This window comes from Phormidesmis priestleyi ULC007 (assembly GCF_003003695.1).
Taxonomy (GTDB): Bacteria; Cyanobacteriota; Cyanobacteriia; order Leptolyngbyales; family Leptolyngbyaceae; genus Phormidesmis_A; species Phormidesmis_A priestleyi_A.
On the sequence record NZ_PVWG01000011.1, the window covers coordinates 54,758 to 112,428 of the forward strand.

The window sequence follows — 57,671 nt, forward strand, 5'->3', positions numbered from 1 at the left end:
CGCCTTGTGCCACACGAACGGTTATATGCAAGGGAGATTACTGAAGTTTGGGAGGTACGCGTCTGATGCGATCGAAAAAATCACTGAATCGTTAGCAATTTTACACAAGATAATCGATCGCTACTCAAACCAGGCTGGGTGATCGAGCAGAGCCGCAATCACCCGCACCCCACGGAGTTGATTGGACAAGGGGAGATGTCCTCTCGGAGCGCTGAGGTTCCAGGTAAACTCATTTGGGTAGCGAGTCCAGTTGTTGCCTGACTTCCAGCCAATTTTTTCCCAAAGCTTATCCCAGTTTTTGCCGACACCCAGCCAGATCTCGCGCTGCACTGAAAACCCAAATCGACTGTTTGAATGGGCCAGCCAAAGGGCGTTGATCGTCTGCAAGTCCACTGACGCGAGGCTTTCGATCTCGGTGAAATAGATCCACTTGCGCTGCACAGCCGCCGACCCTGCAAGCTCACAAAGCTTTTGAATGGTTGACTTGTCGGCTGCCTCAAACTCTTGCTTGGCCAAAATCTGCTGAAGCGGTGCATAGTCGAGGTTGTGCTGCGATCGTAAGGGCACCGTCCCGGTTGGAAAATGCTGCTGAAGAAAATCAACGACTTGAGTGGCGCGTGTGTTAAACAGCGCTTGATAAACGGCTGCCTCAACGACTTTGATCGGAGTTTTGCTCGATCGTCCTTGATCTAAGCCAGGTTGACGCTCTAGCAAAAATTCCATTAAGACCGCTAGACCTGCGTCTCCTACGGCAATCAACTCGTTAATGATCTGTAGCTGAATTTTCTCTGGCTCAGATCGCAGCTTATATTGCAAGGTGGCGACGCTGGCGGGAATGTTGAGAGCCGAAGCGGTATCTAGGTTAGTCATGAAACGATTTATTCCAGATTGCGGCAGTGAAGGGCTAGGAATTTAAGATGCGGCGAATGATGGCACTCGTAGAACTAGGGATTTCAACCTGAATCAGTTTGACGTGCCCCCCATAAGCGTGAACGATCGACGCTTCGGGCAACGTTTCAATTCTATAGTCTCCCCCCTTAGCATAGATCTCTGGCTGGAGCGCTTCAACCAATTGAGCCGCAGTTGGCTCAGAAAATAGCACGACTCCATCGACTGATCTGAGGGCGGCTAGCACTTCTGCCCGTTGCAGTTCGGGCACGATCGGTCTAGCGGGTGCCCCATCAGCTTGAGGTTTGATGGTTTGCACCGATCGATCGCTGTTTAGCCCTACGATCAGCGATCGTCCGAGCAGTTTCGCAGCGTGCAAATATCGCACATGCCCTGCGTGGAGCAGATCAAAACAGCCGTTTGTAAACACTAGCGGTCGCCATTTTTGGGGATCGGTAGCGATCGCCTGTTTCAGTTCGCTCAAACTATAAATATTAGACCGATTCTCCATCTCACCCCATCCTCTAATTCTCAGCCACTTCTTCCTGAGAAGACGGTTCGATCGGGAGGCGATATCCCTGCTCAAACGCAAACCGAACTAGCTGCGATCGGTTCTCTAATTGAAGCTTGCTGAGAATATTACTAAGATGAGTTTGCACTGTGCGGGGGCTAACAAACAAGTGATCGCCAATTTGCTTATTGGTATAGCCTTGAATCACTTCCCAAAAAACCTTCTCTTCAGCAGGCGTTAACGGCAGAGGGGGCGGAGTGGGAATTTGGGCAGGAATGCTCTTAGATTGCTGCATTAAACGCACGATTTCGGAGTGCATTCGGCGCGATCGCTCTAGCTGCGCCTCAATTTTTGCCAGGAGTTCTTTGGGTTCAAACGGTTTGATTAAATAGTCATCTGCTCCGATCGAATGCCCTTGAACTCGATCTTCGATGTCACTTTTGCTTGACAAAAAAATAAACGGCACTAGCTGCCCCGATCGAGTGGCTCTCAATCGCCGACAAAATTCATAGCCGTCCATTTCGGGCATCAGCACATCAGAAACGATCAGATCGGCGGGATCTTGCTCAAAAATCTTAAAGGCTTCCACCCCCGACGCAGCATCTTGAACCAGGTATCTGCGTTTTTCTAAATATCGGGTGAGTGCTGTCCGCAGGGTTGTATCATCGTCAACTACCAGAATTTTCTTCATTCACGTCTCCAGGCAGTCAATTAAGCCGCCTCTAGCTTGCTTCGAGCGATCGTTGGCAGAAATCTACACAAAATTATCAGATGAGACGAGATGAACTCTCGATCAAAAACCGTTCTTGCCACTTCATCGTATTTTAGAATTCTTTGATGCTGCTTAGTTCTACTGAATTTAGTATCAAGAATTGATGAAGAAATACTCACTACGTGATCGATCAGGCTTCACAAAATTCTGATAGCCTACCAAGACGGCGCTGATCGCTGCGTTTAAGGCAAGCCTCTCGTAGATGACGCTTTGAATTGAGATCGCCTCTAAGACGTTAGTAACTGACCCTTTCTCACTAAAAATCTATGTACGAAAAAATCACTCCTCCGAGCACAGGTGAAGCCATCACCTTTAAAGACGGTGAACCGATCGTCCCTGATCACCCGATTATTCCATTTATTCGAGGCGACGGCACGGGGATCGATTTGTGGCCTGCCTCTGAGAAGGTATTTGATGCTGCGGTCAAAGCCGCTTATGGGGATCAGCGCAAGATCACCTGGTTCAAGGTCTACGCAGGCGATGAAGCGTGTGAACGGTATGGCACTTATCAATATTTGCCAGAAGACACGCTAGCCGCGATTCGAGAGTTTGGGGTGGCGATTAAGGGGCCGTTGACGACTCCGATCGGCGGTGGCATTCGATCGCTAAACGTCGCTTTACGCCAGATCTTTGACCTTTATGCTTGCGTTCGTCCCTGCAAATATTACACGGGCACACCGTCTCCTCACAAAACTCCAGAGAAGCTAGATGTAATTATTTATCGTGAGAATACGGAGGATATTTATTTGGGGATCGAGTGGAAACAGGGCAGTGAGATGGGCGATCGCTTGATCAAACTGCTCAACGAAGACTTGATCCCCAACACGCCCGAACACGGCAAAAAGCAGATTCCGCTCGATTCTGGAATTGGCATCAAACCGATTAGCAAAAAGGGATCTCAGCGATTGGTTCGGCGGGCAATGCAGCACGCTCTGCGGTTGCCCAAAAATAAGCAAATGGTGACGCTCGTTCACAAAGGCAACATCATGAAATATACCGAAGGGGCGTTTCGAGATTGGGGCTATGAGTTGGCGATCGACGAGTTTCGAGCCGAATGCGTGACTGAGCGCGAGTCTTGGATTCTCGGCAACAAAGAGAAAAATCCAGATCTTTCTCTCGAAGACAATGCTCGTCAGATTGATCCCGGTTATGATTCCCTGACCTCTGAGAAGCAAGCCGCGATCTGCGAAGAAGTCAAATCTGTCTTAGATGCAATTTGGGAGACTCACGGATCGGGGCAGTGGCGCGAGAAAGTGATGGTCAACGATCGCATCGCTGACAGCATTTTTCAGCAGATTCAAACGCGCCCCGACGAATATTCGATTTTGGCGACGATGAATCTCAACGGCGATTATTTATCCGATGCGGCGGCGGCGATCGTAGGCGGTTTGGGCATGGGCCCCGGTGCTAATATCGGCGATTCGTCTGCGATTTTTGAAGCAACTCACGGCACCGCCCCTAAACACGCAGGACTCGATCGCGTCAATCCCGGTTCTGTGATTCTCTCTGGCGTGATGATGCTGGAGTTTATGGGCTGGCAAGAAGCGGCAGATTTGATTAAGAAAGGGTTGAGCGCGGCGATCGCCAACGGTGAGGTCACTTACGATTTAGCCCGGATGATGGAGCCGCCGGTTGAGCCATTGAAATGTTCTGAGTTTGCAGATGCGATCATCAGCCATTTCTAAACTTGTAGGGACGTTCTATAGAATGTCCCTACGCCATAATACGACTAGCTGAATGGCTCTAGCTGATCGACTCGCAGCCAAATATTAGGCGTTGGGACGATGCCAAACTTGACAAAAGCAAAATCACCTTTTAGATCAATCACTTCGCCCTTAGTGTCAAAAATATAGCTGGGAAATCGAGCATCGCTTGCCTTGGCTTCCAGGCTGTTCTCTAACTTTTCTCGCACCGCCCGAACCAAGTCACCTTTCTTGACTGCCATAGCCTACCTCGAATTACTTTACTTAACGTCAGTTCGACAGAGGTAGTTCGCTCCAATTGTGAATTCGGGAAGCCCCCTAAATCCCCCAAATCGGGGAACTTCAAGCCAAAGTTTCCGGTTCAAAGTCCCCCAGAATGGGGGATTTAGGGGGCAGAAGCCGCTGACAACGAAGCGAAAAATCTCGTCGAACTGACATTTATTTAATATTTTAATGAGTTTGGAGCCTCTATTTCAGCCGATTTTGGGCAGACTTCATTAGTTTTTGCGCGTCTGAGTATTGGGTTGTGCCCGGTTTCACTCTGGCGAGTTCATCAATAATCTGTTTGAGCTGAATGGCAACGCGACCTCTATCGGTGCCTTGCGGATTATTGGTTGTCTCCGCTAACAGTTGATTGGTTAACTGTTGAGCTTTTTCAAAGGCTTGCATTGACTCTTCTTCAGCCTTTGACCGCACCTTAACTGCACCCAGAGATTTTTGATAGCTGACGAGTTGGGTCTGTGCTTGCACATAGTCTGGATCGCTGACCGTAATTTTATCTATGCGATCGATCGCCGTCTCCCACAGCTTCTGAATCTCGGCTAACTCTGCTAAAGAATGAGGTGGATTCCGTGTCGATTTGGTCGCTTCGGCGGCAAACTGTTTAGCAACGGTGATCAGACTTCCAGTTCGAGTATTGTCTTTGGTAAAGCCGACCACTTGTTGAAAATCTCGCTCATAGGCTTGGAGTTTCCCTTGCGCCATTCGCCCCGCCAGCGTTTTTGAAGGAATTTCTTGCATCGTGTCGATCGCGGCTTGCCACTGCTCGATCGCTTTACTCTGCCTTGGTTGGTCGGTTGCTTGACGATAAGCTTGTTGGGCTTCAGCGATCGCCTGACCCGCCTGTTCTATCTGCGTCCGAGCGTTGTCTTCTTGAAATAGAGTCGCTTCCATGCGGGCAACCTCGGCGCGTGCCGCCCGAAACTCATCGATCGTAAAGTTCCAACCGCAGTGAAACAGGCTGCAATATTGACTCGGATAGTAGCCCACAAACCAGACTGGCAAAGCATCCAGGTTTTTTTGTGCGGCTTTTGCTTTGGTTTTGCCTAACTCAAAATCTGCGGGAGCCGTCGCTTGATTAATCAGTTGATCGGCTTGCTCGACGTTGACGATCGCCTGTCGATAGTTTTGATCCATGCTGATAAAACTGGGCACCAGCAAGAGTGGTGCTGATTTAGCCACTGCCCATCGCAGGGGAGGAAAGGGCAAATTGAGAACCCAGACTCCACCTGCTAGGGTAATGAGGGCGATCATGGAATATTTGATGGCTCCCCAAGGAAACGGAGCGTGATCACGCGGACGGGGCATAGCGTAAAGACTGAAACGACTACTCTCTCAAAGGTGCCCCAAAAAGGCTGAACACTTAAAAGGGACACTCGATCGAGCGTCCCTTTTATGCGATCTGTAAATTAGGATCAAGTCTGGCAGTGATCTGCTTAAAATCTTTTAGGGTTGACGCTTACCGAATCACAAGCGAAGTCATTGTGACATCGCCTCTGATTGGGAAAGCGCCAGCACAATCAGGCTAAACGGCCTGCTGTATCTTGAAATCCAGCAAATTTAACATCTTGGACAGACGTTAAACCTTAGGAGTTGGTGGTTTGGGTCGCTAGAAGTTGCTTGAGCTTCTCAAGGTCTTGCGCCCAGCGAGGATCAGGCTGAATCGAGTCAGGATCAGACGAAGCCGTTGTGGTCGTGCGGGTCTTGTTATTGGCATTACTGCTGCCACCCTTGCGTCGAACACCACCTGACGAAGCAGCACTAACCGGAGCGGGTGCGCTGCCTTCAGGCTTGTCTTCTGTTTCCTTCGTGCGAGGCAACGCCTTCTCGATTTTGATGGCGTTGTCCTTGATCTGCAACCCGTTGAATTTTTCGATCAACTGATCGGCTAACTCATCGGTTTTGACCGTGACAAACCCAAAACCGCGACACTTGCCCGTCTTGCGATCGGTGATCAGCTTGGCTGAGACACCATCCCCCTCTTCTGCAAACACGGCTTCTAGCTCTTGCCGAGTTAAGTCTTCTGGCAAATTGCCAACATATAAACGAATGGACATAGTGAGAACCTCCAGACTTTGATCCTAATACACTTGCTTTGAGAACGTTCACCGGATGTGGGCTGAGGATGGGCTAGACCGACCTCTAAAAAACTGCCAAATTCGCTTCCCTTGCCAACCGCAACAACTCAAGTAGTTCGTCAAATCTTAGGCTTTTAATCATCTGCTGACGACTGTCCCAAGATGGGTTGAGAACAATTCTTACTAAAAGAAGAACCCTTAAGTTTTTGGTAACTGCTGGAGGACTCAGACTAAACAGTAACTTTTAACTGTCTCTCCAGAATGTTTATGCCATTCTTAAAGGTACCATGCCCACCAGCGCTGAACTTCACCCGCAGCAGATTTCCATCGATAGCTTGATCTCCCCTTTAAAAACTGAAGCGACCACTCAAATTTTCTCTGTCTAAATGCACATAAAAAATCAGCGATCGAACTTCGATCGCTGATTAAGCTTGCTGTGTTGGGAGGAGAAATAACTGATACCGAGACACTTTAGCCACATTAATCGTGAGATACGGGACTGAACCCGGAATCATCCAACTCCTGTAAAGAAATGTAACACCACATTTCAATAAGTGCAATTTTTCTTTACAAAGAAGCGGGTCTTTCATCAACAATGTAAGACTAGACGATTAAGAAAAGTCCGAAGAGAATGGCGGTGCCAGCGAGAATCGTAGACCAAACCTGATGCCCACTGCGGCTGATGCGACCCCCCGATCGTAAGGTGTCCATATCGATCCAGGGAATCGCCCCTCGCCGAAACCACCCTGTAATCAGCACAGCCTGCCCGATTAGATCGACAGGGCGAGTGACTTGGGGAAGCAGATTTCCGACTGCACCTATTTGCGAACTGTAGTGCAGCTTGATCAAGCCTTTTGGGGTTTGCAAGAGCAAATCTTGCCCTAACCCGTTGGCGATGCCTATGCGTCCTAGCAATGTGCCTTCTAGGCGAATGGGTTGACTGTCGATCGGCAACGCATCCGGTTTTGTGATCAAGGTTGAGAGCCATGACAGATCTGCTGACGTGGTGAGCGGTTCTGACTCGCTGAGTGAATGTGTGGGCGATCGATTCGACTCCAAATGCTTGAGTTCTGGAAAGAAGGCATTGAAGCGAAGAAAGATTCCTAGCCCTAAACCGATCATCATAAAACCCGCAAACAGGTTGTAGTCACTCGCTAGCCAGGAGATTTGCTGCACTCCAAATCGATAAGCAATCTGAGCCGCAAACCAGAGAATCTGAGCGACGAGATAGCCTGCCGCCAGCCCAAAAAATGGCGCACATTGCAGCAAAAACGATCGCGGGTTTCGATTCAGCGATTCAGACGGTTCGATGTCTAATTCTGGCTCTAACTGCCAGTGAAGCGCATAGTGGGTGAGGCGTTGCAGCCGATCGCCCATTAAAGGATGCGAGTGATTAATCGCTAACCAATGTCGATCGGGGTTCACCAGATCCCATTCCAGGAGGGCGGTCAAAGATATGTGAGGATAGAAGCTTCCTAGACTCGTTGCGGCACCGCATCCCAACGGCGTAAGCAGATCAAAGCTTTCTAACAGATAATCGGTTTTGGTGTCTCGCTGAATGGTTTGAGCCGTTGCGATCGCACTCTTAACCAATGCGCGAATCAGGCCATTCGGGTTTCCGGTCAGGTTGCAGGCAGCCCGATCGCTGTACGTTACCCGTTGTTTTGAGAGCCACAGCCCCGACCCGCGCAGCAGGCGATAAAAACCGTAGCTAATCGCCGACCCGATCGCCAACAAGTCGGCTCCGATGCCCAGTAAAACCGCTATGAGCTTACTTTCTCGTTGTCGTAACGCGCTTCTTTCTCGCAGCCAGTCTCCACCCTTTGCCGTTTGCCAATAAAGTGCGTAGGGAATTTGAGTGACGATCGTCACCCAAGACATGAGGCTAAAATCCCAGTGGAGAATGTGACCGAGTTCGCCTGCATAAATGGTCGCGATTTCGTTATCAGTCAGTTGGTCGAGTAGCCCTTGACTGACGACAATCCGACAAAATCGCCGCAGAGAGCCATAGGTAAAGGCTAAGGGCGCTTGAGTGGGCACGATTCCTAGACGCGGCATGGGCATCTGATGCTGCTGAGAAAAGCGCTGAATCATCCGATAAGCTTCTGGGCTGTGCGCTCCTAAAGTGTCTGCTGATAGAGGATGTAGGTTGTACAGCCCTTTGAGCAGCGCGTCAAGCAGCCAGGGAGAAGCCACAAACAACACACCCAAAATCAGTAGAATTTGTCCGACTGGAATTTCGAGCGATGGAATCGGACTGCTCAAGTGCAGAATGCTGGTTGTGAATTTGAACCAGAGAAGACCGATCGCATTCAAGACCACAAACACGCTGGCGATCAGCAGAAAGAGCGCGATCGGAGTCGCCATTTCTGCCCACTGCAATCGAGCGGGATTGAGTTTAGGTAAAGGTTGCCAGCGCTGAGATCGTCCCGCACTGCGCCAAATCGATGAGTTTGGAGCCGCAACAGGTTTTTTAACCGATGTAGCGGCTGGTGGATTGACGGGTGGCGGAGATTCTGAATTCTGAACAGAGGGCTGCTCCGTTGCCGATGAGTTTGGGGGAACAAAGACCGATCGTCTGCCCGTTGTCCCAGACTGCAAGGGCACAAATCCCGCTAAGTCTGCGGTTTCTGCATCAGCATCAGTTTCCGGGCCTGTCGATGTTGGATAACGCTGCTCAATCTCTTCTAACGTCTGGCTTGCCCAATCTCTGACTTTGATGTGGGGACTAGAATACAATTGCTGACAAACAGCGATCGCCTTTTTAGGTCGCCCACTGCGTAGATAGACGGTCGCCAGCCACATTCGCGCCTTGATCGAGTTGGGCTGCTCTAAAGCACCCGCTTGAGACACGAGATAGCGCTCCAAGTGTTGAATTGCCTGGGAGTAGTTGCCCTGTTTGATTGCTGCCAGACCCGCTTCAAGGCGATCGGCACCCGAAGCGGAATCAGGGGAAGAAGTCATAATTTCTGGAACTCACAGCGCTTCTAGGATACCTCTAGAGTGCAATTGGCTCTTTCCCAGAAACTACGGGGGCGATCGAGTTCAGTTTTAACTCAGGGTGATCTGACTGAAGCTGCTGACAGTTCCACTCGTTGCGAAACAGCAAAACAGGACGTTCCCAGCTATCTTTGACAGTTAACGTGTTGAAAATCCGCCCTACTTTTTGCAATGCTTCCCAGCCGCCATCGACCCATCGAGCCACCGTATAAGGAAGCCACTCGACCGTAGTCTCAACCCCATATTCATTTTGTAGACGGAACTGCACTACTTCAAACTGCAACTGTCCAACGGCGGCTAGAATCGGGTCACGTTTGGCTTCGTCGGCAGAATACATAATCTGAACGGCACCTTCTTCTCGAAGCTCAGATACGCCTTTGCGAAACTGCTTAAACTTAGACGGGTTGGGGTTTCTGAGATAGGCAAATAGTTCGGGTGAGAAACAAGGAATGCCTTCATATTCCAGCTTTTGACCGTTGTAGATCGTGTCTCCGATCGCAAACACACCCGGATTGTTCAACCCAATCACATCGCCCGGATATGCCTCGTCGATCACTTCTCGATCTTGAGCAAACAGCTTTTGAGGACGAGACAATCGCACGGTTTTTCCTGTTCGTGCAAGGTTCACTGTCATATCTTTCTCAAACTTGCCCGAACAAACTCGTACAAAGGCAACTCGATCGCGGTGTTTAGGGTCCATATTTGCCTGAAGCTTAAACACAAAACCCGAAAACTCTGGGTAGGTCGGCTCAATTTCACCTTGATTACTTTCGTGATTTCCCGGCTTTAGCGCATAGTCGAGAAACGCATCCAGAAATAGCTCTACCCCGAAGTTAGTCATGGCACTGCCAAAGAAAACGGGAGTCATTTTGCCTTGATGAACGGCTTCTAAATCGAGTTCAGATCCAGCGCCCTCAATCAGTTCTAGCTCGTCTTTGAATTGATGATAAAGTCCTTGTTCTAAAAGAGACTCAATGCGCGGATCACCGAGGTCAATCGCGGTATCGATCGCTTCTCGGCTACCGTGTTGACTGCGCTCAAATAGGTGAATTTGCTGGCTGCGGCGGTCATAGACCCCTTGAAAGAGATCGCCCATGCCGATCGGCCAATTCACCGCGTAGGTTTGCAAGCCTAATTCTTGCTCGATTTCGTCCAGCAACTCTAGCGGCGATCGCCCCGGACGATCGAGCTTATTGACAAAGGTGAAAATGGGCAGCGATCGCAGTTTGCAGACTTCAAACAGCTTGCGGGTTTGCGGCTCTAAGCCCTTGGCAGCATCGATCAGCATGACTGCGTTATCGGCGGCGGCTAGAGTCCGGTAGGTATCTTCACTAAAGTCCTGGTGTCCGGGGGTATCGAGCAGGTTGATCTGACAGTTTTGATACTCAAATTGCAGCACGGTTGAGGTGATCGAGATGCCACGCTGTTGTTCCATTGCCATCCAATCTGACGTAGCGTGGCGTTGAGAACGACGCGCTTTGACGGCTCCTGCTTCGTGAATTGCGCCTCCATAGAGCAGCAGCTTTTCGGTCAGGGTCGTTTTGCCTGCGTCGGGGTGAGAAATAATCGCAAAGTTGCGGCGACGCTCAACTGCTGTCTGCAATTCAGCCTGAAGTTCAGTGGACATGCTTAGATCCAAAGGATAAATTCGAGGAAACCCGGAAGTTTTACAATACCCTAATTAAAGATAACGAAAAATGGGGCGAGGGGCGAGGAGTGAGAGGTGTGGAAATTGCTCACTTCTGCATCCCAGATATCCTTACCAAAGAATCTCAAATTTGGAAAATCATGGAAAACTCTGATCAACGTAAGCTATTGTCTGCTCTGTGTCATGGGTCAATTTTTTTGAGTTCTCTGCTGATCTCGATCGGTATCCCAGTCGCGATTTTATTGATTTCAGATGACTTGATCGCCAAAGAAAATGCCAGAGAAGCGATCAATTTTCACATTAATCTTTACCTTTATGCCGCCCTTGCAGGAGTGCTGGCAGTGACGGTGATTGGCATTCCGATCGCGATCGTGCTAGGCATTGCCCTGTTTGTGGCCAGCTTCGTCATGCCGATTATCGCGATCGTAGCGGTGCTGGGCGGCTCTGATCGACCTTACCGTTACCCCTTCATCTGGCGGTTGGTATAACTTCATCAAAACTTAATCACGGCCTAGCAAATTTGCGGACTTTACTCTGTACGATGTAGAAGTAAATATCAGGGCATTACGGACTTCTCCTGAGTGAGATTGACTACCTTCAGCATCTACCATTCACCATAGCAAGATCCTCCAGATAGAGCCTGAAAGCCCTGAAAATCTTCAGAAGGCTTTCGGCGCGTATTGCTGGTATTGGTAACATTGGGGTTGATGTGAATAGGTATAAATTTTTTATTGGTTTGAATGAGCCAGTCGTTTGTGCGTCTGGGTCTGTAGGTTTTGCGGTTAAGCGATTTTGGAGCATCCGTCATGGACACTAGTAGTGACCTGCTCACCGCTTCGCCGCTTTCGCTCAATTCTGACAGTCAACCTCTCAGCACTGATGCTCTGCGAGTTGCGTCTGCTCAGAGCAGCTTTGAAACAGCCATTCTCTGGCGCAATTCAGCCGAGGGGATAAATACTAGCTGGTCAATGGACGGAACCCGATATGTCAGAAACCGCGATCTGACTTCCGTGAAAGGCTCAAGCTGGCAGTTGACCGCGACGGGTGACTATAACCGCGACGGGCAAGACGACATTCTCTGGCGTAACTCTGATGGTAGTCTCGCCTGGTGGGTGATGGATGGCACCTCGATCGCCAAGGCAGTTTTCTTAACCACGCCTGCGGTCACAGACCTCAACTGGCAGATCGCTGGAGCGGGTGACTATAACCAAGACGGACAAGTCGATTTGCTCTGGCGGAATAAAGCTGAGGGTTCCGTTGCCTGGTGGGTGATGAATGCCACCTCGATCGCCAGCGTCGTCTATTTGCCGACCCTAAAAGATGCCAATCTGACGATCGTCGGCACGGGTGATTTCAATCAAGATAACCAGGTTGATCTGCTCTGGCGCAATGGTGCCACTGGCGAAAACTTTTGGTGGGTGACTAATGGTAGCGCTGTCACCGAAAAGCGGGTCTTGCCCCCTGTCACCGACCTAAATTGGAAAATCGTCGTCACGGGCGATTTTAATGGAGATGCAAAAGTTGATTTAGTGTGGCGCAACTCCAGCACAGGTGCCAACAGCATTTGGCTCATGAACGGTCTAGATGTCGCTGACTCAGTGGCACTGCCGACGGTTGCCGATCTGAATTGGAAAATCGTGGGCACTTTGCGCCGTCCTGTTGAGGAACTGTCGCCCGTGAGTGTGGGCACTGCACCTGCTGCCTTATCGGCTCCTGAAAAGGCGGGAACGCTCACAGCGGCGATCGCTGAAAATTCGGCAAACTTTTCAAGCAGTGCTCAGGTGAGTGCTAACGATCTCAATGATTTCTATCGGTTTACGATCGCCCAGTCTGGAGTTTTTAGCGCCAGTTTGACGGGCTTGACCGGAGATGCTGATGTGCGCCTAGTGCAGGACGTTAACCAAAATGGCGAGGTTGACCCCGGTGAAGTGTTGGCGTGGCAGTGGGAGCGAGGCACCATCAGCGAATCGATTCGGCGGTTTTTGACGACGGGCACCTATTATGCACAGGTGATGAGCTATGGCAGTCAAACGGCAAACTATGGGCTGACGACCAGCTTTACCCCAGCAGCCAGCGATGATCAAAAATTTGAGTTTAAGCTTGGTTTTGATACGCAAGGGTTGAGTGGGTTAAACGATGCGGCAAAAGCAGCGATCGTCGATGCAGCAAAGTTTTGGGAAAGTGCAATCACGAGTCGCAGCGCTATCACTCAATCCAATCAGTTAAACGTCACAATTACGGGCAAAAGCCTGGTCTATAGCAATGGCAGTGCTGATAATGGAACACTGGCTCTGTCGGGGCCGCAATTTGCCCTAGACGGCCCTAATTTAATCATCAGTAGTGGCATCAGCACGATCAACGCCCGTCGATTTGCTGAATTTAATGCCAATCCGACTTATTTGCGTAGCATCATGATTCATGAATTTGCTCACGTTTTAGGGTTTGGCACCTTATGGGAGCCTGTCCAATTTATGGATTCTAGTGGACAGATTTTTAACTTTGGCAAGAACTTGATCAACCGCACCAATGCAACTTATAACGCCAATACCTACGCAGGCTGGGCTTATGGAGGATTGACAGGCAGTTCTACCCAAGTGGTGGTTCCGATCGAGGCGGGTGCTTTTGCTCACTGGGATGAAACTCGCTTTGACACCGAGTTGATGACCCCCTATGCTGAAACCCCTGGAGTTGCTACTCCGCTCAGTCAGTTGACGCTGGCCTCTCTCAGAGACCTGGGTTGGAATCTCAACTTTGGGGCGGCTCAAGCCTATTCACTGCCCGCAGTTGCCCCGGCTGCCAGTTTAGCGCCGACTGCTCAAGGCAGCCAATTGGCAGCTTATACCAGTTGTGGGTGCGCTCGGTGTTTGGCAGCATCGAAGGTTTACACGCTTGATGGCACGACTTTGAGTGAGGCGATCGGCGCTTATGCCTAGAGCTAAAACTTGCTGAGTCGCGGTGAACTTTTTAGACAAAACTGCCCGCAACCAAATTCGGTCACGGGCATAGGGACAGTTAAACGCTTGAAAATATTATGGCTCAACTCTATTGAGATTGAGGAAGCGATGGACGGTTGACAGAGTGTCCATTGACCGCAACAAAAAGCAAGAGACACGACATGTCCTCTTGTGAATCTGCAATATCAATTGCGTCAATAAAATTGGTATTAGAGTCGTCTAGGCAAAAAAGTTTCAGGCACTAAATTTAGCGGTAAACTGTGCCGCTAGGATGCCCTTGTTTAAAACCCAATCCGCCCATGACCTTTCTTTCTCCGCTTTACGGCTTGTTTTTGCTGAGTGTTATTGGGATCTATTGGTCTGTGCAGCAGTCGTGGCTGCGATCGTGGCTATTATTTATCGCGAGTCTAGTTTTTTATGCCTCGCTGCAAGCCCAATACATTCCCCTGCTGCTGGCAGCTACTTGGATTAACTTTAAGTTGGGACAAGCGATCGGGGCGCCTCCTGATTGGCGCATCGAAGACTGGCAGTTTGCTCAACAAGATTGGAATCGGCGGCGCATCAAGCTTCTCAGCGTTGGTGTAACGATTAATGTTTTACTACTACTTAGTTTTAAATACCTTCCATTTATTCTGTCGTCGGTGGGAACGGTTTTAGGCTGGTCGAGCGGGTTCCCCGCAGCGAAGCTGTCCGCTCAACAAGGCGCAGACTGGACGACTCAACACATCCTGGTTCCCCTGGGGCTGAGTTTTTTCTGTTTTGAGTCCATTGCTTATTTGGTTGATGTTTATCGCGGCGCACCCGCAACGCAAGGGTTTCTCAAGTTTGCGTCTTACAAACTGTTTTTTGCCAAACTTATTTCGGGTCCCATTGTCCGCTATCACGCCTTTGCAGGACAGCTACAATCGCCTAAATTTCCGGCGATCGACCAGATTACAGAAGGGCTATGGCTGATCGCTTGTGGGGCAATTAAAAAAGGACTGATTGCAGACCGATTAGATATTCTCGTCAAGCTCAGTTTTGATAACGCCCAGCGAGCCGGAAGCGGTAATTTGTGGCTGGCGATCGTCGCGTACGGCTTGCAGCTTTATCTCGACTTTAGTGGCTATGTGGATGTAGCACGGGGCAGTGCCCTGTTATTAGGAATCAATCTACCTCAAAACTTTGACTTTCCTTATTTCAGCACGAGCATTGCTGATTTTTGGCGACGCTGGCACATTACCCTGGGCGACTGGCTGCGAAATTATCTTTATTTTCCTCTGGGCGGCTCTCGTCGAGGACTGGTTCGGACGTGTATCAATCTGATTATTGTAATGTTGATTGCTGGAGTCTGGCACGGAGCGGCCTGGGGGTTTGTGGTTTGGGGTGGGCTGCACGGGGTCGCGTTAGCCGTGCATCGACTGGTGGATCTGCGATCGCGACAATCTCCCCAACTCGAAAATTTTTGGCAAACCCTACCGGGAATCGTGATCGCCTGGTTTACGACTCAGCTAATGGTTTTTAGCGCTTGGATCTTTTTTCGTCTACCAAACCTCAGAGATTCGTGGGTGGTGGTGCAACGACTAGTCGGACAGTCAGCCGATGCCCAGTTTGCTCAAAAAGTTTATGGAGAAGCGATCGGGCTATATCCCTTGCAGATTTCTTTGTTGCTGGGCGCGATCGTCTTGGCAATGGGGTTCGCCTACTTGCTGAATCGAGGGTTAAAACTTCAACTCACCTGGCACATTAAACTATTTTTGGTGCCGCTTTGTCTTTATGCCGTTTGGGTGCTGGCTCCTGAAGGCGGTTCAAAATATATTTATTTCGATTTTTAACGGTGTTTTGTGTGGTGTTATTCGGATGTTTCTTAAATGTCTTGCATTATAGAGACAGGAGTTCTTTAAGAAAAATCGATGAACCAGGAAGTGAGCGAATCAGTGACTTTGCATCCTAACGGTGTAAACGCACTTCAGTCGTTGTCATCTGACTCTGAAATCACGCGCACCCGCTATTGGGGAACCGTGACCCTGCTCGAAGAAGGCAAACGCTATCGAATTAACCGCATTGAGCTAAAACCCGGACATCACATCAGCACTCAAATGCACTATCACCGCAGTGAACACTGGGTGGTGGTTTCGGGCACGGCTAAAGTGCTGTGTGGGGGTGAAGAAAAAACGCTGGTGCAAAAGCAATCCACTTATGTGCCGACCTGCACGCCACATCGGGTTGAAAATCCGGGTGTGATTCCTCTGGTGATGATCGAAATCCAGAACGGGGAGTATTTAGGAGAAGACGATATTACTCGATTTGAGGCTGATCCAGAGTTAGACGATTAAGCAGTCCTTAACGTTAAGCTTTTTAATCTAACGAATCGCTCAATGAATACCCCAGTCAGTTCACAATTGCCAATTCCAGCTTGTTTTGATCGCGATCGTGTCGGCACTGTTTGGCGCGTTCCTTATCAACAGCGAGCCACCGAAGCCGAAGCTTGGGCAACCCAACAGGGCATTTGTCCCGCATCTGAAGATCAGGTGCGCGTTTGTCTCCTAGCGATCGACGTGCAAAATACGTTTTGCATTCCAGAGTTTGAGTTATTTGTGGGCGGTCGATCGGGACTGGGGGCGATCGAGGACAATCAGCGACTTTGCGAGTTTATCTACCGCAACTTGGGGCTGATTACCGAAATCGCGCCGACGATGGATACGCATACAGCAATGCAGATTTTTCATCCCATTTTTTGGGTGAATGAAGCGGGTGAACATCCAGTTCCGACTGCCACAATGATTCGGTTAGAAGATGTGCAGAACGGCGTGTGGAAGGTAAATCCAAAGGTTGCTTATAGCCTGATGAATGGAGATTATGAGACGCTGCAATCTCATGCGCTACACTACACTCAAAAACTGACTGAAAACGGTAAATATCCGCTGACGGTTTGGGCTTATCACTCCATGCTGGGGGGAATCGGTCATGCCCTGGTGTCTGCTGTTGAAGAGGCGATGTTTTTTCACTGCATTGCGCGTGGAAGTCAAACCAATTTTCAAATTAAAGGTGACAATCCTTTAACTGAGAACTACTCGGTTTTGCGTCCTGAAGTCATGGATGGGGTAGACGGATCGGCGATCGCGCAAAAGAACAGTCGATTAATTCAAAAACTGCTCGATTTTGATGCTGTGATCATCGCAGGTCAAGCAAAAAGTCACTGTGTTGCATGGACGATCGACGACCTGCTGACCGAAATTTTGGCTCAAGATCCCAGCTTGGCAAAGAAGGTTTATTTGCTAGAAGATTGCACGTCTCCGGTTGTGGTGCCGGGTGTAATTGACTTTACAGAACAGGCAGATGAAGCGTTTCAGCGATTTGCTGAGGCTGGGATGAATTTGATTCGATCGACGGATTTTGTGGGCGATCGTCTAGCAAATTTGAGTTAGGAAGTCACGCGAAAATGAAACCTCAGTTCATAAGTTGAATCCGCCGATTTCTAAAGTTGAAGCGGGTACTTAATTAATTTTTAACTCTCTAAGCGACTGAGCTTGAGTTTCAACCAGGATAACTGCGAATATTTGGGTATTGCGCGGCGAGAAAACCTTAACTTTGGGCGTTATTCAGTTTCTTAACGGCATAATTCTGGTAAAGGCGTATCATGGCGATTGGTAAGTGTCCAGGTAGAAACGAGAGTTAGCTCTCCAGTTTTTAGTGGGACAAAGTTTATAATTTTTCAATAAGTACAATAACCTCAAGTGCAAGATTAATTTGAGCTAGACATATGCAAGTAATAACGTGGGTCGAGTTATTTAAGTTTGTGGGCGGTGGAGCAGCGCTACTAGCTGTTGCTGCATGGCTTATTCGATCATTAACTCTGCAATTATTATCAAGGGATATAGAAAAATATAAATTCAATTTAAAGCGGGAGTCAGACAAGGAAATTGAGATATTGAAGTTCTCACTTGTTAAAGAAGTCGAAACGCTAAAATCATCTCTTAGTATGGAAGCTCTAACACACCAAATCAGGTTCTCTAAGCTACACGAGCGCAGAGCGAAATCTATTGAGGAACTTTACCACAAGGTCATACAGCTTGAAACTCTTGCTCTTAGATTGACGCTTGAGATGGATGATGATGATCATGAAGAACTACAAGTAAGAGCAGATGAATTTATCGATAAATTTCTAGAGACTAATTCTCTTTTGCAAGAGAACGCGATCTATTTTCCCAGCAAAATTATAGAAAAAATTGCGGGCTTTAATAATTTGATGTTTGACTTATCGCTCAATCTTCATTACCACTCAAAGTCAGAAAATGCTAAGGATTTTATTGATGCCTTTAAAAACAAGCAGAAAGCTTTTGAGACTCAGAATTCCGACATTAAAAGATTTGTTGAATCTGAATTTAGAGCACTTCTGGGAGTCATGGGCTAACAAGCCTACTGCACCGGAACGTTGTTTACTTTATGTTGTGTTTTAGAGTTCATCCGCGTCTGGCAAGTGGGAACGTTAGCACTCCAGTTACGGAGCGCGCGCTCAGACAGAAAGCAGAGTGAAGAGAGTATGGAGTCCGATCGACAATCGAAAGGGTCTGAGTAGACAACTGTTTCGACAGTTAATGCTGCCCAGACTTGGTGCTATGTTAGCCCGATCGTTAGCTTGCAGCCGTTAGAATCTGTTCAGCCGTGATTTGAAATTCTGGAAAGATGACAGAGAGAATCCGATCGTTATGCCGCTTCATTTCAAAGTTCAACAACAGCAGCCTTGATACGGACTAGGTTATTCTTTCGTATCATTTGTTACTCGGAGAGTGAGATGACAATCTACAAGGCATTTATCACAATTGAAGATCCAAATCAGGTTGTTTTGTCCAACCTACCCTTTCAAAAAGGGCAACGAGTAAGGGTCGTGCTTGTGGCTGAAGATGATGAAAGGGCTACTACAATTAGTCAAAAATTTCGCAATCTCTTCGAGAAAACGCAGTCTTTGCTTGGAGTTGGTGAGATTACAGAAGAAGAAATAGCAGCAGAGGTTAAAGCTTATCGCCGAGGAGAATGAAAGTAGTCATTGATACAAACATTCTTGTTTTTGCTGTTTTGAGAGATAGAGATCCTGAACTGGTGATTCAATTCGTTGTTAACCATCCAGAGTTTGAATGGGTTGCATCGCAACCTATATTGACCGAGTACAAGGAAGTCCTCAATAGACGCAAATTCCGATTGACTCAGGAAGTGAAGGATAACTGGTTCAACTTACTAGATGAGGCTCTCACGCTGATTGAGGTTGATACATCCGTTGATTTTCCCATTGATCCTGATGATGCAATGTTTCTAGCCTGTGCGATTACTGCTGATGCAGACTTTCTAATTACGGGTGATACAGATCTTTTTCAAGGGACGAACCTGTTGAACACTGCCGTTATTACAGTAGTTCGGTTCAAAGATTTATTTTGTGATGTTCTGTAATCGTGAATGCTGTCATTCAATGCATGGTCGTCTCTTTTGCTTTTCTGTCGATCGTCTCCCCATAATTGTGTTGCAGCCAACGAGCGATAATCTACTGACCGAAATTTTGGCTCAAGCTCCCAGCTCGGCAAAGAAAGTTTATTGGTAGAAGATTGTACGTCTCCGGTCGTGGTGCCAGGTGTGATGGACTTTACAGAGCAAGCAGATGCAGCATTTCAGCGATTTGCTATAGATTGAGAATATGCTGCATAGATTGCTGAAGTTTCTTGAGGCTTGCACTATGACTCCACAACTCGAAGCCGCGATCGTGGCTATCCAACCCCTCTCACCTACGGAGCGCCAACAACTGATCCAAATTCTTGTCCAGAGTATTCCACTCTCAAATTCCCAGAGTGACCTCGAAACACTCAATGCCCAATTCCGGCAAGGCATCACGCTTAGGCAATTACTTGCCACCCAAACTCCTAAGACTGTACATGACCCTAAAGATCTCGCCGCTGACTTTTGGTCTGAAGAAGACTCCATTGAGGACTTTCTTGACTTCCTGCGGCAACAGCGTCAAGCGTTAATTTAATCCAACTTCCATGAGTCTTCTTTTGATTGATACTGACATCGCTTCCTTCATTCTCAAGGGCAGCGACTATGCAGACCCTTATATTTCACTTTTGAGTGGTCATGAGTTAGCACTTTCCTTTATGACGGTTGCAGAGCTTTTTCAGTGGGCAATTTTACGTCAGTGGGGCGATCGTCGCCTTGCACAACTAGAGCAATATCTGTCGAATTACCTTGTCATTCCGAGCGATCAGCCCCTTTGTCGAGAATGGGCGAAGGTCTGTGCAGATCGACAAAGTATAGGACGACCCATTTCACCTCAAGATGCCTGGATTGCAGCAACGGCTCTACGCCATGACTTACCGTTAGTTACTCATAACATCAAAGATTTTCGAGAAATTCCTAAGCTACAGATGCTTACTCCTCTCCCCTGAGAAGGCACTTTTTTATTGACTCGATCGTTAGCTTGCCGCCGTTAGAATCTGTTCAGCCGTGATTTGAAGTTCTGGAAAGATGACAGAGAGAATGCGATCGCTTCCTCTAAATCGACTCACCTGATATTCACCATCAATCAAACCGTAAACTGAAACGGTCGGAACTTTGGGAGAACCAATATATCGAGTGGCTCCAAGTGCTTTGAAATCGACAATCCAATACTCAGCAATCCCAAATTCTTCGTAGTCAGTCAGTTTGTGTCCATAGTCATCTCGCCAATTTGTGCTGACAACTTCAACGACTAACTGGGCAGATTCTCTTCTCGTAATCGTTGAGGCTTTTTCCCAAAGTGGCTCGGCTGCTAACGCGGCTCGATCGAGCACAACGACATCAGGTTTATAGGCAGTGTTGGGAGTGTTGGGCTTGATAGTGCAAGTTCTGGGCAGAAAATAGGTTAACTGTTGGCGGCGAATCTCAAGATTCATCTCAGCCACCAAATAAGCAACTACTTCTTCATGACTACCCGTTGGATTCACTTCGACCATTTCTCCGTTAATCAGTTCATAAATTCCGCCATTGTCTGGATATTGTTCCAGAAAATCTTCAAAGGTCAGAGGTTTGGGAATCGCTTGAACCATCGAACTCTCCGCTTTTTCTAGCGTTGACAATTAGGACAGAAATGGGACGATCGTCCCGCTAATTTTAATCGCTGAATGATAGTCTCACACGTCCGGCAGGCTTCTCCATCACGGGCGTAAACCCAAGCAATGTTGCCATAGTTGCCATTTACACCCGACACGTCTCGAAAGTCGCTAAAGGTGGTGCCTCTGGCGTTGATACTATCTTGCAAAACGCGAACGACGCTTGATCGCAGCCGTTTAATCTTCGCTGGACTCAACTCTGCACACAGCGTCTCAGGACGAATGCCACTGAGAAAGAGAGCTTCATCGGCGTAAATATTGCCCACACCTGCCACCAACATCTGATCTAACAAAGCAGTTTTAATCGGACGGCGACGATTTTTAAGCTGTTGAACAAAATAGTCGTCTGAAAAGTCTGCCGAAAAGGGTTCGGGGCCAAGTTTTTGCAGCCCGGTGATGATGGTTTTAGGATCGCGATCGCGCGGCACCCACCACATTTGTCCAAATGTGCGCTGATCGACAAAACGCAACTCGCGATCGTCGCCAAAAAACAATCGAACTCGTGTGTGTTTATGAAGCGGTTCGGTTTGATCGAGCCACAAGAGTTGTCCTGTCATTCTTAAATGAACGCCTAGCCAGCCGTCACTCAACTCCGCCAGCAGATATTTTCCGTAGCGGTGCCATTGAGCGATCGCGGTGCCATCCAGTCCGGTTAAAAAGTCGATCGAGGAAGTTGGATAGGCAACGGTGCGATCGAGCAACACATCGCCGCCCCGAATCGGTTGATTTAAGGTGACTTGATTTAACCCCAATCGGACGGTTTCAACTTCAGGAAGTTCTGGCACAAAAAAACCTTAGACATTGAACAATGAATGCAACCGCGCACCCATCATTATTAGTCTAAGGTTTAACGATTAGAGTTTGCTGTTTAAGTGCCTAAAGCCCTAGCGAGCTTCGGTTCCTTGGTTAGCATCTCCTTCTACTACGGTGCTGCCACCTGGGATTTCGGGTGAGTCAGACTGCCTGCCTGAGACTCCGCTTCCGGTTTTGCGAGAGATCGGGTCGATCGGGGTTTGCTTTCCACCCGGCATGGTTGCCGAGGGCTTTTTACTGGGCGCTGCAACCTCAACCAACTCACTGGTTGCAAAGTTGTTGGTATTTACCCCAGAGTAAGCAACTTTTTCAAACCGGACGATCACAGGATATTTAATACCACTTTGATCGATGGAGGCGACGGTGCCCACATCTTGAAACCAATAGGATTCTTTGCGAAGAACGCGAACTTTAGAACCACGCTGAACCATGAGCATTCTTTCCTTTTTCTATCAAACTTGAACTCATAAAGCCTAGTGCCTCTCACTCTACTACGGAGTTGAAACGCTTCTCTCGAAAGACGAACGGGTTGAAACAATCTGCAACAATCTAGAGAAAAATTAATTCCCGTAAGTTCTGCCACGCCACTGAGTCGGGGTTTGAGTAGACGAGAGGAAAATTCGCAAAACGGCGATCGGGTCGGCGATCGGAGAGAGCCAAAACACCCAGGCAGATTTAGCTTGCGACCGATCATAAGATGCCGCGATCGCCCCATTCAACGCGATTCGCATCGCCACTAAAAAGCCATTCAATCCCAAAGCTGCGATCGCGGGAAGTGTAGTGTTTCCGCGCCCGACAAGCAGGGCTGAAAGCATCAACATCGGCAAAGGCAACCCCTGCACGCAGAGCAAAAGCCATAAATCGCCCCAGATTTGACCTGGCGATGCGGCATCTTTGAGATCCAGCGATCGTCCCCATTCTTTCCAGGTTTCTGCCATGCCTTCATACATTCGCACCTTGAGAATCTTGGCTCCATCCATAAAGCCGACTCTGGCACCTTGGGCGGCTGCAAATCGGGCCAGGGTGACATCATCACAAAACGATCCGCGAGCGCTCGTATAGCCGCCTAGCTGAACGAGGAGCGATCGGCGGCAAAAAAAGCATTGACCATTTGCCATCACCCGTTCAGGAGGGCTATTTTTTTCGCCCGCGGCTCCAAATCGGTAGACCAGCGTCATTAGCAAGGCAGGTTGCAGCCAAAGCTCTCCCGGCTGCTTGAGAATGAATTGCGGTGATAGCGAGATCAGATCGTAGTTTTCTGAATAAACTGTTTCGATCAAGCTAGCGACCAAACCGGGATGGGGTTGTGTATCGGCATCGATTCCTAAGATCCATTCGCTGTGATCGGAGCTTGCCAAAAATCCTGAATGCAACGCCCAAGGGCGGCCAACCCAACCTGACGGGAGCGGGTCATCATTCATTAGCCGAAACCGAGGATCGCGCTCTTGAGCGGTTTTAACCAGATCGGCGGTTCCGTCTTGAGAGTGACTATCGACCACGATGATTTCTCGAACTTCGTAGCTTTGCCGAGTTAGCCCTTCTAAGCAGGGTTTAATTCGCTCTGCCTCATTTAAGGTGGGTACGACAACACTAACCACCCCGAATGAGTCTGGAGCCGCCGATCGAGGTTCGAGGGGAGGGTGACGAGTCGGGCCTTTAAGCAACCGTGAAAGCAAAATCGCTACGGCTGGCAACTGCATCAGCAACACGCCTAGAAAGCCCACGTCTTGTTGATAAAACTCGTCTTGAGTGCTAACGAATCCTAAACTGTTCAGCCCTAATTGCAGCAAACTCGTCAATCTTCTAACCTTTTACGATGGGGGAACCGCGATTTACTTTTCAGAAACGCCAACCGGGACAGCCGGAGACTCATTTTCTAAGTCTCTAGCTTGTAAAACGGTTTTTAACTGAGCCACAGTTGCGGTGGGCTTGGCGATCCACCAAAGCACGATCGCCGGAACGACTCCTAACACTGCACTCAGCGCTGTAGGAATCCAAAATCGAGCATCTAACTGAGCCACGGTGATCACGGCTCCGAAGGCAAAGTTAATCAAATAAACTGCTAGAGGCACGGTAAGTTGGGCACGGCTGAGATTTAAAGGCGCTTTTCCCCAGAATAGAGATGCCACCGACATAAAGACTACGCCTGTGCCAAACCAGCCTGATAAGTTGCGGTAGGGCATCCCAAAAAAGGCACCTAGCTGCTTAAACTCCCAGAATGGGTAGGAAGTTTGACTCATGGCAGGGTCAAGGACAAAATCCCAAGCGGTGAGCATTAGAGAACCGACGGCGATCGCCCCAATCAGACGCGCCCAAACGGGTAACCTGACGCTTTCTAACCCGGCTCTCGCCAACACATAGCACGCCATTCCTAAATAAAACCACGATAGCGGAATGGTAAAGGGCACCAACCCCGCGATTTTATAGCCCAATCCACTCAAATAGCCATACTCACCAAAGGGAAACCCAGTACTGGTTCCCAAAAGTTCGCTGCCGAGCGAAAGCACGATCGCCGGAATCATAAACGTCAGCCAGCGCTGCAAACCCAGCACTCGGTAGGCGTAAGCTGCGATCGTCAGCGCCCCCAGCAAGATATAGACGACCCCACCGCCTGACATACTCAAACCGAAGGCCGACTGACCAAACGCTGGCAGTGCCAAAATAAAATCAGGGTTGGGCAGCACCAACAATAACCCTGCCAGCCCAAATGCCAATGCTACTGTGTGACCAGTTAGGCAGAAGCGCTCAATAGCGATCAGTTGCTTCATAAGGACTCCTCAGAAAATGTGGCACTTAAAATGCCTGCTATAAGTTTACAAATCTTTAATCAAAAACTCGCAATTGGTTACTGCTTTTCTCACATTTCTGGGAAAGAAGTTAAGCGGCGCGATCGTCAGAGAAGTTAGAGACGCATTCTGTCATGAAGCGATCGATAAAGTAAATCCGCTAGTGCTTTATCAAAGCTAGTAGGGACGTTTAATCGGATGCTCCTACAGATAGCAGCCCTTCAATTTAACCTTGATAGCTCAGTCTTTGCGGGGTCTGATTTCTGATCGCTTGATATTGCTGCTAAGATCCGCTAGATATTCCTCACTGTTGCCGTTTGGAATCATACTCCTCACACTGATTATTTGCTGAATGACTCAACTGAACAGTGCGTTCACCCTCTTTTTTAGTTTGTTGGTGGAGGCAATTCCCTTCCTATTGTTAGGGGTTTTGTTCTCTGGACTGCTGCAATTTTTTGTGGATGAGCGGCGGCTGCTGGCAATTTTGCCCAAAAATCCTTTACTAGGGGCGTTTGCCGGAAGCTGTATCGGTTTTTTGTTTCCGGTGTGCGAATGTGGAAATGTGCCCGTTGCGCGACGGATGCTGATGCAAGGGGCACCAATTTCGGTGGCGATCGGGTTTCTTCTTGCCGCTCCGACGATTAACCCGATCGTGATTTGGGCAACCTGGACAGCCTTTCGAGACCAGCCAGAAATTGTGTTTTTGCGAGTGGGCTTTTCGCTGGCGATCGCGACGATTATTGGCTTTATTTTCAGCGCCCAAGCTGATTTGCGCCCTTTCCTTCAGTCTGGAGTCGCTTCGGCTCTGACCCTGAAACAAAGTCAACCTTCTGACTTAAATCAGTCTCCGCTGCTGCAATCGGGCACTTATTTTTTGGGGCAATCGGCTAAACCATTAATTACCGATCCGTCTGAACTGCAAGCGGCAATGATGGCATCGGTGTCTAAGCCCAAGAGCTTTCGTCTCAGACTACTGTTAGAAAACACGGTGCAAGAGATGCGCGAACTGGGAGGGGTGCTGATTTTAGGCAGTGCGATCGCCGCTCTGGTGCAAGTCTTTGTGCCTCGCGATATCATTCTCAGCTTGGGTCAAAGTCCGGTCACGTCGATTTTGGCAATGATGCTGTTGGCAGGGGTTGTCTCGATTTGTTCAACCGTAGATTCGTTTTTTGCGCTCTCGTTTGCCTCGACTTTTACAAGCGGCTCTCTCGTCGCATTTTTGGTGTTTGGCCCGATGATTGACCTCAAAGGCGTGGGTCTGATGCTATCGATCTTCAAGCCGAGAGCCATTTTCTATCTGTTTGCTTTGGCGGCTCAGTTGACTTTTGCGTTGACGCTATTTCTCAATTTATATATCAGTTGATTAGCCATGACTCGTAACGTTATTCGATCGCTTTTGCCCTGGCTTGACGTGGTAGCGATCGCCGCTTGGGGCGTTTTGCTGCTGAACTATTGGCTGTCTGAGAAGCTCTTTTTGCTGATTCACCCTAACTATATTGGGTTGACGGTGGCAGCAGGCGTTTTGCTGCTGATCGTGAGTGGGTTAAAAGGGCTACTTTTGCTGCGATCGAGTCGAAGCCGTCAAACTTTTGCACCGATGCAGCACATGACGCTGTTTCCGCCAGGGTTTGGGAGTTTGCTGATGTTAGCAGTCGCGATCGCGGGGTTGTTAATTACGCCGCGTGCGTTTGCGAGTCAGACCGCGCTCGATCGCGGAGTCACTGACACCATCACGCTGACGCGGGTGAAACCGCAATCGTTTCGGGCTTCGACTCGGACCGAAGATAAAACCATGATTGATTGGATTCGCACCCTTCAGGTCTACCCCGAACCAGATGCTTACACGGGGCAAAAGGTAAAAGTTCAGGGATTTGTGGTCTACCCGCCCAAGTTGTCAGAGCAATATTTGTTGCTGACTCGGTTTGTGATTACGTGCTGCGCGGCGGATGCTTACCCCGTGAGTTTGCCAGTGAAATTGACGACGGGCGATCGTAAGTCTTATCTGCCAGACAGTTGGCTAGAAATTGAAGGGCAAATGCTGACTGAAACCTTGGATGGCAAACGTCAATTAACCATTCAAGCAAAGACTTTAAAGACAATTCCAGAGCCGAAGAACCCTTATAACTACTAAGAATTGCAAATTAAATTCTGTAGGGCATTGCAGATGCAACTTAAGGTAGAGGCACCTTTGATTTAAAGGGTTAGAGATTGTCGCGATCGAGCTTTCAAGATTTCTTCTTCAAGCATCGCAAACTAACTTGAATCGATTGAAAGATAACTTAACCGATCGCGCCTTCAATTTCAGCCTTCTAATCACTAAACTCCTTAGTCAGCCTTGATTTTGAATTCTGAGAAGTTGGGGAAAACAGATTAAGATTAATTAAATTCTTGTAGAAATGTGAAGGATTTCAGCATTGTCTTAATAGTTATAGGCTGAGTTTTGATTGCTAAAAAAAAGCTGAAAAAGCTTCTATGCATAGGATAGAGGCTTTTCTATAGAGTAATGAAAGAAGAGAGCATTCAGCTTCGATAGAATCTCTTAAGATTAGAAATCAGGAGCCAAAAATGTAAACTTTAATGAAGATGCATTCACTCCTCCGATTGCTTTCTCTATACTAAATTTCACGCAGCGATTCGCGGGGATCGCTATAAAGTTTTTCAAAACTATCAATAAACCCTTAACTCTGGGAGAGAGAATCATGGCACTGGTTCAAAGTCAGCCTTTTAAGAACCTCTATTTCGTAGTCGCCCTCAAAAGCTTTTTGATCTGGACTTTTACTCTCACAGTTTGCATGATTGTGGTTGGTTTTCCAGCACTTGTTTTAGTGGTTTCGGTTGGCGCTTTAGTGGCAGTTACATTACATGCCATCATGCCATTTAGTGCCGTTTTATTGATCGCAGTTGGGCTAATTGGCATTCATGCGATCGGCATTATGCTGGCTGCTGCATTCATGACTGCTAATGGAATCCACCCCCAAGAGGTTGAGTGGTTGCGATGGCTCAATGGTCAAGCAGACCCCTTACATACATCAGTTTATGCGGCTTGCCCACTCACTTGTGAAATCGATCCTTAGACTTAAAATCAGCAGACTAAAAACGCAAAACGTCTGCTTTTTTATAAGCGCACTTTGAAAGTTTCTTGAGTCATCGGTGAAACAGTCCTACCTAACCAGCTTCGGCTGGTTTTTTTGTGAATTAATTTAATTTATTTGTTGAGTTTGGGATTCACTCAACTTTCAAAAAATGCTAAATAGCAACTACGATAAGGAAGATATTTTCCTGATAGCGCAATTGGTGAACGATCCGACTGGTTGAGACAAGTTTCAGAAAGCTTGAATAGCACGGCTTATGGCTTAATTAGAAGCTGGTTTCTCTGTTCTATGACTCAAAAAATCTTATGCTGAAGTTTCCTATTCCCATTTGCATTATCGTCGGCACTCGCCCCGAAGCGATTAAAATGGCTCCGGTGATTCAGGCGTTTCAACGATCGTCACTGTTTGACACTCAAGTTGTTTTGACAGGTCAGCATCGCGAAATGGTGGATCAGGTGATGCACTTGTTTGACCTCACGCCCAATCACGATCTGGCAATCATGCAGCCCAAGCAAACCTTGACCGATATCACCTGCTGGGCAATGCGGGGTTTAGAAGAATTGTTTCAAAAAATTCAGCCTAAGATAGTGCTGGTGCAGGGAGACACGACCACCGCATTGGCAGCCGCGATCGCAGCTTTTTATCAAAAGATTCCCGTTGGGCACGTCGAAGCAGGTTTGCGAACCGAAGATCTCTTTAACCCCTATCCTGAAGAAGCTAATCGGCGGCTGATCTCGCAGGTGACTCAGCTTCACTTTGCGCCTACCTCGGTTTCGGTGGAGCATTTGCAGCGATCGGGTGTTTTGGGCGAAATCCATCAAACGGGCAACACGGTGATTGATGCCTTGCTCAAAGTGGCAGAACGTCAGCCCACCTGCGAGATTCCAGGGCTTGATTGGAGTCAACATCGCACAATTTTGGCGACGGTGCATCGCCGAGAAAACTGGGGCGAACCGCTCGAAGACATTGCTCAAGGTTTTCTAGAGGTGTTGACTAAATTTGAAGACACCGCGCTGCTGTTGCCTTTGCACCGAAATCCTACTGTGCGTGACCCATTAACTGCCATTTTAGGGAGCCATCCGCGAGTTTTTCTCACAGAGCCGCTCGACTACACAGAATTAGTAGGCGCGATGCAGCGCTGTTATTTGCTGATGACCGATTCAGGCGGCATTCAAGAAGAAGCGCCAAGCTTGGGCAAACCTGTTCTCGTGCTGCGCGAAACCACCGAGCGCCCCGAAGCCGTCACAGCCGGAACCGCCAAACTCGTCGGCACTGACCCCGCCAACATTCTCAAAGAAGCCTCAAACCTGTTGAGCAACCCAGCCGCCTATCAGGCGATGGCAAACGCGATCAGCCCATTTGGTGATGGCTATGCTGCCGATCGCATCGTGCAGCTTGTCGAAGATTATCTGCAAAAGTGATCTTAGAGGTCTGGTAAGTCTGGCGGCTCGGCTTTGGATGCATCAAGCAGTTCCTTTTTCGAGTCTCTAAGTTGCCGCCAGAGCTGTTTGATTTCTTTGTATGCCTCTCCGGGCGGAATTTTGCCTCCCGTCTCCAGCCCACAAAGCAGCGACACGCGTTGAGCGAATTCTTGCAAGTTGGCATTAAAGGCTAGATGCTCTGGTGTAAACTCGCCCCGATAACGTCCGATCGGGTAAAGGAACCCTTCTTTACTTTTGTCTGTGTTGTCTGCCACAAGCTTTCCTGAGTAAACGAGGTAGATCAGAAACCCAACAAGTCGAATTGCTAGAACGACTCCCTTATCATTCCTATCTTAAATTTACTGGTTTGAAAAGAGAGTGCAGAGAGATTGGCAAGTTATTTTAGCTAAATAATGGTCACACTAATGATTGTGTCCATTATTTAGCCTGACTCAGTTATGCGATCGGATCAAGCTGAGAAGCGATTTTTGCCAAAGATTTCGGTGATTGTGCCCATCTATAACGGAGAAGCAGACCTACCGGGTTTACTTCACTGTTTAAGGGCGCAGACCTATTCGAGTGATCTCGTGAGTTATTGCCTGGTGGATAATGGCAGCCACGATCGCACCTCTGAGATCCTTAAATCTGCCAGTCAAGACGCTCAAAATTTCGTGGTTTTAAGCGAATCTCAGATTCAAAGTTCTTACGCGGCTCGAAATCTGGGCATTCGATCGACGACTGGAGAAATTTTAGTGTTTACCGATGCCGACTGTCGCCCAGAGCCAAACTGGTTAGAAAATTTGATTCAGCCGTTTGAGGATCTTACCGTAGGGTTGGTTGCAGGAGAAATCAAGGCGCTTTTAGGCAACACAATTTTAGAGCAACACGCCGATCGTCAAGAAACTCTTTCGCAAAAGCACACGTTAGCGCATCCGTTTTGCGCTTATGGTCAGACCGCAAATTTGGCAGTTCGCGATCAGGTGTTTGAGCAAGTGGGGTTGTTTCGTCCCTATTTAACGACGGGCGGCGACGCAGATTTCTGCTGGCGCGCTCTAAGCCAAACACCTTGGCAGATCAGGTTTGCAGAACGGGCGATCGTGCGGCATCGTCACCGCTCTACGCTGGCAGCGCTCCGCAGTCAATGGCGCAGATATGGGCGATCGAACCGCTATCTTCACGAGTTGCATGGAGTAGATCTGATGCGCGACTTCAGCTTGCAGGACTATGGTTATCGTCTGACACGCTGGTTGTTTAAAGAATTGCCGATCGCCGCCATTCATGGGCTACAACAGAAAGCAACCCTGGCAGATCTATTCAGCACCCCGATCGGACTAATTTGTGCCCATGCCCGCACAACTGGACAGCGACACGCCCACCTACCCGATCAAGCCAGACAGATTGAGTGGCTTCACGAGCCAAAAAATTCCTAGAACCCGGTTCATTCTTAACTCAAATTTTAGATATGGTATTCACGCTGCTGACCCTTGGTGCGATCGTTCTCGCTGGTTTAATCATTTATTGGATTTTGCAACCCTCAAATCGCGATCGTCGATCGTCTTCGCGTAGAACAAGCCGACCGCCTAAGCGAGTTATATCACTGCTGAATGGCGACACGGCAACCGCACAGCGATTATTTGAAACCGCACGTTCAAGAAATCCGGGTGAATCTGATCAGTGGTGTTGGGAGAAAGTGCTGTGGGATCTAGAGCGCGATCGTCGCTGGTAAGATCAAAATTCGGCGTTGCAGAATGAGATGAAATGGCTGTAGGAGTAGCGCCCCCGTGCCTACCCCTGACAGAGGGCAACCACGGGGAGATTGCCCCTACCAAATCATCTCTTTATTCCGCAATGCCTAAAACTCTATTGAAATAAAGATTGGTTCACGTCCTTGAGCTACTATCGTCAGAAAAACAACGCTTTCGCAGCATCCTATCTTGATGACTTGCGCGGAGGAATTTTGGCTTGCCCTTATTTTGCGGTCAATAACCTCAATCGTGATTTTGTGGACACCAAAGGATTCTCAGTGGTGTTTCAGCGATCGGGACTCGAAACCGTTGCCCAAAAATTTCCCTTCTTCAAACCTTATTTAGACCTCGCGCTTGAGTCTACTTGCAATGCGTTTTATCTAAATCCCTTGTTGCTGCGTGAAGGATCTCGTGTAGACCCACATGTCGATCGCTCGTTGCGATCTTATTGCAAAACGATCAATCCTCCCGATGGTGTTAGCGTTCTCTATGTACAGGTGCCGTTTGCGCTGCAAGGCGGAGAACTGGTTTTACGAGATCACAAGCGTCAAGTCGGGCAAGTCAAACCGCAAGAGAATTTGTTGATTCATTTTCAAGGCGACTTGATTCACTCGGTGAATGCTGTAAAGGTTCCGGGAGCGCGACTGAGTTTAGTTTGTGAACAATACAATTTAGATGAATCGGAACTGCGAGAGATTCCAGAATTTACGATCGAATCGAGAGTGGTGAGCGCCAAGCGATCGCATCGCTGATTGGGTTTTAGAGAGATTGTAGATTAACGATCTAAGAATGCAGCGAGAGCCTGCTTTACATACTCAAGCTGTAAGTATTCAAATAAGCGATCGCCCGAATCGGCTCTGACTAACCCTAAAATCACGTCAGGTAAGACGGTTAGACTGGGAAAAACCAGGTAGCGCGGCTCCCATCGTGGCTGAAACTTCTCTTTAAATTGGTGCAGCCCTTTAAAGTTGTAGAACTGGTTGAGGTGATTGAATAAGTAGTTTAAGGCTTTTTCAACTCTGCGGGCACCCGGTTTTGCGCCAACACCTGCTAGGGGTGAAAGACTGAGATTAAAGCTGTCATATTCTGCCTCTTTAAAGTGCTGAAACATCGAGACAAACAAAAAATCCATCGTGCCTTTTTCGGCATCTAATCGGTGACGCATTAAATCGATCGTGACTTCGCGGCGGTTATAGCCAGATAACAAGTTTGCAAAAGCGACGACTTGATTGTTAGCATCGCAGACGACAGCGATCGAGCAATCTTGCAAATAGTCTTCATCAAACCAGCCGATCGAAAACTGTTTTTCTGACCCCTGCTTATCTTTTAGCCATTCGTCGCTAACGGGTTTTAACTGCTGAAACAGTTCTGGCTGAATTGGCGATTCATAAAGCTTGAACTGATAACCTGCTTTTGCAGATCGATTCAGCGCAGTGCGGAGATTTTGCGCTGCTTTTCCTTTGAGCGTAAAAGTGGTCAAATCCACGATCGCTTCTTCACCAATTTGAATCTGCTGAAATCCTAATTTAGAGTAGCGATCTAACTGCTCGGTTGAGGTTTCATAAAAAGCCGGAAACCAGTCGTTACGATCGCAAAATTGACTGAATGTGAGAATGGCTTCGACCCGATCTTGAGGCGGGCCGATGGGATCACCCAAAGCGATCGCGGCTCGACCTTTAGCAACATAAGCAATCACACTCTGCCCCGATGGGCTGAAATAGTAGCTTTTATCTTTTAGCAATGACAATCGGGCTAGCGAAGTTTGCCCATGTTGGTCAATGATGTCTCTAGCTCGTCTACGATCGCCAACAGTTGCAGGATCGCCACGCAGCAACACAGGACGCAACAGCATGAACAATGCATAAACTAATGTTGCTGCTCCGACCATGTAAATAGAGTTAATGAAAAAGGCACTATATCGAGTCGTGGGTTCTAGCCCTGCGTTATCTTCAGTAAAAAATATGGCTAACGTTTGCTCGATCGAGGCAAACAATCCAAAATTAGCGGGTTCGCCATTGACCGTAAAGCGTCCGTCGAGCACATAAAAACCAGCCGTCCCGTAAGCGAGGGTGAACAACAACGCCCCGATCAGAACGCGAACACCTTGATAAATAGACGGACGATCGGAGCGAGCCGTAAACGTCTTTCGCATCACGATTAGCTGGATCAGAGGTACGATCGCGAGCAAGCTTTCTTCATAGTCAAGCCCTTTGACCAGATGGCTGGCGATCGAGATGCCTAACAAAGTCACCGTCAGCAGCCAAGCAATATGCTTACGTCGCAAGAGATTGGCTGCCAGCGTCAGCAGCAAAAAGCCCGTTAACGCTGCAAAGACGTGCCCCCCGGCTCGAATTGGAAACGGAAAAACAGGCATCAGCCATCTGACTCGTTCGGGTAAGCTTGGCGACACCGCAGATAATAGGTTGACTAAGCCGACTAAGCCCGTCCAGATCGAAACCGTCCATAGCCCGATGCGAGTTCGATATTTCAGCCCGATCGACAGCGGCTGCATTTTGTGCCGACCTTGTGCGCTCATGGCTGTGATGCTCCCGGAGATGCAGGCAAAGGTTCTGCTAAGGTCTTAGCCTTTTCTGGCTGACTAATTTCCCGGTTTTCTGGCGTTCCCATTTCTGTTTTTTCTGAGGAAGTGGTATCAGAAGTTGGTTTGGGAAGGGAGGCTCTAAATTGTTTTCCTACAAAGCTCAACGAGGTTGCTAAATGTTTATGCCAATAATTCCAACCGACATTCTTGCCGACGATTCCGTGTCCTCCTGGAAACGCATTGAACTCGTTGAGAATTTTCAATTGATTAAGGGTTTGGTGAAACTGCTGAGTCGCTTGCAGATATTTAGTATCTTCTTTTCCTGCATCTAAGTAGACCCGCAATTGAGGTCGAATCTCTAAGGGAATTTGCTGAACAAAGAATTGAGGACTATTGTCTGCGCCACTACTGTCTTTGAAATAGCCAGTATGACTAAACAAAATATGAAACTGATTGAGGTAGTGCAATCCAATATTCAATGCACCCCAACCGCCGGACGATAGCCCCCCGATCGCCCAAAACTGTGGCTCATTGCGCGATCGATAGTGAGTTTTAACTTCGTTGACCAAATCTGAGCCGATCAGGGTGGCAACTTTGCCGTTGGCTCCGTCGTAGTATTGGGGGTCCCAAAAGGGGCTGCTGCCTCGATTATCGCTGCCGTCTGGAGTGATGACGATCGAGGGAGGAAGCTTACGATCGCGATAAAGATCGTGCAGAACTGAGGTGAGGGCAGCTTTGTCTTCAAAGTCTCGCTCGGTGCCGTGCCCTCCGTGCAGCAACACAATCACGGGGTAGCGCTGATTAGGATTTTTCTCATAACCGGGCGGTAGCACGACTCCATATCGCCGTTCGGTGCCCATGGCTTCGCTATTAAACGTCCGAACTCTAAAAACAAGCCCTGTTTCTGGTTCGGCTTGAGGCGCATCGATTTGAGGAGCACCTTCTACAAAAACATACCAATAGCCTGCGGCGGCTAGAGCCGTTAGACCCAGTACACTGACGATGATCAGGTTGCGATAGAGGTTTTTAGAGCGCTTCATGCAGAAAGAGAAATAGCAGAACGATTTAACCCATTTAGGATAAACGCAGTTTGCAAAAAATCTCAATCAAGTCTTGTTATAGGGAGCTTTCTTGAGGACTGTGAAGTGCATGTGTTAAAAAGGACTACTTTGTTGCGTCACGATCGCTCGTGCTTTAGGCAATTAACTTTTCAGCCTCGGATTGTGCAAGGTCTGACCGCAAGAGCCGTGAAAGGGTTAAAGAAAGCAGACAAACAAAAAGCCTCTGGACGTCTTGCCGTGTTTCGACTCCAGAGGCTTTTTGATTCAATTTGCTCCTCACACCTCTATACTATGCAGCACACGACTGAATTTGTCTACTTATCAGTGTGACAGACGTTAAATTGGCTGAAGTTTTGATATCTATCTAGAAAATAGGTATTGCTAACATCCCACTCATCTCTTTCAGCAGACAGAGGGTGTCTTAAAGCTCAACTTCTGTGATGCTGACATCTTTTGTCTGCAACCAGAGTATGAAAGCTTTTGGACAACCGCGCTCAATTCTGATTCTCATTTCCTTGCTGTTCGTCGTTGGGCTACTCGGCTTGTTTAGAGAAATCAGTTCAGGCTACAACAATCATTTGAATGTCGGTAGTTTTTTTGTGTAGCGTATGAACCTGATCGAGCTTCCCACCCTCTACGTGTTGATCAGATTTTTCAAAAAAAGAGGAACGATCTCAAGCCATTACTCGTCTTAAAGCGCTACAATTCTCAGTCCTTTGATGATAAGAGCTTGGCTCGTTGCCCTAAAGATCTCAATGGCATAGATCAATCGCTGAGAGTTAGATGTATCTGACGTTTTACAAATTTATAGGCAGAGAACAACTCGACGATCGAAAACCAAAATCACGAATTCTGGAGTGGTAATTTTTGCCTACTGTGTTCTTATAACTTAGAGAAAATACGACTATTCATGAGCATTTTTGAGAAAACCAAACATTTGAGCAACCCGATCGTTTTAAGAGAGGTTGCAAAAGTTTTAATTTCTCATCTTCGTGAAAACTAGAAATTGGTAAGTAGGTAGCGCTCAGTCTTCAAACGCCCCTGTCTATTAGAATTTCAGTTTTGATCAAACGAAAGCTAATCTTTCTCTAATCAGATCTATAATAGTATCTCGATTATTCTACCAAGAACCAGAGATGCTGCGAAAACGTTTTTTGCTAGGGCTAGAAAACTTGTCAAGAATTACTAACAATTTAGAAAATTCTATTAGAATGAACGACCCCTATGAACCCTTTATTTGGTCACTGTAAGAAAAGCAAATCGACGAGATTTGCGAATGTAACCATAATTTACTTTCTCACCCACAAATTAAGAAATTATCATTAGAATTAAGTTGTATGATTAAAAAGTGGTTGAGCAACTTAAAAGAGTTGCTGCTCAAGTTAAGCACATCTTTACTGGCGACACATGCTGTTTATGTTAATTAAACACCAGCGTCGCATCTTACCGATAACGTAATGGATGCCCTAGTGCTTGAGCACCTTCTCCTTGATTTACCTGAATGCGAACTCACATTGCGTTTGTGAAACGTCAACCTAATCAAGAAATGCCGAAACGAAGCGGTTTTCTTGAAGACTCCGGTCGTTTAGATACTTCACAAACATAGCTAAATAGTCATGCTCTGTGATTTCGCTCCAATTTTTCACCCCCAGGGTAATTTAACCCTTTTGAAAGACGGCAAATATAGGGGCAACTGCTAGCGTTAGGGTGCAACATTCTACTAGTCTGACTGTTCCCTTCTTCAAGCCATCAGAGCAACGTTGTTTTGTCACACGACTGGATTGAGACAGATGAAATTTGAGGATATCTATCAATTCTTTAAAGACCCACCACCTTTTTATCTCAACAAAGAGTTGGCGGTGTGCTACGTTCTCGCAGTTCTCTTGCGGGGCGACTCTTACGGAACCGAGCTGATCCAGTTATTGGAATCAGAACACCCTCTCTATCGTCTTTCAGATACGGTGCTTTATAGCGCCCTTAAGTTTCTTGAAGACGAAGAGATGGTAACAGGCTACTGGAAAAAAGTAGAGGGCAGAGGTCGTCCTCGTCGGATGTATCAGATTCGGCCTGAGGCAATGCCTCAAGCGCAAGATCTGGCAAAGCTCTGGCAAGATTATGCTGTTAAGCGTGATCACCATAACCGAGTGCCTCAAGCTAGTGGCTCAGAGCGATAAGTTATCCAGGTTCTAAAAGTTATCCATTGTTGACTAGACTGAAGTAGACAGGACGCTTTTACAACCTGGCTGATTTAATGAGTACCTCTGTCATTCCGTCTACTTTTTTTCTGACTATCTTGATGACGATCGGACTAGTCTTTTTTATCCGTGCGTCGGTCAAAGATCGAACTCAGGTGATCAGGTTAGCTTCTGACCAATCGGAAACGTCTTTGCTGACCCAGTTGCAGCAATATTTTGACCAGCGTGCCTACCGCGTTGTGTCGCTAGATGCTGCAAAGAACGAGGTCATCTTTGAGGGGACGGTTCGCCCTAGCCTATTTTTGGCAGGCTTCTTAATCCTGCTCGCAGCGACGGGGGCTTTGTGTCTCGTCTTAATGCTGTCTTACCTGTTTCCAGATCAGTCGAAACTTTGGCTGAGTTTATTGCTCCTGTCTCCGTTGGCAGGAGTATTTTATTGGCGCGGTGCGGGGCGATCGGAGCAAGTCTCACTCAAGATTGAGTCGGTGCCTGATGCAGCGACCAAGAGCTTAATTACTGTCAAAGCGCACCGTGACGAATTAGCAGAGCTACAGCGCCTTCTAGGATTAAAGACGGCTACCTAAAAGCCTCCCAAAAAAGTCCCCTCAAGGTTCTCAACTTGAGGGGACTTTTTGATCAGATAGTGTCAAACCAAGCAAACGAAATACTTCTAGCTCAAGACAGATTTGAACGATCGTCGTCAGACTTTACAATTGTCCCAGGCTACGTCATCTCTGCTTGATGAATCAAACGTTCACTGACCTCGCTTAACGCTTTTATCGTTTCACTAACGCTTAACTGATAAAAACAACAGTCAGGCTAAACGAGGGGTGTGTGGAGTGTTCTAATCTCTAATGACTCTTTGCAGAAGCCCCAATGGGTTCTAGCTCGTCGTCATTGGTCTTTAAACTGGGGAACAGAAAATGGTTTTCTTCGACATATTGCGCCCCGAAGAGACCCTTCTCAGCCCAGAAATACCGATCTGTGGTATGCTCGTTTCTCTTAACCAGCAATAGCGCAGGAGGAAGAATGCCTTCGGAATGGATGAACTTTCGAGCTGCCGTGACCGGTTTGTCTTCGCCACACTCGATGCTGTATTGAGGCACATGTTCTAAGATTCTGCGCCCCTCTTGCCGCCGCCGACTTTTACGCTTACGTCTCCTTGCCAAACCCCTTACCTCCTTAATCCTAACTGTCAAGTTGTAGTGATCGTTACAAAAGCCGTCGCAAGTATAGCGGCTCTGGCTCTAGATATCAACTTCCCTTAACGCAACGATACAAAATTTCAATTTTCTGGCTTTTCGTCGTCAAGAACACGAGCTGAATGTCGCAGCCTGGCACTTGTTAACCTTAAACTGATCGGCTGTAACTGCATGTAGGGGCGCTGTTGAACCACAGACTAATAGTTCTGAACTGGAAATTGGTTTGACCTTAAGCCAGCAAAATCGGCAGTTCAGTGTTTAATGTCTAGTGTTCTATGAGCGTGGAGTGATGCCGCTACTACTAACTTACGAGGGTTCAATGCTTAAGTCAATCTTAATTTAAGCCGAGGTATCTGAGGGCATGTTGATGCCGACTAGTTCAGAATTTGTAGAGTTGTGTCGATCGCAGGTCGCTCTACTGACTCAAGTGTTAGGAGCTTCACTCAGCGCGGTCTATTTAACCGAAGAATTGGTCGAGGGAGCAGAGGCTCAGATCGTGCCAATAGCGACCTACCCTGAATCGGTGGCATTAGAAAAATCGAGCCGCTTTGTGTTACCTCCAGGAAGTGACGTGGCTGCTGCAAATTCTCGACAGATTTCTGCGGGTGTTCGCGTCGATGAACCCTTGTCTACTGATTCTGACGAGCCAATCGATGCTTCTGCCGTGTCTCAACGTCTCAAGGGTGGCCTGGTCGAGCAACGGCAGGTTGTGTTGCCACTCGTTCATGAAGGGATGGTTTTGGGTTTGTTAGTGACTGAACGCAGCGATCGTCCGTGGACTACCTGGGAGCGCAGCCAGATTGAGCGAGTTGCTGCCACGATCGCCTTGGCGTGCGTGATGGATCAACGCGCTCAGTGGCTAGATCAAACCCGCCACGAGCAGAGACTTTTGCAAAACGAGCAGCATGATGTTTTAGATAATTTGCTGCATCAGTTCAAAAATCCGCTCACGGCCCTTCGCACGTTTGGCAAACTTTTATTGAGACGATTGCGACCAGAAGACTCAAACCGGGAAGTCGCAACGAGCATTGTACGAGAAAGCGATCGCCTCCAAGACCTATTGCAGCAGTTTGATCGGGCGATCGATTTAGAGGATGTAGACCTGATCTCAGTGGAAATAGATCAGGAGTCACAATCAGCGAAAAGTAGACCGATTCCTTTACTTCCGGCAGGGGTTTTAACGGGTTCAAGTCTGACCTTAGAAGCCTGTTCAGTCACTGATATCTTGCAGCCGCTGTTGAGTTCTGCCGAGGCGATCGCGCAAGAAGAAGAGCTTTCGATTCGAGCGTTGATTCCAACTAATTTGCCGCTTGTGTGGGCAAACTGTGGAGCATTGCGCGAGGTCTTGAGCAACTTGATTGACAACGCGCTCAAATACACTTCACCCGGCGGACAAGTCCATATTCGAGTCAATGCTCTAGACGATCGTGTCATCCTGCGCGTGACCAACACAGGGCAAGGAATTCCACCACAAGATTTGCTCCACTTGTTCGAGCGGCACTATCGAGGCATGCAGGCAATGACTGAGATTCCGGGGACGGGATTGGGGTTAGCGATCGCGCGTCGCTTAGTCGAGCAAATGCACGGCGAAATTGAAGTCTTTAGCCCCATGCAAAATGACGGCTGGATCTCAGAAGATTCTGACCAGCCGCCAAAAGAGCCAGGAGCCACATTTGTGGTGAAGCTAGCGGTTGCAGAAGTGAGGGATGAAACAGCACAAGACGCTTAAAGTTCAATCCCCCATCTTTCTGCCTACTTATTGGGATTGGGGCAAGACCAGATCGGCATTTAGCCGCAGATTGAGGTCAGAATTGGGCTGGATAGAAATCAGATCCACGCGATCGCCGCCAAAGATCAGACCCGCCAACGCACCTGCACCCGTGCCAATCAAGACTTCCCCAGCTTTGATGTTGCGATCGCCCGTCACCGCAGAGATGCCCGCCGCCGCCGCAGAACCCAACGCGGCACCTTTGAGAATCGTGCCAGTGTTGGAACCGCGACGAATGGTTTCGGTTGTGGTAATTGGGTTAGAGGTGGCATCGATCGGGATCGGTTGCCCATTGACTACGGTCAATTGGGTGGCAACAAACTGTGCCTGATTTTGAGACACCACCAGTTGACCCGCCACCTGGCTTCCCGCCGGAATCAACACTGCTCCGGTAGAGGTGACGATGTTTTGAGCGACTTCAAGCGTGATTGGGGTCGGGTTTGGCTCATTCTTGGCTAACAAAATCCTGTCTGCTTTTGTATAGCGCACAGAAAGTGAGGTTCCAGCAGGAATTCTCACTTGTCCTTGAGGAGGCGTGACCGCTTGACCCACAATGAAGGGAGACTGAATTGCGGCAACCTGTCCACTGCTGACCAATGCCTGAAAGATAAAGGCAGCCGTTTCGGCGCGGGTTTCAACCTGATTGGGGCTGAGCAACTGCACATCAGGATAGTTGACGACCAGGCGGCGCTCGGTAGCAGCAGCGATACTGCCTCGTGCATAGCCTGGAATGTCAGCCGCATCCCGGAAGACTTGCAGCGTTGTTTCAACCGGATTAGTGCTAGTGTATTGTAGCCCGTTGGTCAGAGAAACCAGCGCTTGAGCGCGAGGGATGTTTTGGTTAGGTTGGAAAGCCCCACCGGGATAGCCTGCTAAAAACCCAGTTGTGTAAGCAAATTGAATGGCATCATAGGCCCAATAATCGGTAGGAACATCGGTGAAGTTGATCGCACTGCGAATTTTCGGAGCGTTGGGAAATGCTTGCCGAATCATGGCAGCAAATTGAGCCCGAGTTACGGGGTCGGTCGGGCGAAATGAGCCATCGGGGAATCCTTTAATGATGTTCCGAGAGGCAAGTTCTTGAATGAAGGCACTCGCCCAATAGTTTGAAGGGACATCAGCGAAGGTTGTCTGAGCAAAAGCAGGCGCAGAAAAGACGATCGGAGCCGTTGCAGATGCCGTGATGCCCAGGGTGAGTAACAGAGCCGTTCCAGACTTAAAAGCGATAGACATAGGAGTCGTTCCCAATGGATTGCGTTAATTTTTAGTTTTGATCAAGTAGACAGTGAACGGGTTGAGAAATCTTGTCATCTGACCACAGAGAGATTTCTAATCTTCCTCAAAACATTGTTGTAGGTTCTAGACTTCTAACTCCCATTCTGTCTGCCTTTATGTATCTCAAGACCGTAGCTGAAAGACAGATGTTTCCAGCACTATGACACTTCGATAAGTGGTTATAAATCAGCTTATTTATAATGCATCAAATTAACTCAAATGAGGCTTATTTTTGAATCGCAAAATATTTTTGTTCAGCCGATCGTCCATCTAGCAACGAGACAGCATTTTGGTTTACGCTGCCAAGAGCAGAGGAAGGGTAAATCATGAGCGATGAACGACTGCCGCCTTATAAAGCAAAACAGGTGAGAGAGGCAGGACGGCAGTATTATGTCACCGATCGCGGCGATCGGGTTCCTAGTGTGACGGCGATTCTCAACGCCACCAAACCGCCAGAGCAAAGAAAGGCGCTATTTGACTGGCAGCAGCGAGTTGGCACCGAGGAAGCGTCTCAAATCACTCGTGCAGCCAGTCGGCGCGGCACCGGAACTCACCGCCACGTGCAGCGCTATCTAGAGGGTGAAAAGACTCCCTGTCCTGAAGCTGTGCGTCCCTATTGGGAGAGTATGGCTCCGATCGTCAGCGCGATCGAGCAAGTTCGCTTGGTCGAAGGGACGATATTTCATGACGAACTTCGTTATGGCGGCGTAGTCGATTGTGTCGCCAGCTTTGAAGGAACGCCCTGCATTTGTGAGTGGAAGACCTCGGATAAGCCTAAACAAACGATCGATCGTTTATACGATTACCCGTTGCAGTTGGCGGCCTATTGTGGGGCGGTCAATCAGCTTTATCAAGACTACGAGCTAAATTTGCGCCATGCGCTGTTGGTGGTAGCAATTCCAGACAGACCCGCCGAGGTGTTTTGGTTTGAGCCAGACGCAATGGCAGACTATTGGGAGCAGTGGGAGGAACGCGTCGATCGATTTTGGCGCAGGTTGGGATATTTTCGATGAGCGGGTCGTGAATTAACGTGAATTCGACGGCTTCGTTACAGTTTGTCGCGCCCCCTAAATCCCCCAAGTTTGGGGACTTCAAGCCAAAATTTCCAGTTCATAGTCCCCCAGAATGGGGGATTTAGGGGGCAGAAGCCGCTGACAACGCAGCGAAAAAACTCGTCGAACTGACGTTGAATTAAATTATGTCGCTACCTGCAACGCCAATGGGCACGACATTGCCATGCCCGTACGCAAATTCATAATCCTTGGCGAATGCTATCCGCTTCTTTTAGACTCACACGATTTTTCTTGAGTACAATTCGCCGTGCAGTTGACTAGGTGAAAACGCGCCATGCTCGGTCACGATCGCCGCAATCAAATCTGCTGGGGTGACATCAAAAGCGGGATTGTAATAGTCAATTCCTGGCGGACAAAGTATCGTTTCACCCACCTGGTAGATTTCAGCCGGATCGCGTTCTTCGATCGGAATCTGACTGCCATCTCGAATTTCAAAGTCAATAGTCGAGAGCGGTGCCGCTACAAAAAACGGAATGTTGTGCGCTTTAGCAATCAGCGCCACACTATAAGTCCCAATTTTATTGGCGGTGTCACCATTAGCGGCGATGCGATCGGCTCCGACAACCACCGCATCAATCATGCCTTGCTGCATGCAGTGCGCTGCCATGTTATCGGTAATTACGGTCACGGGGATGCCCTCTTGCACACATTCCCAAGCGGTTAACTTTGCGCCTTGCAGCCGAGGTCGCGTCTCATCGGCGTAAACCCGTTCGAGTCGATCGGCTTGCCACGTCGATCGCACGACTCCCAAAGCCGTGCCATAGCCAGCCGTTGCCAGCGCCCCGGCGTTGCAGTGGGTCAAAAGCCGCAGCTTTTCAGGGGCGGACGGCAGCGCAGATAACCCATGATCGCCGATCGCCTGACAGGTTTGAATATCTTCGGCATTGATCGCCTTTGCCGCTTTTAGCAAGGCTTGTTTCAAATAATCCACGCTGCCGAGGGTTTGGCGAGCTGTTTTAAGCATCCGCTCGATCGCCCAAAACAAGTTCACCGCTGTAGGGCGAGTGGCGCGTAGTGTTTTGGCAACGTCTTCGAGTTGGGTGAGAAAGCGATCGCGATCGTGGGTTTCAATTTCTCGTGCGCCGAGATACATCCCATAGGCAGCGGCAACCCCGATCGCCGGAGCGCCCCGCACAATCATAGTTTTGATCGCTTGTGCCATATCTTCACAGCGATGAATATCGACCAGCGCATATTCGCTAGGGAGACGGGTTTGATCGATGAGCAAGACACGATCGTCTTGCCAAATAACGGGATAGACCTGGTTTTGAAGAGACATAAAAGCGAGGGGTTGGTTTACGACGGGTCTGCGAAGGTTTGCAATAACCAACGATTAATTGTGCCATCATCTTCAGTCCGACTGCGCTGTAATGCCTCTTCGACTAGCGAAATCTTTAATCTGGGCAAGACCAGCGATTCTTGAATTCGACCGCTGTATCCCTGATTGACCTCAAAGGCAAACACTTCGCTCGTTTCAACCTTCACGACCCAATATTCTTGAACTCCAAGCTGCTCATAGAGTAGGCGCTTATCTCCTAAATCATCTTTAAAGGATGAGGCTCCAATCTCAATGACCAAATTTGGCGCACCAAACTCATCTATATTGACAGGAGAATTGTTATGTGGAAGCCGTCCAAAATTTGTCCCAACATAAAACGCGATATCAGGTTGACAGCCTCTGACTCCCGTTTTCCAAAAACTTGCATTGGTTAATCCTTTAGTCCGAAAATTCCTAAGGGCTGCAAAGATAGCGACGACGTTAGAAATCACCGTATTGTCCTGACCGTGTGCCGATCCGAGGGCTGCCATTTCGATTCTTAAGTGTCCACGATCGTAATAAAACCGCCCTTTTTCATAAACCGGATCATCCGCTAAGGCAGCAAAAGTTTCCCAGCTAGCTTTTATCCAGGTGTCGGTTTCGATCGTGGGAATCGTCGAGGCAATTTGATTCATGCTCTTTGCTCTGCTGTCCCGGTTTAAGCTTAACGGCTCAATCAATCAAGGGCTGACTCAAGCTCACAAAGCCCGATTACCAGCCCTTAAAAACGACGATCGCTTACACACTCACCACCGACGGCTGACGGCTAAACAATTTGAGAATCTGCTCTGCCATCTGCGGCGGAGTCAACCCTAAAGCTGCCTTTGACTCGTCGGGCGTGGCATGGTCAACCAGAATATCAGGAACGCCAATCCGCTTCACGGGAACGGTGATATCAGCATCCATCAACGCTTCGACCACAGCAGAGCCAAAACCACCGGGCAAACAGCCTTCTTCAAGCGTCACCACTCGACCGATTTTTTCAGCCAATGGCAAAATCAATTCAGTATCCAGAGGTTTAGCAAATCGGGCATTGATCACAGTCGCTTCGATGCCGTGTTCGCTCAAGATTTCGGCAACCTGCATTGAGGGATAAACCATTGAGCCATAGCCGAGTAGTAGGAGATCATCGCCTTGACGGAGAATTTCACCTTTGCCGATCGGCAGTTCTTCCCAGCCTTCTTCCATCAAAGGCACGCCATAGCCGTTGCCTCTGGGATAACGCATCGCGATCGGGCCACTCGTATGATTGATTCCCGTGACGATCATGCGCTGCAATTCGGCTTCGTCTTTAGGAGCCATCAGCACCATATTAGGAATTAGGCGCAGATAGGCAATGTCATACATTCCCTGGTGAGTGGGCCCGTCTGATCCAACGATTCCGGCGCGATCGAGGCAGAAAAACACAGGCAAATTTTGAATGCAAACATCATGAATAATTTGATCAAATGCCCGTTGCAAAAAGGTCGAATAAATTGTGGCGACAGGACGCATTCCTTCACAGGCAAGTCCGGCAGCGAGGGTGATGGCATGTTGTTCAGCGATCCCCACATCGACATATTGCTTGGGCACTCGTTTTTGAAAGATGTCTAATCCCGTCCCGGTTGCCATTGCAGCAGTGATGCCGATGACTCTTGGATCGTTTTCAGCGATCGTGCTTAACGTTTCACCAAACACCTTTGAGTAGCTAGGAGGCTTGGGTTTGCTGGAGGGGTTTACCTTGCCTGTCGCCAAGTTAAAGGGCGTTTGCGCGTGATAGCCGACCTGATCGTTTTCAGCGATCGCATATCCTTTTCCTTTCACCGTCGCCACATGCACCAAAACTGGACCCGGATGCTGGTGTGCCTGTTTGAAGGTGGCAATCAATTCTTCGAGATTATGACCATCGATCGGCCCCATATAAGTGAAGCCCAATTCCTCAAACACCGCCCCTACTTTAGGAACTGCCAAACGCTTCATGCCTTCTTTAAGCCGCGATAGTTCGGGCGAGAAGGGCATATTTTTGAACTGCTCTTCTAAGTTGTCAGTGAGGAACTGAACGGGCGGACTGAGGCGCATTTTGTTGAGATAGCGAGGAATCGCGCCAACATTGGGCGAAATGGACATCTCGTTATCGTTGAGTACCACAAGCAGATTAGTTTTAGGCAAATGACCTGCGTGGTTAATCGCTTCGAGCGCCATGCCCCCGGTAAGTGCCCCGTCGCCAATGACTGAGACAACCTTGAAGTTTTCGCCCTTAGCATCGCGTGCCAGAGCCATTCCTAAACCTGCCGAGATGCTGGTGGAGGCATGACCTGCCCCAAAATGGTCAAACTTACTTTCACCGCGTTTGAGATAGCCCGCTATGCCATCTTTTTGACGTAGCGTGTCAAAGTTGGCATAGCGCCCTGTGACTAGCTTGTGGGGGTAGGCTTGGTGTCCTACGTCCCAAATTACTTTGTCGCGATCGAGATCGAGAGTTTGATAAAGTGCCAGGGTTAGCTCGACGACCCCTAATCCAGGGCCGAGGTGTCCTCCAATGGTTGCGACCGTTTGCAGATGCTTTTCACGAATCTGACGAGCAATTTGCTGAAGCTGATAGATCGACAGACCATGCAACTGGTTTGGGTGAGTCAATTCACTCAGATGCATACCGGGAATATCCTTGGAATGTATGTGATCAGTAGTTTTATCTACCCTTTATCACTGTAATTCATTAGGGGAAATGATTTTGAGCGCGGTACGCAATTTGAAACGGTTTCGTTGCCCGCTCACAACCACGATTCACCGTAGACGGAATTTCGTTACGACTGCGATTCCCAGCGAAATTGTTTGGGACTACTCTGATTTCTTATGGTTTAAGCGAGTGGCGAGAATCGAACTCGCATCATTAGCTTGGAAGGCTAAGGTTTTACCACTAAACTACACTCGCGCGTCTAATCGGCTTGACTTGACTCAAGCGTTTTTAACAATAGCATAGTCTTCACACAGTTCGCTCACAAATTTTTAGAAGTCGCGATCGACTCACTTTAAGGAGTTAAGCCGCACAGAAACATTTAGAAGAGACTCTACAGGCTGTCCAGCTAAAGTGGCAGGTTCAAACGTCCATTGATCTTGAATCAGGTCACTCACAAACTTGTCATACTCCTGTGAACGACTGGGGTCTACCACGCTAGTCACCTTAGGTTTTCCCGTGCGATCAACCAACACGATTAAGCGAATTGTTTGACCCAGATTTAGCTCAACTTCAGGCGGGTAATTTAGAGTCAAAAATAGTCTACTCGACTCGATCGGGCGGGCAATTTTATCAGGAATCGTTCCTCCACCATTATTCTTCCCATCTTGAAGACTATTCCCGTCTTGAATGTCCAGCAAATCTGCCTTAACTCCGGTTCCCCCACGAGGAATTGCGTTTTCAACGTTAGGCAACCCTGCGTTCGTTCGCTTCGATTCGTCTAAGCCCTGCGTAGGTTCACCCGGAACTCGACCAATCTCTGGATCGGGTAAAGGAATTCCACTGGGAGAGGGCGCAGGCACCGGAGTAGGTTCGGCGGGAGTTTCAGCAGGAGCGGCAGTCGCATCAGGTGCAGGAGCGGGTTGAAACGGCGGTTGCGGAGAGGGAGTGATCGGGGTTGAGAGATCTGGTTGCGTCGTTAATTTAGGAGAGGGTGTGACCGGAGATGGAATAACTCGCGATCGAGTCGGGGCTGATTTGGGGATCGATCGAGTCGGGGTCACTGGCACAGGAGAGGGCTTGATGACTTGCTGAACCGCAGATGGCTGATCGGGCACAGGTGGGGGAACTGAAGAATCAGCGTTAGGCAACCGAGTCGCGGTCTGGGGAGCGACAGAAGATTTAGCAACTTTGGGTGTGGTCGATCGAGCCACTTTGCTAGAAGACTTTGGAGACAGATCAATTAGCTCGATCGGGGCAGCCACCCGCGCAGGTTTTTGACTAGAGACGCGAAACAAAAACAAGCGCCCTGACAGCAGCAGCAACAAATGCACAATCAGTGAGCCTGCCAATACGGCAATCCACAGGCTAGGGGGGTCACTGTGCCGTCGATCGTGCCCAGACCGCAGATCAGTCGCTGGGTTCATCAGTCGCCATCCTAGAAACTTAGCGTCACCCTCATCTTAGTCAGTGGGTAGCGTTTCGGAAGCGTCGTAACCATTTCAGAAACAGGTTTCAGGTTTCGACTTACGGAAGCCTGCACGGTACATCTAGATAAGGATTGACTGAAAACGTTAAGACCGTCTCATCGATACCTTTGAGTTCTAGAGGGCTGACTTTGGTAATTGCGCTTTCGTCGAGATAGTCGGCGACCGCAGCAGACACGAGAATGCAGTTTGGCTCGGCGGCTTCTTGGATGCGAGAAGCAATATTCACACTGGGGCCGATCGCCGTATAGTCGGCTCGTTCTTCGCCGCCAAACATGCCGACGACTGCCGTACCTTGATGGATGCCGCAGCGAAACTGCACTCGACTAATGCCTTGAGCCTGCCAGCGATCGTTGAGTTCATCTAGCGAGCGATACATCTGACGGGCTGCGGCGATCGCACGTCTGACTTGCTCGTTGGGAGTCAGTTCTTCGGGTGCGCCAAAGATTGCCAAAATCGCATCGCCCATAAATTTATCAACGGTGCCGCCATTCTCAAACACGGCACGGGTCATGCTGGCGAGATATTCGTTAAGCAACTCAGCAACACGACGCGATCGTAAGGTGTTAGAAAGTTGAGTGAAGCCAACAATATCGCTGAATAAAACCGTGATCATCCGAGGTTCTGGGCGTAGATCTAGCAGGAGTTCACCCTTGGCGGCTCGTTGCACCAAAGCGGGAGGCAAAAATCGCTTCAGCACCGACTCGGTTAAATAAGTGTTGAGTTGCGCCACTCGCTGCTCGTTGGCTTTGAGCGCCAGCAGATTCCGAACTTCTGCCAAAAGCTCCCGATCGTTAAATGGCTTTGATAAGTAGGCATCTGCGCCCAGCTCCGCCCCTTCGATGCGGGTGTCTTCATCGGCTTTGGCAGTCAACAACACGATCGGAGTGCCTTTGAGAGCGTCGTCTTGGCGAATCATTCGGATCAGGTCGAGTCCTGAGACGATCGGCATCATCAAATCAGTCACAATCAGATGAGGACGACGAGTTTGCGCCTCTTGGAATCCTTCAGCACCGTTGCGGGCAGTCCAGACTTGATAGCCCTGTTTTCGCAAAATGCCTGAGACATACGATCGCAGGTCGGGGTTATCATCTACAACGAGAATCTGAGATGCGTCAGACGCTTGAATTTTGAATTTTGAATTTTGAATCGAGTCTTCTAATTCAGAATTCAACAGTGAGGATTCAGAATTGTTCTGAAGTTCTATCTCTAGATCGGCTAACTCTACTGCCGCGCGGCTCGATTGCAGTTCTGCCTGATCTTCAGTCACGTGTTCTGGCGCTAGATGGGCGCTACCAGTTTGCAGCCAGATGCTAAACGTCGTGCCTGCTCCGTAAACAGATTCGACGGTGATCTGTCCTTTGTGCAGTTCGACGAGTTCTTTGACGAGGGCAAGTCCTAACCCGGTGCCTTCATAGCTGCGATTAGCAGAGCCTTCTGCTTGTCTAAACCGCTCAAATAAGTAGGGAATTTGATCGGGAAGAATGCCGATCCCCGTATCAATCACTTGCAGCAGACAATGTTCACCTTCTGACCGCGCCACGATCGTGATTTGCTTACCTGCTGGCGTAAACTTCATCGCGTTAGACAACAGGTTATAGAGAACTTTGTCAAATTTCTCCAAATCCAGATAAGTCGAGGGACACGGACTCAGTTGAGTCAGCAAAGTCAGCCCCTTTTTCTCGCAGTAGGGACGGAACGAATCGACTACCTGGCTAACAACTGCTTCGAGGTCACACGGGCGGAAACTGGGCTGCATACGTCCAGCATCGAGCCGTTGCAGGTCGAGAAGCTGATTGACCAACCGCAGCAACCGCCGAGAATTTCGCAGCGCGATCGCGGCTTCGTCGTAGGTCAGCCCCTCTTGTTGAGCCGTTGCCGACTCTAACGGGCCCACCATCAGCGTTAAAGGTGTTCTAAACTCGTGGGAGATATTTTGGAAAAACTCAGTCTTTTGGCGATCGAGTTCAAGCAATTGTTCGGCTTGTTGACGAGTTTTTTGATAGAGACGAGATTGTTGAACGGCGATCGCTGCCTGTGCTGCCACCGACTGCGCGAGTTGAATCTCCGAAGTTTTCCAGAGACGAGTGTGTTGATTTTGCCGTAGAGAAATGCTGCCGATGATTTTGCCATCTGAGATCAGGGGCACCACCAGCAGGGCGCGAGCAGGCGTGTGAACCATCTCTCCAACGTGCATTTCTGGGTGTTGAGACAAGTCTTCGAGCACAACGGGCTGCTGAGAAACCAACAACTGCTTGAGAACCGGGTTGCCCTTGATCGGGGTTTCCGAGCGGGGAAGCGATCGCTCTAATGACAATTTGCTGATTTCTGGTGCGATCGCGTTGCCGGGCTGCCAGTTAGGATCGTGTAAACCCACCAGTTGCACAAATTCGTCGTTTTCTGTCCAGAGTGACAGCGCGCAGCCATCGACCTGGAGGGCTTGCCCCAACTGCTGAGTGATGGCGGCAAAAATTTCTTGAGGGTCGAGGCTCGATCGAATCGCGGTGGTGATAGTGTTAATCAACGCTTCTCGTTTTGCCAGGGCGCGAACTTGTTCATAGGCATACGCTTGGGAAAGTGCCAGCGCTGCCTGATCTGCCACCATGCTGATCAGTTCGACTTCATCTTGCTGCCACTGACGAAACTCACCGCACTGGTGCAGCGCCAGTACCGCCATTAATTCTTGTTGACAAATGAGCGGCACAATTAGACTCGATCGAATATCGGCCGCTTGATAAGCCTGTTGACGCTGCGAGCTTTGAGACTGAATCAGATCATCGATCGTCGCATCCTGAATCACTTCAACTTGATGAGTTTTCCAGATGGTTTGAAAGAGCGGGTCTTGATTGAATTCAGCCGTCTGGGGCGCTTGCCAATAAACAAATCCTTCATTGTCTGATTGCCCCTCTTGAAATGGGCGCAGAATAGCGCAACTCACCTCAAACATGCTGCCGACGGTTTCGACGATCGTTTGCAGAATTTGCCGATAGCTCAGGGCACTGCGAATCGTGTTGGTGACCGCGTTGAGCAGCAACTCGCGGCGTAAGGTGCGGCGCAACTCTTGAGTTCTCGCTTTGAGTACGTTGTGGGTGTCGGCTGCCTGACGAACCACTCGCTTTAGCTCTTCGTCATCCCATGGTTTTGTGACATATTTAAAGACTTTGCCCGCGTTGATGGCTTCGACCAGATCTTCAACGTCGGTATAGCCCGTGAGAATGATCCGAATAATATCGGGATATTGGGTTGCCGTCAGACTGAGAAACTCGGTGCCGCTCATCATTGGCATGCGCTGGTCGGAGATGATCACCGCCACATCGCCTTCTTTTGAGAGAATTTCTAGCGCTGCCGGGCCGTTTTCTGCCCGCAAAACGTTAAACTCGCGATGAAAAGTGCGGTAGAGCAGGTCTAAATTATCAGGCTCGTCATCGACAACCAGAAGTTTTTGCTTGTTCACGTCACGAGATTTCATGCATCACGCTCCTGCGGCATGGAAAGACTCGCGATCGCAGCCACCTCACCCCAGACATAAATAGAGCGCTGCGTCGCGATGCAATAAGTTGTGGAATTCTGAATTGCCAACATAGTGATTAGTCTGCCCATGATCAGCTTGGCGATCACTGATAACAGCAACAGCCGAAGATTTGTCTGCACCCATCTCAATTTAAGATTTGAAGCGATCCTTCGGAGTTTCGCGAAGCCGATCACCCACTCGTCTATCGACGCTAGAGCCATTGTTACCAGATTCAAGATGATCCACCAAGCACGTCTTTACTAAAATTGCCCCTGACTGAAGGGGTTCTAACACTAATCTACAAAAGTTTGTGATCTCGATCGCACAAATGACCCACTCAGATCACCTCAAACGCGCAACCTACTGAAACTTTTTCTTTCCTTCAGGGTCGTTGTAGGAAAGACATAAGATTGCAACTCCGAATAGAGGAGTCTAGCGCTAAAATTTGAGCGGTAGAGATCTTCAACCTGTCTGCCCGACGAATGCCATGAATCAGCCGATCGCTTCTGAGTCTGCCCTATCTGCGTTTTTGCACAACCTGCCGGATACTTTGCGTCAGCCATTTTCGCTGGCGGTGATTGGCTCGGTGGGTGCCCATTTATTTTTCTTTTTGTGGCTGCCTCTGTTCACCACCGAGGAGGCAAAACCCGATAATCAACGAGTCGTGCGTTTACTCAATTCATCAAATTCACCGCCTCAATCTCAGGTTGCCACCTCTCAACTAGGGTTGCCGCCAATTCCTAAAACACCAACCAGCACTGTAAAGATTCCGTTAGGGCAACTCACCCCGCCGATTCCTCCAGACTCGTCGCTCTATAAGTTTCAAGATCCGATCGGGCCTTTCACTAGCCCGATCGTGCCGCCTGCGCCGCCTGTGTTCCGGTTTCCTCAACCCACAAATCTCTTTTCGCCTCCTCCAATTCCCCAGAATTTTAATCGCATTCCAAATTCACCACGTTCGCCAAGTTCAGTGCTTGGACCAATTCCTATACAAAACAGCCCAACCCAAAACGCGACTACAACACCTCCGCCACCCTTGAATATAAATGGGCAGACGGATAGAAACGTTCGGCCACTTACCCCAGGAGTTACTGTAAATTCCCCAACTCAGCCCACCAATCCAGCAACTCCGCAAAACCAAACTGCTGCGCCCACTGCTACAGTGCGTCCAGAATTGCTGGCAGAAAATCAGCGGCTGCGAGACAAATTCACGTTTAAGTCTCCGGGTGCAACTCCGAACGAAGTCGATTCCAAGAATCTTGACAACTATATCAGTTGGTATAAGGCAAACGTGACCGATCGAGGAATTCAAGAAAGTCCGGTTGAGAAAAGGATTGTAGTTGCTGACATTCCTTATAATTCGTCATTTAACTTAACTGAGAAGGTTGAGCCAGCTTACATTCACGTTTTGGTGGCTCCAGATGGCAACATAGTCACCCGCGAACTGGCAGTCACCGGGCGCACAGGTTATGGAATATTAGATGATCTCGCGGTCAGAGAGGTATTTCAACGAGTCACGAGCGCTCAAAAAGAAGGCACATTAAAGCCGACTGGCGACGACAAAGACAAATACGTTATCTATATATATAAAGTGACTTTTAAGATCGATCGGGCAGCGTGATTTTAAGTTCTCTGGGTTTGTCTACTTAGACGCGATCGCCAATCTTTTAGCCAGGAGTTAGACATTCTAGCTCCTGATTTTTTTAAACGTGCCACGGCAGAAAAAATTTGGGCACCCTGAAGCTTTGCAGATGGGGTGTAAAAGTGAATCTGACCAGCGGCATGATTTTAGGTTTGGCTTATATTTTGGGGTTGCTCTCGACCGGAGTTGCTTGGGGCGGAATCATCGTTTTGGGGCTGGGATGTGGGGCAGCGATCGCGCTTCCTAAACTCTGGAAAGGTCAGTTTAGCTCCAGAATTTGGATCGCGGCAGGAGTCGTGGGTTTAGTCGCTAGTTTGTATTTTCAAATTCGAGTGCCGCAACCCGGAGTGACTGATATCAGCCGACTATTGGCGATCGAAAATGGTGCCAATCAGCAGCAAGTCACCGTTTCTGGACAAGTGATGGAACTGCCCCGGCTCAACCGCAGTGGAAAATCGCAACTCTGGCTAGCGGTCAGTCGTGTGGATGGAGCCACTCAATCTGAAACCCTAAAGCCCGACCAAGTGCGCGGAAAGCTATACGTGACGGTGCCCTTGCTGCAAGCAACTGGTATCACTCCGGGGCAGGAAATCGCGATCGCAGGCGTTCTCTACAGACCTAAACCTGCAACGAATCCGGGTGGGTTTAACTTTCAGGAATATTTGGCGCAAGACGGCTGTTTTGCAGGATTGCGAGGAAAAACGATCGAGCTATTGCATCCCAGCGATCGGACATGGGGCTGGTGGATGATTCGACAAAAAATTATTCGATCGCAGATTGACTGGCTCGGCAGCCCAGAAGGACAACTCGTTAGCTCAATGGTGTTAGGAAGTCGAGTCGTCGATTTGCCCTTTGATATTAAAGATCAATTTACCAGAATTGGATTATCTCATGCCTTAGCTGCGTCGGGTTTTCAAGTATCGCTAATTTTGAGTGTTGTATTAGCGTTAATGAAGCGATTCTCAACTCGATCGCAGGCTATGGCTGGAGCGGCGGCAATTTTGATATTTTTAGGATTAACGGGGCTAGAGCCATCCGTTTTGAGAGCGGTGATTATGGGCATGGGCTTGTTAGTTGGGCTATTGATGAAGCGCAACGTCAAACCATTAGGAGGATTGTTACTTGCTGCAATCATGCTTCTAATCGTCAATCCGATATGGATTTGGGATTTGGGATTTCAACTAAGTTTTTTGGCGACAATGGGGTTACAAATTACCGCTCCGACTTTAGTGAAATGGCTAGACTGGTTGCCCAATATTTTTGCTCCTATGGTTGCGGTTCCGATCGCAGCCTATATTTGGACGTTACCACTTCAGTTATATGCGTTTGGAGTTCTCTCTCCTTACAGCATTCCGGTTAACGTTATCGTGACTCCTTTAATCTCTATCATCAGCATTGGTGGAGTGATTAGCGCTTTTCTGGCTTTGATATTTCCGATCGCAGGTAGCGCTTCTGCCTGGTTGCTGCATTATCCAACCTATGGCTTGCTGGCAATCATTGATTTGTTTTGCAATCTGCCCGGAAACTCGATCGCAGTTGGCACAATTTCAGCATTCTCTACGGTGATTTTATATGCGTTGATCTGCTTGCCCTGGCTGCGACCCAAAGTGCAACCTTATTCGTGGCTGATTGGACTTATTGCAGTCACTTTAGTGTTTATGCCTGCCTGGTATGTCAAAGCAAATTCATTACAAATTACACTGTTGGCAACGCTGCGAGATCCGATTCTAGTTATTCAAGATCATGGACAAACTACATTAGTTAATAGTGGTGATGAATCGACCGCTAGTTCGACGGTGTTGCCATTTTTGCAAAAAGAAGGCATTAATCAATTAGATTGGGCGATCGCGACCCACTCGACTGCGACGACAAACACTGGATGGTCAACCCTGCTGGCTCAAACTCCCGCAAAATCTTTTTATCAATTAGCGAGTTTAACTGCGGCTGAGAATGCCACGATCGCGCAAACAGTTCAGACTCATCAAGGGCGATATCTGCCTTTCGCGATCGGGCAGACAATGCAGATGCGATCGACTTCGGTACAACTGATCAGCACTGAGCCTGAAATAGTGCGGTTTCAAATCGGTGAGCAAAATTGGCTCTGGCTGAAGGACAGTCCCAAAAAGAGCCAGACGGATCTGCTGTCAAACCCAGCATTGAACAATAGCCAGGTGTTGTGGTGGTCTGGGAAAGCGCTTAAGACAGATGTGATTGAACGACTGAAACCGGAAGTAGCGATCGCTTATTCAAACCGAGTCGATCCTGAAACGGTGGCTCAACTTCAGAGTCGTGGAACTCAGTTCTATTCTCTGGGGCAAGATGGAGCCATCCGATGGACTCCGCAAACCAGGTTTGAAAAGACTTCAGAATCTTCTGAGAAGAATGCCCGATCGATATAGTATGATGGATGGCTGGAGAGTTATAAGCTCTCTTGGAGAGGTGGCAGAGCGGTTGAATGCGGCGCACTCGAAATGCGCTTTGGGGCAACTCAACGGGGGTTCGAATCCCCCCCTCTCCGTTAATTTAGGGCATTTCATCCCCTTGTTCTGCAACATTCGCTAATTTATTAGAGGTTGATTCTCGTTAGCGGCGTTGTGATTAGGAGGCAGGTTTGACTCGACAAAAAACGATTGCCACTGGCATAGGGTTTGGATTCGCGATCGCGTTGTTGTTCACAACTATTTCGTCTGCTCAATCGCCAACTACTCCCAGTCTTCCTCAGTTGACTTTACCGCAATTGACCTCTCCTCAGACCGTCACTAGCACAGAGCTGGCGCGAGGAGAGGTCAAACTCGATGGACGGAAATTATTTACGATCGCGGCCCCGGCAGTTCGCAATCAGCAAAACGGCACCCCGATCACTGCTCGCGCGCAAAATATTGAGACCAACCTGAATCGCATAGTCGATCGCAATCTCGACCCCAATCAATTGCAGGTGACGACCGCGATCGACTCGGCAAGTAATCTGCCTATCATCTCTGTAAATGATCAATATTTGATGACGGTAACGACCCTAGACGCTCAACTGCAAGGGCAAGAACCGAGCAGCTATGCTAAAGAACTCACGCAGACCATTCGCAATGCTTTGATTGAAGCGAAACGAGAACGGCAATCTGACTTTCTCGTGCGTCAATGCGCGCAAGCCGCAGGAGTCGGGGTTGTCATGTTTCTGACGAGTTGGGTGCTCTCTCGATGGCAGCGGCGCGTGATTGATCAGCAAAGGCAAAGGCAAACAGAGATTCCAGCCGACCCAATTGTGTCGCCCAACACCGCAGAGTCGGCTAACGTCACCACGAGTCAGATCGTGCAGCAGCAGATGATTAAGCGGCAACAGCGCAACCTGAGAGAGGCACAACGGCGACTGTTGCAACTGACTCAAGTGGGCATCTGGGGAATTGGGATTCTGATTATTCTGGGGTTGTTTCCTTATACTCGCTGGCTGCAACCGATCGTCTTCTCGACTCCGCTCAAAATATTGGGAATCGCGATCGTGACTTATTTAGCGATTCGTCTGGGTGATGTCGTGATCGATCGCTTCTTCAGCGCTTTGAGTGATGGAGAAGTGAGCAGTCCGCAAGCATCTCAGAGAATTGCTTTGCGGGTTTCAACCTTTTCTGTTGTTGTTAAAAGTTTATCTGCGATCGCGTTTATTAGCATTGCTATGATCGCAATTCTTTCGGTTACAGGAATTGAAGTCGTTCCATTATTAGCGGGTGCTGGAATTATTGGTTTAGGCATTTCTCTCGCATCTCAAAACCTGATTAAAGATGTGATTAACGGATTTCTGATTTTGCTAGAAGATCAGTATGCAGTGGGTGATGTGATTCAGGTTGGCAAAGCTTCTGGACTGGTCGAACATATGAATTTACGAATCACTCAGCTACGTAATGCTGAGGGACGGTTAATTACGATTCCCAATAGCTCGATCGCGATTGTAGAAAACCTTTCCAAAGATTGGGCGCGAGTAGATTTAGCGATCGTGATTTCCTATGATGCCAATCTCGATCAGGCAATTCATATCATCAAACAAGTGGGACACGAAATGGATCAAGCCCCTGACTGGCAGGCGAAGATTTTGGAGCCGCCAGAAATGTTGGGCGTGGATGATCTCAACAATGCAGGTGTCACCATTCGCGTGTGGATTAAGACTCAGCCGTTGCAGCAGTGGAACGTTGGACGAGAGTTTCGGCGACGACTAAAGCTGGCAATGGATGAACAGGACATCGCGATCGGGATTTCTCAACAGTCGCTTCCTTTGAGAAGTGCGGCAGAAGATCGAGCCTTTGACGGTGGCAATCACTCACCAGATCAGAATAATTTAGGTGGGGGAGCGCGATCGAAGTGATGTGCCACGATCTAAGGAAGACTAAAGATTTGAAGTGCCCAGAGAACGTGTGAATAAACATCAAGAAGTATCTTTGTTGAGATACGATCGAGACAACTTCTCGAAGGTGATAGATATGGCATCTAATGGGCAAGCAGCAATCACCCGGACAGAGCGGGGACTCACGATTGCAGGCACACGTACTAACCTCTACGATGTTATGGATTTGCTGAAAGCTCAGTATCCGCCTAAACTGATTCGCGACAAATTTAATCTCGATGATGCACAAATCAATGCAGCTTTGTCATACATTGAATCCAACCACACTCAGGTAGAAGCCGAATATCAAGAAGTTCTCCAAACTAGAGAAGAAATTCGTCAATATTGGGACGATCGCAACCGTGAACATCTGGCTGATCTTGCAAGTAAACCCTGTAAGCCAGATCAAGAAGCGCTTTGGGCAAAACTTGAGGGGCAGAAAGCGCAGCGTGTTTCGGTAAAGGCATGAATTTTCTGGTTGACTACAATCTAGACGGCTATGCTGCTGTTCTGCTCGGCATTTTGACGAAACGGGGTTGGCTTGAGTTCTTTTCTATCCAGTTCGTTACTTTCAGGGAAGCTGGGCTGCTCATGGATAGTAGTGATCGTGCTATGTGGAACTACGCTCAAACCAATCAAATGATGATTCTGACTGCGAACCGAAACATGAAGGGCGAGGATTCTTTGGAGCAGGTGATGCGTGAAGGGAATACATCGACTTCATTTCCCATTGTTACGATCGGGGATCTCGCACGGCTTGATGAATCTGAATATCGGGA

Annotated in this window: 53 protein-coding genes and 2 tRNA genes (1 of these 55 cut by a window edge); 29 read left to right on the forward strand and 26 right to left on the reverse strand. The window is 48.6% G+C overall.

All coding sequences use genetic code 11. The features are described from left to right. Positions 1-120 precede the first annotated feature (120 nt). Genes C7B65_RS11920 through C7B65_RS11930 form a run of 3 tightly spaced genes read right to left on the reverse strand, consistent with a single transcriptional unit; the run spans position 121 to position 2,090 of the window. A complete protein-coding gene (locus C7B65_RS11920; protein WP_073071337.1) occupies positions 121-870 on the reverse strand; it encodes a GUN4 domain-containing protein in 750 nt (249 codons plus the stop codon). A 34-nt stretch (positions 871-904) separates the two neighbouring features. Beyond that, the gene (locus tag C7B65_RS11925) at positions 905-1,399 is read right to left on the reverse strand and encodes an adenylyltransferase/cytidyltransferase family protein (RefSeq protein WP_073071339.1); all 495 of its coding nucleotides are present in this window, start codon (positions 1,397-1,399) and stop codon (positions 905-907) included. A gap of 13 nt (positions 1,400-1,412) precedes the next feature. Next, complete coding sequence (locus tag C7B65_RS11930) at positions 1,413-2,090, reverse strand: response regulator transcription factor (protein ID WP_073071341.1); 678 nt, start codon at positions 2,088-2,090, stop codon at positions 1,413-1,415. Positions 2,091-2,437: 347 nt separating this feature from the next. Here C7B65_RS11930 and C7B65_RS11935 point away from each other — a divergent pair, with 347 nt between their 5' ends. Then, positions 2,438-3,856, forward strand: a complete 1,419-nt coding sequence (locus tag C7B65_RS11935; RefSeq protein ID WP_073071343.1) for an NADP-dependent isocitrate dehydrogenase — start codon at positions 2,438-2,440, stop codon at positions 3,854-3,856. A 44-nt stretch (positions 3,857-3,900) separates the two neighbouring features. On the opposite strand, the gene ndhO is transcribed toward C7B65_RS11935, so the two are convergent. The 5 genes from ndhO to prfC all read right to left on the reverse strand — a co-directional run bounded on the left by ndhO (position 3,901) and on the right by prfC (position 10,858). After that, the gene (gene ndhO / locus C7B65_RS11940) at positions 3,901-4,116 is read right to left on the reverse strand and encodes an NAD(P)H-quinone oxidoreductase subunit O (protein WP_073071345.1); all 216 of its coding nucleotides are present in this window, start codon (positions 4,114-4,116) and stop codon (positions 3,901-3,903) included. 226 nt (positions 4,117-4,342) lie between these two features. Beyond that, positions 4,343-5,461, reverse strand: coding sequence for a hypothetical protein (locus C7B65_RS11945; protein WP_219898502.1), 1,119 nt, complete (start codon positions 5,459-5,461; stop codon positions 4,343-4,345). Positions 5,462-5,739: 278 nt separating this feature from the next. Beyond that, complete coding sequence (locus tag C7B65_RS11950) at positions 5,740-6,210, reverse strand: RNA recognition motif domain-containing protein (protein WP_073071347.1); 471 nt, start codon at positions 6,208-6,210, stop codon at positions 5,740-5,742. 624 nt (positions 6,211-6,834) lie between these two features. Then, complete coding sequence (locus tag C7B65_RS11955) at positions 6,835-9,195, reverse strand: M48 family metalloprotease (RefSeq protein ID WP_073071349.1); 2,361 nt, start codon at positions 9,193-9,195, stop codon at positions 6,835-6,837. A 34-nt stretch (positions 9,196-9,229) separates the two neighbouring features. Further along, positions 9,230-10,858, reverse strand: coding sequence for a peptide chain release factor 3 (gene prfC, locus C7B65_RS11960; protein ID WP_073071351.1), 1,629 nt, complete (start codon positions 10,856-10,858; stop codon positions 9,230-9,232). A gap of 98 nt (positions 10,859-10,956) precedes the next feature. Between prfC and C7B65_RS11965 the strand changes: the two genes are divergently transcribed. Then, positions 10,957-11,367, forward strand: coding sequence for a DUF4870 domain-containing protein (locus C7B65_RS11965; protein WP_244913198.1), 411 nt, complete (start codon positions 10,957-10,959; stop codon positions 11,365-11,367). Between the two features lie 116 nt (positions 11,368-11,483). Here C7B65_RS11965 and C7B65_RS11970 read toward each other — a convergent pair whose 3' ends face one another. After that, positions 11,484-11,687 carry a hypothetical protein gene (locus C7B65_RS11970; RefSeq protein ID WP_073071353.1) on the reverse strand — a complete coding sequence of 68 codons (204 nt, stop codon included), beginning with the start codon at positions 11,685-11,687 and terminating at the stop codon, positions 11,484-11,486. Here C7B65_RS11970 and C7B65_RS11975 point away from each other — a divergent pair. From C7B65_RS11975 to C7B65_RS12020, 9 genes are all read left to right on the forward strand, one after another. Continuing rightward, on the forward strand, positions 11,686-13,812 hold the full coding sequence (locus tag C7B65_RS11975; protein WP_073071355.1) for an FG-GAP repeat domain-containing protein: 2,127 nt from the start codon (positions 11,686-11,688) through the stop codon (positions 13,810-13,812). The genes C7B65_RS11970 and C7B65_RS11975 overlap by 2 nt on opposite strands. A 320-nt stretch (positions 13,813-14,132) precedes the next feature. Then, positions 14,133-15,647, forward strand: a complete 1,515-nt coding sequence (locus C7B65_RS11980; protein ID WP_073071357.1) for an MBOAT family O-acyltransferase — start codon at positions 14,133-14,135, stop codon at positions 15,645-15,647. Positions 15,648-15,725: 78 nt separating this feature from the next. Beyond that, positions 15,726-16,148 carry a phosphomannose isomerase type II C-terminal cupin domain gene (locus C7B65_RS11985; protein WP_083582867.1) on the forward strand — a complete coding sequence of 141 codons (423 nt, stop codon included), beginning with the start codon at positions 15,726-15,728 and terminating at the stop codon, positions 16,146-16,148. A 42-nt stretch (positions 16,149-16,190) separates the two neighbouring features. Next, positions 16,191-17,240: a cysteine hydrolase family protein gene (locus C7B65_RS11990; RefSeq protein ID WP_073071359.1), complete on the forward strand. Its 1,050-nt coding sequence runs from the start codon at positions 16,191-16,193 to the stop codon at positions 17,238-17,240. A gap of 335 nt (positions 17,241-17,575) precedes the next feature. Next, positions 17,576-18,226, forward strand: a complete 651-nt coding sequence (locus tag C7B65_RS11995) for a hypothetical protein (protein WP_073071360.1) — start codon at positions 17,576-17,578, stop codon at positions 18,224-18,226. A gap of 381 nt (positions 18,227-18,607) precedes the next feature. Then, a complete protein-coding gene (locus C7B65_RS12000) occupies positions 18,608-18,850 on the forward strand; it encodes a hypothetical protein (protein WP_073071362.1) in 243 nt (80 codons plus the stop codon). Next, positions 18,847-19,257, forward strand: coding sequence for a putative toxin-antitoxin system toxin component, PIN family (locus C7B65_RS12005; protein WP_073071364.1), 411 nt, complete (start codon positions 18,847-18,849; stop codon positions 19,255-19,257). The genes C7B65_RS12000 and C7B65_RS12005 overlap by 4 nt, the downstream gene beginning before the upstream one ends. Positions 19,258-19,537: 280 nt before the next feature. Further along, positions 19,538-19,831 carry a hypothetical protein gene (locus C7B65_RS12015; RefSeq protein WP_073071537.1) on the forward strand — a complete coding sequence of 98 codons (294 nt, stop codon included), beginning with the start codon at positions 19,538-19,540 and terminating at the stop codon, positions 19,829-19,831. Positions 19,832-19,841: 10 nt separating this feature from the next. After that, entirely contained in the window at positions 19,842-20,243 is a 402-nt protein-coding gene (locus tag C7B65_RS12020) for a type II toxin-antitoxin system VapC family toxin (RefSeq protein ID WP_073071365.1), read from the forward strand. A 27-nt stretch (positions 20,244-20,270) separates the two neighbouring features. Here C7B65_RS12020 and C7B65_RS12025 read toward each other — a convergent pair whose 3' ends face one another. The 5 genes from C7B65_RS12025 to cruF all read right to left on the reverse strand — a co-directional run bounded on the left by C7B65_RS12025 (position 20,271) and on the right by cruF (position 24,526). Further along, positions 20,271-20,882: a Uma2 family endonuclease gene (locus C7B65_RS12025; RefSeq protein WP_073071539.1), complete on the reverse strand. Its 612-nt coding sequence runs from the start codon at positions 20,880-20,882 to the stop codon at positions 20,271-20,273. A 17-nt stretch (positions 20,883-20,899) separates the two neighbouring features. After that, positions 20,900-21,730 (reverse strand): DNA-formamidopyrimidine glycosylase, encoded by an 831-nt coding sequence (locus C7B65_RS12030; protein WP_073071367.1) that lies wholly within the window; start codon positions 21,728-21,730, stop codon positions 20,900-20,902. A gap of 99 nt (positions 21,731-21,829) precedes the next feature. Beyond that, positions 21,830-22,189: a photosystem I reaction center subunit IV gene (locus C7B65_RS29465; RefSeq protein WP_073071541.1), complete on the reverse strand. Its 360-nt coding sequence runs from the start codon at positions 22,187-22,189 to the stop codon at positions 21,830-21,832. Positions 22,190-22,318: 129 nt separating this feature from the next. Beyond that, positions 22,319-23,557 (reverse strand): 2'-O-glycosyltransferase CruG, encoded by a 1,239-nt coding sequence (gene cruG / locus C7B65_RS12040; RefSeq protein WP_244913199.1) that lies wholly within the window; start codon positions 23,555-23,557, stop codon positions 22,319-22,321. Positions 23,558-23,590: 33 nt separating this feature from the next. Then, on the reverse strand, positions 23,591-24,526 hold the full coding sequence (gene cruF / locus C7B65_RS12045; protein WP_073071369.1) for a gamma-carotene 1'-hydroxylase CruF: 936 nt from the start codon (positions 24,524-24,526) through the stop codon (positions 23,591-23,593). Between the two features lie 73 nt (positions 24,527-24,599). On the opposite strand from cruF, the gene C7B65_RS29250 reads away from it, so the two are divergent. From C7B65_RS29250 to wecB, 5 genes are all read left to right on the forward strand, one after another. Continuing rightward, complete coding sequence (locus C7B65_RS29250; protein ID WP_262983536.1) at positions 24,600-24,725, forward strand: hypothetical protein; 126 nt, start codon at positions 24,600-24,602, stop codon at positions 24,723-24,725. A gap of 171 nt (positions 24,726-24,896) precedes the next feature. Then, the gene (locus tag C7B65_RS12050) at positions 24,897-25,907 is read left to right on the forward strand and encodes a permease (protein ID WP_073071370.1); all 1,011 of its coding nucleotides are present in this window, start codon (positions 24,897-24,899) and stop codon (positions 25,905-25,907) included. Between the two features lie 6 nt (positions 25,908-25,913). Next, the gene (locus tag C7B65_RS12055; protein ID WP_073071372.1) at positions 25,914-26,675 is read left to right on the forward strand and encodes a TIGR03943 family putative permease subunit; all 762 of its coding nucleotides are present in this window, start codon (positions 25,914-25,916) and stop codon (positions 26,673-26,675) included. 568 nt (positions 26,676-27,243) lie between these two features. Beyond that, positions 27,244-27,618, forward strand: a complete 375-nt coding sequence (locus C7B65_RS12060; RefSeq protein ID WP_073071374.1) for a hypothetical protein — start codon at positions 27,244-27,246, stop codon at positions 27,616-27,618. Positions 27,619-27,941: 323 nt separating this feature from the next. Then, positions 27,942-29,057, forward strand: a complete 1,116-nt coding sequence (gene wecB, locus C7B65_RS12065; protein ID WP_073071375.1) for a non-hydrolyzing UDP-N-acetylglucosamine 2-epimerase — start codon at positions 27,942-27,944, stop codon at positions 29,055-29,057. Between the two features lie 2 nt (positions 29,058-29,059). Here wecB and C7B65_RS12070 read toward each other — a convergent pair whose 3' ends face one another. Beyond that, entirely contained in the window at positions 29,060-29,332 is a 273-nt protein-coding gene (locus C7B65_RS12070; RefSeq protein WP_073071377.1) for a DUF7219 family protein, read from the reverse strand. A gap of 183 nt (positions 29,333-29,515) precedes the next feature. On the opposite strand from C7B65_RS12070, the gene C7B65_RS12075 reads away from it, so the two are divergent. From C7B65_RS12075 to C7B65_RS12085, 3 genes are all read left to right on the forward strand, one after another. Then, positions 29,516-30,487, forward strand: coding sequence for a glycosyltransferase family 2 protein (locus tag C7B65_RS12075; protein WP_073071379.1), 972 nt, complete (start codon positions 29,516-29,518; stop codon positions 30,485-30,487). Further along, positions 30,460-30,783: a hypothetical protein gene (locus C7B65_RS12080; RefSeq protein ID WP_219898504.1), complete on the forward strand. Its 324-nt coding sequence runs from the start codon at positions 30,460-30,462 to the stop codon at positions 30,781-30,783. The genes C7B65_RS12075 and C7B65_RS12080 overlap by 28 nt, the downstream gene beginning before the upstream one ends. Before the next feature lie 162 nt (positions 30,784-30,945). After that, positions 30,946-31,554, forward strand: a complete 609-nt coding sequence (locus C7B65_RS12085; RefSeq protein WP_073071382.1) for a 2OG-Fe(II) oxygenase family protein — start codon at positions 30,946-30,948, stop codon at positions 31,552-31,554. Between the two features lie 23 nt (positions 31,555-31,577). Here C7B65_RS12085 and C7B65_RS12090 read toward each other — a convergent pair whose 3' ends face one another. Beyond that, positions 31,578-33,338: a phosphatidylglycerol lysyltransferase domain-containing protein gene (locus tag C7B65_RS12090; protein ID WP_223257364.1), complete on the reverse strand. Its 1,761-nt coding sequence runs from the start codon at positions 33,336-33,338 to the stop codon at positions 31,578-31,580. Next, the gene (locus C7B65_RS12095) at positions 33,335-34,384 is read right to left on the reverse strand and encodes an alpha/beta hydrolase (protein WP_073071384.1); all 1,050 of its coding nucleotides are present in this window, start codon (positions 34,382-34,384) and stop codon (positions 33,335-33,337) included. Before C7B65_RS12095 ends, C7B65_RS12090 begins: the two co-directional genes overlap by 4 nt. Before the next feature lie 1,811 nt (positions 34,385-36,195). Here C7B65_RS12095 and C7B65_RS12100 point away from each other — a divergent pair. Both C7B65_RS12100 and C7B65_RS12105 read left to right on the forward strand, forming a co-directional pair. After that, on the forward strand, positions 36,196-36,579 hold the full coding sequence (locus C7B65_RS12100; RefSeq protein ID WP_073071386.1) for a PadR family transcriptional regulator: 384 nt from the start codon (positions 36,196-36,198) through the stop codon (positions 36,577-36,579). Between the two features lie 77 nt (positions 36,580-36,656). Beyond that, positions 36,657-37,184 carry a cofactor assembly of complex C subunit B gene (locus tag C7B65_RS12105; RefSeq protein WP_073071388.1) on the forward strand — a complete coding sequence of 176 codons (528 nt, stop codon included), beginning with the start codon at positions 36,657-36,659 and terminating at the stop codon, positions 37,182-37,184. 267 nt (positions 37,185-37,451) lie between these two features. Here C7B65_RS12105 and C7B65_RS12110 read toward each other — a convergent pair whose 3' ends face one another. After that, positions 37,452-37,799 (reverse strand): DUF3155 domain-containing protein, encoded by a 348-nt coding sequence (locus C7B65_RS12110; protein WP_425320466.1) that lies wholly within the window; start codon positions 37,797-37,799, stop codon positions 37,452-37,454. Positions 37,800-38,169: 370 nt separating this feature from the next. Between C7B65_RS12110 and C7B65_RS12115 the strand changes: the two genes are divergently transcribed. After that, positions 38,170-39,531, forward strand: a complete 1,362-nt coding sequence (locus C7B65_RS12115) for a GAF domain-containing sensor histidine kinase (protein ID WP_083582884.1) — start codon at positions 38,170-38,172, stop codon at positions 39,529-39,531. A 27-nt stretch (positions 39,532-39,558) separates the two neighbouring features. Here the strand turns inward: C7B65_RS12115 and C7B65_RS12120 are convergent, their stop codons facing one another. Next, positions 39,559-40,803, reverse strand: a complete 1,245-nt coding sequence (locus C7B65_RS12120) for an S-layer homology domain-containing protein (RefSeq protein ID WP_073071392.1) — start codon at positions 40,801-40,803, stop codon at positions 39,559-39,561. Between the two features lie 368 nt (positions 40,804-41,171). Between C7B65_RS12120 and C7B65_RS12125 the strand changes: the two genes are divergently transcribed. Continuing rightward, a complete protein-coding gene (locus C7B65_RS12125) occupies positions 41,172-41,858 on the forward strand; it encodes a PD-(D/E)XK nuclease family protein (protein WP_073071394.1) in 687 nt (228 codons plus the stop codon). Positions 41,859-42,135: 277 nt separating this feature from the next. Here C7B65_RS12125 and mtnA read toward each other — a convergent pair whose 3' ends face one another. The 7 genes from mtnA to C7B65_RS12160 form a co-directional block, all read right to left on the reverse strand. Next, complete coding sequence (gene mtnA / locus C7B65_RS12130; protein ID WP_073071396.1) at positions 42,136-43,197, reverse strand: S-methyl-5-thioribose-1-phosphate isomerase; 1,062 nt, start codon at positions 43,195-43,197, stop codon at positions 42,136-42,138. Between the two features lie 17 nt (positions 43,198-43,214). Next, positions 43,215-43,871 carry a Uma2 family endonuclease gene (locus tag C7B65_RS12135; protein ID WP_073071397.1) on the reverse strand — a complete coding sequence of 219 codons (657 nt, stop codon included), beginning with the start codon at positions 43,869-43,871 and terminating at the stop codon, positions 43,215-43,217. A 103-nt stretch (positions 43,872-43,974) separates the two neighbouring features. After that, a complete protein-coding gene (gene dxs / locus C7B65_RS12140) occupies positions 43,975-45,867 on the reverse strand; it encodes a 1-deoxy-D-xylulose-5-phosphate synthase (RefSeq protein WP_073071399.1) in 1,893 nt (630 codons plus the stop codon). 209 nt (positions 45,868-46,076) lie between these two features. Then, a tRNA-Gly gene (locus C7B65_RS12145) sits at positions 46,077-46,147 on the reverse strand. 92 nt (positions 46,148-46,239) lie between these two features. Then, on the reverse strand, positions 46,240-47,316 hold the full coding sequence (locus C7B65_RS12150; RefSeq protein WP_073071401.1) for an energy transducer TonB: 1,077 nt from the start codon (positions 47,314-47,316) through the stop codon (positions 46,240-46,242). A 100-nt stretch (positions 47,317-47,416) separates the two neighbouring features. Next, complete coding sequence (locus tag C7B65_RS12155) at positions 47,417-50,845, reverse strand: response regulator (protein WP_073071402.1); 3,429 nt, start codon at positions 50,843-50,845, stop codon at positions 47,417-47,419. Next, positions 50,842-51,027 carry a hypothetical protein gene (locus C7B65_RS12160; RefSeq protein ID WP_143162047.1) on the reverse strand — a complete coding sequence of 62 codons (186 nt, stop codon included), beginning with the start codon at positions 51,025-51,027 and terminating at the stop codon, positions 50,842-50,844. Before C7B65_RS12160 ends, C7B65_RS12155 begins: the two co-directional genes overlap by 4 nt. A gap of 305 nt (positions 51,028-51,332) precedes the next feature. On the opposite strand from C7B65_RS12160, the gene C7B65_RS12165 reads away from it, so the two are divergent. From C7B65_RS12165 to C7B65_RS12190, 6 genes are all read left to right on the forward strand, one after another. After that, entirely contained in the window at positions 51,333-52,508 is a 1,176-nt protein-coding gene (locus C7B65_RS12165; protein ID WP_146135826.1) for a hypothetical protein, read from the forward strand. A gap of 143 nt (positions 52,509-52,651) precedes the next feature. Beyond that, entirely contained in the window at positions 52,652-54,928 is a 2,277-nt protein-coding gene (locus tag C7B65_RS12170) for a ComEC/Rec2 family competence protein (RefSeq protein WP_106253997.1), read from the forward strand. A gap of 34 nt (positions 54,929-54,962) precedes the next feature. Continuing rightward, a tRNA-Ser gene (locus C7B65_RS12175) sits at positions 54,963-55,047 on the forward strand. A 93-nt stretch (positions 55,048-55,140) separates the two neighbouring features. Beyond that, on the forward strand, positions 55,141-56,874 hold the full coding sequence (locus C7B65_RS12180) for a mechanosensitive ion channel family protein (RefSeq protein WP_073071409.1): 1,734 nt from the start codon (positions 55,141-55,143) through the stop codon (positions 56,872-56,874). A gap of 115 nt (positions 56,875-56,989) precedes the next feature. Continuing rightward, on the forward strand, positions 56,990-57,361 hold the full coding sequence (locus tag C7B65_RS12185) for a DUF433 domain-containing protein (protein ID WP_083582869.1): 372 nt from the start codon (positions 56,990-56,992) through the stop codon (positions 57,359-57,361). Next, positions 57,358-57,671: the 5' portion of an ACP S-malonyltransferase gene (locus tag C7B65_RS12190; RefSeq protein ID WP_073071411.1), read on the forward strand. 79 nt of this gene lie beyond the right edge of the window; the window shows 314 of its 393 coding nt (coding positions 1-314); the start codon lies at positions 57,358-57,360; its stop codon lies beyond the right edge, outside the window. The genes C7B65_RS12185 and C7B65_RS12190 overlap by 4 nt, the downstream gene beginning before the upstream one ends.

What these genes read in the sequence shown, in the direction of transcription:
- C7B65_RS11950 (WP_073071347.1), bottom strand. Translation starts at nt 6,210, where the DNA reads ATGTCCATTCGTTTATATGTTGGCAATTTGCCAGAAGACTTAACTCGG.
- C7B65_RS11980 (WP_073071357.1), top strand. Translation starts at nt 14,133, where the DNA reads ATGACCTTTCTTTCTCCGCTTTACGGCTTGTTTTTGCTGAGTGTTATT.
- C7B65_RS12115 (WP_083582884.1), top strand. Translation starts at nt 38,170, where the DNA reads ATGCCGACTAGTTCAGAATTTGTAGAGTTGTGTCGATCGCAGGTCGCT.
- C7B65_RS12155 (WP_073071402.1), bottom strand. Translation starts at nt 50,845, where the DNA reads ATGAAATCTCGTGACGTGAACAAGCAAAAACTTCTGGTTGTCGATGAC.
- C7B65_RS12075 (WP_073071379.1), top strand. Translation starts at nt 29,516, where the DNA reads ATGCGATCGGATCAAGCTGAGAAGCGATTTTTGCCAAAGATTTCGGTG.
- C7B65_RS12120 (WP_073071392.1), bottom strand. Translation starts at nt 40,803, where the DNA reads ATGTCTATCGCTTTTAAGTCTGGAACGGCTCTGTTACTCACCCTGGGC.
- C7B65_RS12090 (WP_223257364.1), bottom strand. Translation starts at nt 33,338, where the DNA reads ATGAGCGCACAAGGTCGGCACAAAATGCAGCCGCTGTCGATCGGGCTG.
- C7B65_RS12025 (WP_073071539.1), bottom strand. Translation starts at nt 20,882, where the DNA reads ATGGTTCAAGCGATTCCCAAACCTCTGACCTTTGAAGATTTTCTGGAA.
- C7B65_RS12125 (WP_073071394.1), top strand. Translation starts at nt 41,172, where the DNA reads ATGAGCGATGAACGACTGCCGCCTTATAAAGCAAAACAGGTGAGAGAG.
- C7B65_RS12095 (WP_073071384.1), bottom strand. Translation starts at nt 34,384, where the DNA reads ATGAAGCGCTCTAAAAACCTCTATCGCAACCTGATCATCGTCAGTGTA.
- cruF (WP_073071369.1), bottom strand. Translation starts at nt 24,526, where the DNA reads ATGAAGCAACTGATCGCTATTGAGCGCTTCTGCCTAACTGGTCACACA.
- C7B65_RS12060 (WP_073071374.1), top strand. Translation starts at nt 27,244, where the DNA reads ATGGCACTGGTTCAAAGTCAGCCTTTTAAGAACCTCTATTTCGTAGTC.
- C7B65_RS12100 (WP_073071386.1), top strand. Translation starts at nt 36,196, where the DNA reads ATGAAATTTGAGGATATCTATCAATTCTTTAAAGACCCACCACCTTTT.
- C7B65_RS11990 (WP_073071359.1), top strand. Translation starts at nt 16,191, where the DNA reads ATGAATACCCCAGTCAGTTCACAATTGCCAATTCCAGCTTGTTTTGAT.
- prfC (WP_073071351.1), bottom strand. Translation starts at nt 10,858, where the DNA reads ATGTCCACTGAACTTCAGGCTGAATTGCAGACAGCAGTTGAGCGTCGC.
- C7B65_RS12150 (WP_073071401.1), bottom strand. Translation starts at nt 47,316, where the DNA reads ATGAACCCAGCGACTGATCTGCGGTCTGGGCACGATCGACGGCACAGT.
- C7B65_RS12005 (WP_073071364.1), top strand. Translation starts at nt 18,847, where the DNA reads ATGAAAGTAGTCATTGATACAAACATTCTTGTTTTTGCTGTTTTGAGA.
- mtnA (WP_073071396.1), bottom strand. Translation starts at nt 43,197, where the DNA reads ATGTCTCTTCAAAACCAGGTCTATCCCGTTATTTGGCAAGACGATCGT.
- C7B65_RS11970 (WP_073071353.1), bottom strand. Translation starts at nt 11,687, where the DNA reads ATGACGGATGCTCCAAAATCGCTTAACCGCAAAACCTACAGACCCAGA.
- C7B65_RS12185 (WP_083582869.1), top strand. Translation starts at nt 56,990, where the DNA reads ATGGCATCTAATGGGCAAGCAGCAATCACCCGGACAGAGCGGGGACTC.
- C7B65_RS11985 (WP_083582867.1), top strand. Translation starts at nt 15,726, where the DNA reads ATGAACCAGGAAGTGAGCGAATCAGTGACTTTGCATCCTAACGGTGTA.
- dxs (WP_073071399.1), bottom strand. Translation starts at nt 45,867, where the DNA reads ATGCATCTGAGTGAATTGACTCACCCAAACCAGTTGCATGGTCTGTCG.
- C7B65_RS12015 (WP_073071537.1), top strand. Translation starts at nt 19,538, where the DNA reads ATGACTCCACAACTCGAAGCCGCGATCGTGGCTATCCAACCCCTCTCA.
- C7B65_RS11925 (WP_073071339.1), bottom strand. Translation starts at nt 1,399, where the DNA reads ATGGAGAATCGGTCTAATATTTATAGTTTGAGCGAACTGAAACAGGCG.
- C7B65_RS11945 (WP_219898502.1), bottom strand. Translation starts at nt 5,461, where the DNA reads ATGCCCCGTCCGCGTGATCACGCTCCGTTTCCTTGGGGAGCCATCAAA.
- C7B65_RS12020 (WP_073071365.1), top strand. Translation starts at nt 19,842, where the DNA reads ATGAGTCTTCTTTTGATTGATACTGACATCGCTTCCTTCATTCTCAAG.
- C7B65_RS29465 (WP_073071541.1), bottom strand. Translation starts at nt 22,189, where the DNA reads ATGGTTCAGCGTGGTTCTAAAGTTCGCGTTCTTCGCAAAGAATCCTAT.
- C7B65_RS11955 (WP_073071349.1), bottom strand. Translation starts at nt 9,195, where the DNA reads ATGACTTCTTCCCCTGATTCCGCTTCGGGTGCCGATCGCCTTGAAGCG.
- C7B65_RS12000 (WP_073071362.1), top strand. Translation starts at nt 18,608, where the DNA reads ATGACAATCTACAAGGCATTTATCACAATTGAAGATCCAAATCAGGTT.
- C7B65_RS12135 (WP_073071397.1), bottom strand. Translation starts at nt 43,871, where the DNA reads ATGAATCAAATTGCCTCGACGATTCCCACGATCGAAACCGACACCTGG.
- C7B65_RS11975 (WP_073071355.1), top strand. Translation starts at nt 11,686, where the DNA reads ATGGACACTAGTAGTGACCTGCTCACCGCTTCGCCGCTTTCGCTCAAT.
- C7B65_RS12050 (WP_073071370.1), top strand. Translation starts at nt 24,897, where the DNA reads ATGACTCAACTGAACAGTGCGTTCACCCTCTTTTTTAGTTTGTTGGTG.
- C7B65_RS11935 (WP_073071343.1), top strand. Translation starts at nt 2,438, where the DNA reads ATGTACGAAAAAATCACTCCTCCGAGCACAGGTGAAGCCATCACCTTT.
- C7B65_RS11930 (WP_073071341.1), bottom strand. Translation starts at nt 2,090, where the DNA reads ATGAAGAAAATTCTGGTAGTTGACGATGATACAACCCTGCGGACAGCA.
- C7B65_RS11995 (WP_073071360.1), top strand. Translation starts at nt 17,576, where the DNA reads ATGCAAGTAATAACGTGGGTCGAGTTATTTAAGTTTGTGGGCGGTGGA.
- C7B65_RS11920 (WP_073071337.1), bottom strand. Translation starts at nt 870, where the DNA reads ATGACTAACCTAGATACCGCTTCGGCTCTCAACATTCCCGCCAGCGTC.
- ndhO (WP_073071345.1), bottom strand. Translation starts at nt 4,116, where the DNA reads ATGGCAGTCAAGAAAGGTGACTTGGTTCGGGCGGTGCGAGAAAAGTTA.
- C7B65_RS12055 (WP_073071372.1), top strand. Translation starts at nt 25,914, where the DNA reads ATGACTCGTAACGTTATTCGATCGCTTTTGCCCTGGCTTGACGTGGTA.
- wecB (WP_073071375.1), top strand. Translation starts at nt 27,942, where the DNA reads ATGCTGAAGTTTCCTATTCCCATTTGCATTATCGTCGGCACTCGCCCC.
- C7B65_RS12105 (WP_073071388.1), top strand. Translation starts at nt 36,657, where the DNA reads ATGAGTACCTCTGTCATTCCGTCTACTTTTTTTCTGACTATCTTGATG.